This is a genomic window from Halomicrobium katesii DSM 19301, assembly GCF_000379085.1.
GTDB classification, from domain to species: Archaea; Halobacteriota; Halobacteria; order Halobacteriales; family Haloarculaceae; genus Halomicrobium; species Halomicrobium katesii.
In genome coordinates, this window is sequence record NZ_KB905379.1 from 570287 (window position 1) to 625020 (window position 54734).

56 protein-coding genes, 2 tRNA genes and 2 pseudogenes (2 of these 60 running past the window's edge) are annotated in these 54734 nt (G+C 67.4%); 26 read left to right on the top strand and 34 right to left on the bottom strand.

Annotated elements, in window-relative coordinates:
- The 5 genes and pseudogenes from HALKA_RS0118400 to HALKA_RS19860 form a co-directional block, all read left to right on the top strand.
- Positions 1-267: the final stretch of a cysteine hydrolase family protein gene (locus HALKA_RS0118400; RefSeq protein WP_018259378.1), read on the top strand. 282 nt of this gene lie to the left of the window's left edge; 267 of the gene's 549 nt are visible here — the last part of the coding sequence; its start codon lies off the left edge, out of view; the stop codon is at positions 265-267.
- A 58-nt stretch (positions 268-325) separates the two neighbouring features.
- Positions 326-1057 (top strand): GNAT family N-acetyltransferase, encoded by a 732-nt coding sequence (locus tag HALKA_RS0118405; protein WP_018259379.1) that lies wholly within the window; start codon positions 326-328, stop codon positions 1055-1057.
- Positions 1058-1092: 35 nt separating this feature from the next.
- Positions 1093-2313, top strand: a complete 1221-nt coding sequence (locus HALKA_RS19855; RefSeq protein ID WP_018259380.1) for an NAD(P)/FAD-dependent oxidoreductase — start codon at positions 1093-1095, stop codon at positions 2311-2313.
- 47 nt (positions 2314-2360) lie between these two features.
- Entirely contained in the window at positions 2361-3428 is a 1068-nt protein-coding gene (locus HALKA_RS0118415) for an mRNA surveillance protein pelota (protein WP_018259381.1), read from the top strand.
- A gap of 87 nt (positions 3429-3515) precedes the next feature.
- Positions 3516-4670: pseudogene (locus HALKA_RS19860) on the top strand (sensor histidine kinase).
- A 120-nt stretch (positions 4671-4790) separates the two neighbouring features.
- On the opposite strand, the gene HALKA_RS0118425 reads toward HALKA_RS19860, so the two are convergent.
- From HALKA_RS0118425 to HALKA_RS0118435, 3 genes are all read right to left on the bottom strand, one after another.
- Positions 4791-5561 (bottom strand): MBL fold metallo-hydrolase, encoded by a 771-nt coding sequence (locus HALKA_RS0118425; RefSeq protein ID WP_018259384.1) that lies wholly within the window; start codon positions 5559-5561, stop codon positions 4791-4793.
- A gap of 179 nt (positions 5562-5740) precedes the next feature.
- On the bottom strand, positions 5741-6592 hold the full coding sequence (locus tag HALKA_RS0118430) for an ArsR/SmtB family transcription factor (protein ID WP_018259385.1): 852 nt from the start codon (positions 6590-6592) through the stop codon (positions 5741-5743).
- A 111-nt stretch (positions 6593-6703) separates the two neighbouring features.
- Positions 6704-7576, bottom strand: a complete 873-nt coding sequence (locus HALKA_RS0118435; protein ID WP_018259386.1) for a dihydrodipicolinate synthase family protein — start codon at positions 7574-7576, stop codon at positions 6704-6706.
- A 105-nt stretch (positions 7577-7681) separates the two neighbouring features.
- Here HALKA_RS0118435 and HALKA_RS0118440 point away from each other — a divergent pair, with 105 nt between their 5' ends.
- Positions 7682-10426, top strand: a complete 2745-nt coding sequence (locus HALKA_RS0118440; RefSeq protein ID WP_018259387.1) for an ATP-dependent helicase — start codon at positions 7682-7684, stop codon at positions 10424-10426.
- Between the two features lie 207 nt (positions 10427-10633).
- Positions 10634-11083 (top strand): hypothetical protein, encoded by a 450-nt coding sequence (locus HALKA_RS20045; RefSeq protein ID WP_018259388.1) that lies wholly within the window; start codon positions 10634-10636, stop codon positions 11081-11083.
- Here the strand turns inward: HALKA_RS20045 and HALKA_RS0118450 are convergent.
- The gene (locus tag HALKA_RS0118450) at positions 11080-11775 is read right to left on the bottom strand and encodes a hypothetical protein (protein ID WP_155119466.1); all 696 of its coding nucleotides are present in this window, start codon (positions 11773-11775) and stop codon (positions 11080-11082) included. The two genes, HALKA_RS20045 and HALKA_RS0118450, sit on opposite strands and share 4 nt — an antisense overlap.
- Before the next feature lie 258 nt (positions 11776-12033).
- On the opposite strand from HALKA_RS0118450, the gene HALKA_RS0118455 reads away from it, so the two are divergent.
- Together HALKA_RS0118455 and HALKA_RS0118460 are read left to right on the top strand one after the other, a co-directional pair.
- Positions 12034-12495, top strand: a complete 462-nt coding sequence (locus HALKA_RS0118455) for a PH domain-containing protein (RefSeq protein ID WP_018259390.1) — start codon at positions 12034-12036, stop codon at positions 12493-12495.
- Positions 12492-14138, top strand: coding sequence for a PH domain-containing protein (locus tag HALKA_RS0118460; protein ID WP_018259391.1), 1647 nt, complete (start codon positions 12492-12494; stop codon positions 14136-14138). The genes HALKA_RS0118455 and HALKA_RS0118460 overlap by 4 nt, the downstream gene beginning before the upstream one ends.
- 46 nt (positions 14139-14184) lie before the next feature.
- Here HALKA_RS0118460 and HALKA_RS0118465 read toward each other — a convergent pair whose 3' ends face one another.
- The 7 genes from HALKA_RS0118465 to HALKA_RS0118495 all read right to left on the bottom strand — a co-directional run bounded on the left by HALKA_RS0118465 (position 14185) and on the right by HALKA_RS0118495 (position 24837).
- Positions 14185-15021, bottom strand: a complete 837-nt coding sequence (locus HALKA_RS0118465; RefSeq protein ID WP_018259392.1) for a phosphatase PAP2 family protein — start codon at positions 15019-15021, stop codon at positions 14185-14187.
- Between the two features lie 366 nt (positions 15022-15387).
- The gene (locus tag HALKA_RS0118470; protein ID WP_018259393.1) at positions 15388-18075 is read right to left on the bottom strand and encodes an AAA domain-containing protein; all 2688 of its coding nucleotides are present in this window, start codon (positions 18073-18075) and stop codon (positions 15388-15390) included.
- Positions 18076-18135: 60 nt separating this feature from the next.
- Positions 18136-19311: an AAA family ATPase gene (locus HALKA_RS0118475; protein WP_245545438.1), complete on the bottom strand. Its 1176-nt coding sequence runs from the start codon at positions 19309-19311 to the stop codon at positions 18136-18138.
- Between the two features lie 26 nt (positions 19312-19337).
- On the bottom strand, positions 19338-20870 hold the full coding sequence (locus tag HALKA_RS0118480; protein WP_018259395.1) for a DUF7519 family protein: 1533 nt from the start codon (positions 20868-20870) through the stop codon (positions 19338-19340).
- Positions 20871-22181, bottom strand: a complete 1311-nt coding sequence (locus HALKA_RS0118485; RefSeq protein ID WP_018259396.1) for a DUF58 domain-containing protein — start codon at positions 22179-22181, stop codon at positions 20871-20873.
- Positions 22178-23056, bottom strand: coding sequence for a DUF7269 family protein (locus tag HALKA_RS0118490; protein ID WP_018259397.1), 879 nt, complete (start codon positions 23054-23056; stop codon positions 22178-22180). Before HALKA_RS0118490 ends, HALKA_RS0118485 begins: the two co-directional genes overlap by 4 nt.
- Complete coding sequence (locus tag HALKA_RS0118495) at positions 23053-24837, bottom strand: DUF4129 domain-containing protein (protein ID WP_018259398.1); 1785 nt, start codon at positions 24835-24837, stop codon at positions 23053-23055. Before HALKA_RS0118495 ends, HALKA_RS0118490 begins: the two co-directional genes overlap by 4 nt.
- 167 nt (positions 24838-25004) lie before the next feature.
- On the opposite strand from HALKA_RS0118495, the gene HALKA_RS0118500 reads away from it, so the two are divergent.
- Both HALKA_RS0118500 and HALKA_RS0118505 read left to right on the top strand, forming a co-directional pair.
- Positions 25005-25550, top strand: coding sequence for a hypothetical protein (locus tag HALKA_RS0118500; protein ID WP_018259399.1), 546 nt, complete (start codon positions 25005-25007; stop codon positions 25548-25550).
- The gene (locus HALKA_RS0118505) at positions 25550-25780 is read left to right on the top strand and encodes a DUF8527 family protein (protein ID WP_018259400.1); all 231 of its coding nucleotides are present in this window, start codon (positions 25550-25552) and stop codon (positions 25778-25780) included. Before HALKA_RS0118500 ends, HALKA_RS0118505 begins: the two co-directional genes overlap by 1 nt.
- An 18-nt stretch (positions 25781-25798) precedes the next feature.
- On the opposite strand, the gene HALKA_RS0118510 is transcribed toward HALKA_RS0118505, so the two are convergent.
- From HALKA_RS0118510 to HALKA_RS0118530, 5 genes are all read right to left on the bottom strand, one after another.
- Positions 25799-26434: a DUF6517 family protein gene (locus HALKA_RS0118510; RefSeq protein WP_018259401.1), complete on the bottom strand. Its 636-nt coding sequence runs from the start codon at positions 26432-26434 to the stop codon at positions 25799-25801.
- 48 nt (positions 26435-26482) lie between these two features.
- Positions 26483-27436 carry an Rv3626c family coenzyme F420 biosynthesis-associated protein gene (locus HALKA_RS0118515; protein WP_018259402.1) on the bottom strand — a complete coding sequence of 318 codons (954 nt, stop codon included), beginning with the start codon at positions 27434-27436 and terminating at the stop codon, positions 26483-26485.
- 68 nt (positions 27437-27504) lie between these two features.
- Positions 27505-27933, bottom strand: a complete 429-nt coding sequence (locus HALKA_RS0118520) for a hypothetical protein (RefSeq protein ID WP_018259403.1) — start codon at positions 27931-27933, stop codon at positions 27505-27507.
- The gene (locus tag HALKA_RS0118525) at positions 27920-28150 is read right to left on the bottom strand and encodes a hypothetical protein (protein ID WP_015763055.1); all 231 of its coding nucleotides are present in this window, start codon (positions 28148-28150) and stop codon (positions 27920-27922) included. Before HALKA_RS0118525 ends, HALKA_RS0118520 begins: the two co-directional genes overlap by 14 nt.
- Before the next feature lie 53 nt (positions 28151-28203).
- Complete coding sequence (locus tag HALKA_RS0118530) at positions 28204-28443, bottom strand: hypothetical protein (RefSeq protein WP_018259404.1); 240 nt, start codon at positions 28441-28443, stop codon at positions 28204-28206.
- An 84-nt stretch (positions 28444-28527) separates the two neighbouring features.
- On the opposite strand from HALKA_RS0118530, the gene HALKA_RS0118535 reads away from it, so the two are divergent.
- From HALKA_RS0118535 to purF, 4 genes are read left to right on the top strand one after another with little or no spacing between them, the layout of a single operon-like run.
- Positions 28528-29589: a M20/M25/M40 family metallo-hydrolase gene (locus HALKA_RS0118535; protein WP_026190421.1), complete on the top strand. Its 1062-nt coding sequence runs from the start codon at positions 28528-28530 to the stop codon at positions 29587-29589.
- A gap of 46 nt (positions 29590-29635) precedes the next feature.
- Positions 29636-29818 carry an LSM domain-containing protein gene (locus HALKA_RS0118540; protein ID WP_015763052.1) on the top strand — a complete coding sequence of 61 codons (183 nt, stop codon included), beginning with the start codon at positions 29636-29638 and terminating at the stop codon, positions 29816-29818.
- Entirely contained in the window at positions 29815-29988 is a 174-nt protein-coding gene (locus HALKA_RS20600) for a 50S ribosomal protein L37e (protein ID WP_015763051.1), read from the top strand. The genes HALKA_RS0118540 and HALKA_RS20600 overlap by 4 nt, the downstream gene beginning before the upstream one ends.
- 6 nt (positions 29989-29994) lie before the next feature.
- The gene (purF, locus tag HALKA_RS0118545) at positions 29995-31437 is read left to right on the top strand and encodes an amidophosphoribosyltransferase (protein ID WP_018259406.1); all 1443 of its coding nucleotides are present in this window, start codon (positions 29995-29997) and stop codon (positions 31435-31437) included.
- A gap of 25 nt (positions 31438-31462) precedes the next feature.
- Here the strand turns inward: purF and HALKA_RS0118550 are convergent, their stop codons facing one another.
- Positions 31463-32029, bottom strand: a complete 567-nt coding sequence (locus HALKA_RS0118550) for a DUF420 domain-containing protein (RefSeq protein ID WP_018259407.1) — start codon at positions 32027-32029, stop codon at positions 31463-31465.
- Between the two features lie 82 nt (positions 32030-32111).
- Here HALKA_RS0118550 and bcp point away from each other — a divergent pair, with 82 nt between their 5' ends.
- On the top strand, positions 32112-32567 hold the full coding sequence (bcp, locus tag HALKA_RS0118555; RefSeq protein WP_018259408.1) for a thioredoxin-dependent thiol peroxidase: 456 nt from the start codon (positions 32112-32114) through the stop codon (positions 32565-32567).
- A gap of 76 nt (positions 32568-32643) precedes the next feature.
- On the top strand, positions 32644-33366 hold the full coding sequence (locus HALKA_RS0118560; RefSeq protein ID WP_018259409.1) for a class I SAM-dependent methyltransferase: 723 nt from the start codon (positions 32644-32646) through the stop codon (positions 33364-33366).
- 12 nt (positions 33367-33378) lie between these two features.
- Here HALKA_RS0118560 and HALKA_RS0118565 read toward each other — a convergent pair whose 3' ends face one another.
- Positions 33379-33648 (bottom strand): hypothetical protein, encoded by a 270-nt coding sequence (locus tag HALKA_RS0118565; protein WP_018259410.1) that lies wholly within the window; start codon positions 33646-33648, stop codon positions 33379-33381.
- A 212-nt stretch (positions 33649-33860) separates the two neighbouring features.
- On the opposite strand from HALKA_RS0118565, the gene HALKA_RS0118570 reads away from it, so the two are divergent.
- Together HALKA_RS0118570 and HALKA_RS0118575 are read left to right on the top strand one after the other, a co-directional pair.
- A complete protein-coding gene (locus HALKA_RS0118570; RefSeq protein ID WP_245545439.1) occupies positions 33861-34589 on the top strand; it encodes a DUF7847 domain-containing protein in 729 nt (242 codons plus the stop codon).
- Positions 34590-34594: 5 nt separating this feature from the next.
- Positions 34595-35119: an HD domain-containing protein gene (locus tag HALKA_RS0118575; protein WP_018259412.1), complete on the top strand. Its 525-nt coding sequence runs from the start codon at positions 34595-34597 to the stop codon at positions 35117-35119.
- Positions 35120-35339: 220 nt separating this feature from the next.
- On the opposite strand, the gene HALKA_RS0118580 is transcribed toward HALKA_RS0118575, so the two are convergent.
- Positions 35340-37613 carry a CDC48 family AAA ATPase gene (locus tag HALKA_RS0118580; RefSeq protein WP_018259413.1) on the bottom strand — a complete coding sequence of 758 codons (2274 nt, stop codon included), beginning with the start codon at positions 37611-37613 and terminating at the stop codon, positions 35340-35342.
- On the bottom strand, positions 37613-37852 hold the full coding sequence (locus tag HALKA_RS0118585) for a DUF7127 family protein (RefSeq protein WP_018259414.1): 240 nt from the start codon (positions 37850-37852) through the stop codon (positions 37613-37615). Before HALKA_RS0118585 ends, HALKA_RS0118580 begins: the two co-directional genes overlap by 1 nt.
- A 144-nt stretch (positions 37853-37996) precedes the next feature.
- Between HALKA_RS0118585 and HALKA_RS0118590 the strand changes: the two genes are divergently transcribed.
- Entirely contained in the window at positions 37997-38788 is a 792-nt protein-coding gene (locus HALKA_RS0118590) for an alpha/beta fold hydrolase (protein ID WP_018259415.1), read from the top strand.
- 302 nt (positions 38789-39090) lie between these two features.
- On the opposite strand, the gene panB is transcribed toward HALKA_RS0118590, so the two are convergent.
- Positions 39091-39897, bottom strand: a complete 807-nt coding sequence (gene panB / locus HALKA_RS0118600) for a 3-methyl-2-oxobutanoate hydroxymethyltransferase (protein WP_018259416.1) — start codon at positions 39895-39897, stop codon at positions 39091-39093.
- 106 nt (positions 39898-40003) lie between these two features.
- Here panB and HALKA_RS0118605 point away from each other — a divergent pair, with 106 nt between their 5' ends.
- The gene (locus HALKA_RS0118605; protein ID WP_018259417.1) at positions 40004-40231 is read left to right on the top strand and encodes a DUF5822 domain-containing protein; all 228 of its coding nucleotides are present in this window, start codon (positions 40004-40006) and stop codon (positions 40229-40231) included.
- Here HALKA_RS0118605 and HALKA_RS0118610 read toward each other — a convergent pair.
- Genes HALKA_RS0118610 through HALKA_RS0118620 form a run of 3 tightly spaced genes read right to left on the bottom strand, consistent with a single transcriptional unit; the run spans position 40219 to position 42469 of the window.
- Positions 40219-40755, bottom strand: a complete 537-nt coding sequence (locus tag HALKA_RS0118610) for an HAD family hydrolase (protein ID WP_018259418.1) — start codon at positions 40753-40755, stop codon at positions 40219-40221. The genes HALKA_RS0118605 and HALKA_RS0118610 overlap by 13 nt on opposite strands.
- Before the next feature lie 37 nt (positions 40756-40792).
- Positions 40793-41923, bottom strand: a complete 1131-nt coding sequence (locus HALKA_RS0118615) for an acyl-CoA dehydrogenase family protein (RefSeq protein ID WP_018259419.1) — start codon at positions 41921-41923, stop codon at positions 40793-40795.
- 45 nt (positions 41924-41968) lie between these two features.
- Entirely contained in the window at positions 41969-42469 is a 501-nt protein-coding gene (locus HALKA_RS0118620; RefSeq protein WP_018259420.1) for a helix-turn-helix domain-containing protein, read from the bottom strand.
- Positions 42470-42601: 132 nt separating this feature from the next.
- Between HALKA_RS0118620 and HALKA_RS0118625 the strand changes: the two genes are divergently transcribed.
- Positions 42602-42686, top strand: a tRNA-Leu gene (locus tag HALKA_RS0118625).
- Between the two features lie 617 nt (positions 42687-43303).
- Here HALKA_RS0118625 and HALKA_RS0118630 read toward each other — a convergent pair.
- From HALKA_RS0118630 to epsC, 8 genes and pseudogenes are all read right to left on the bottom strand, one after another.
- Positions 43304-43401, bottom strand: a tRNA-Trp gene (locus HALKA_RS0118630).
- A 28-nt stretch (positions 43402-43429) separates the two neighbouring features.
- On the bottom strand, positions 43430-44740 hold the full coding sequence (locus tag HALKA_RS0118635) for a 5'-deoxyadenosine deaminase (RefSeq protein ID WP_018259421.1): 1311 nt from the start codon (positions 44738-44740) through the stop codon (positions 43430-43432).
- Between the two features lie 135 nt (positions 44741-44875).
- Entirely contained in the window at positions 44876-46744 is a 1869-nt protein-coding gene (locus tag HALKA_RS0118640; protein WP_018259422.1) for an FAD-binding protein, read from the bottom strand.
- A gap of 18 nt (positions 46745-46762) precedes the next feature.
- On the bottom strand, positions 46763-47650 hold the full coding sequence (locus tag HALKA_RS0118645) for a succinate dehydrogenase/fumarate reductase iron-sulfur subunit (protein ID WP_015763033.1): 888 nt from the start codon (positions 47648-47650) through the stop codon (positions 46763-46765).
- Positions 47651-47652: 2 nt separating this feature from the next.
- Positions 47653-48018, bottom strand: a complete 366-nt coding sequence (locus HALKA_RS0118650) for a succinate dehydrogenase hydrophobic membrane anchor subunit (protein WP_018259423.1) — start codon at positions 48016-48018, stop codon at positions 47653-47655.
- Complete coding sequence (gene sdhC, locus HALKA_RS0118655; protein ID WP_015763031.1) at positions 48018-48413, bottom strand: succinate dehydrogenase, cytochrome b556 subunit; 396 nt, start codon at positions 48411-48413, stop codon at positions 48018-48020. Before sdhC ends, HALKA_RS0118650 begins: the two co-directional genes overlap by 1 nt.
- 104 nt (positions 48414-48517) lie before the next feature.
- Positions 48518-48754 (bottom strand): annotated as a pseudogene (locus tag HALKA_RS0118660) (succinylglutamate desuccinylase/aspartoacylase family protein); the annotation flags it as partial.
- 206 nt (positions 48755-48960) lie between these two features.
- Positions 48961-49572, bottom strand: a complete 612-nt coding sequence (gene epsC / locus HALKA_RS0118665) for a serine O-acetyltransferase EpsC (protein ID WP_018259425.1) — start codon at positions 49570-49572, stop codon at positions 48961-48963.
- Positions 49573-49805: 233 nt separating this feature from the next.
- Here epsC and HALKA_RS0118670 point away from each other — a divergent pair, with 233 nt between their 5' ends.
- Both HALKA_RS0118670 and HALKA_RS0118675 read left to right on the top strand, forming a co-directional pair.
- Complete coding sequence (locus tag HALKA_RS0118670) at positions 49806-50270, top strand: nucleoside deaminase (protein ID WP_018259426.1); 465 nt, start codon at positions 49806-49808, stop codon at positions 50268-50270.
- Positions 50271-50314: 44 nt separating this feature from the next.
- Complete coding sequence (locus tag HALKA_RS0118675) at positions 50315-50587, top strand: hypothetical protein (protein ID WP_018259427.1); 273 nt, start codon at positions 50315-50317, stop codon at positions 50585-50587.
- 182 nt (positions 50588-50769) lie between these two features.
- Here the strand turns inward: HALKA_RS0118675 and HALKA_RS0118680 are convergent, their stop codons facing one another.
- Positions 50770-51378: a DNA-3-methyladenine glycosylase family protein gene (locus HALKA_RS0118680; protein WP_018259428.1), complete on the bottom strand. Its 609-nt coding sequence runs from the start codon at positions 51376-51378 to the stop codon at positions 50770-50772.
- Positions 51379-51475: 97 nt separating this feature from the next.
- On the opposite strand from HALKA_RS0118680, the gene HALKA_RS0118685 reads away from it, so the two are divergent.
- On the top strand, positions 51476-51865 hold the full coding sequence (locus HALKA_RS0118685) for a hypothetical protein (protein WP_015763024.1): 390 nt from the start codon (positions 51476-51478) through the stop codon (positions 51863-51865).
- Here the strand turns inward: HALKA_RS0118685 and HALKA_RS0118690 are convergent.
- Positions 51862-53019 (bottom strand): acyl-CoA dehydrogenase family protein, encoded by a 1158-nt coding sequence (locus tag HALKA_RS0118690; RefSeq protein WP_015763023.1) that lies wholly within the window; start codon positions 53017-53019, stop codon positions 51862-51864. The two genes, HALKA_RS0118685 and HALKA_RS0118690, sit on opposite strands and share 4 nt — an antisense overlap.
- 113 nt (positions 53020-53132) lie before the next feature.
- On the opposite strand from HALKA_RS0118690, the gene HALKA_RS0118695 reads away from it, so the two are divergent.
- On the top strand, positions 53133-54734 hold the 5' portion of the coding sequence (locus HALKA_RS0118695) for a 3-hydroxyacyl-CoA dehydrogenase/enoyl-CoA hydratase family protein (protein ID WP_026190423.1). 363 nt of this gene lie beyond the right edge of the window; 1602 of the gene's 1965 nt are visible here — the first part of the coding sequence; its start codon is at positions 53133-53135; its stop codon lies off the right edge, out of view.

Sequence of the window (54734 nt, forward strand, 5' to 3'; positions counted from 1 at the left end):
GGCCTGGGGGCGTGGCTCCGCGAACGAGGCCACGAGTCGATCGTCGTCTGTGGGCTGACGACCGATCACTGCGTGTCGACGACCGTCCGGATGGGCGAGAACCGAGGCTTCGAGACGTTCGTCGCGGCAGACGCGACGGCGACGTTCGACCGAACGCTCGACGGCGAACGGTTCGAAGCGCCCCTCGTTCACAGAACTGCGCTGGCACACCTCGACGGGGAATTCGCCACCGTCCTCTCGACGGCAGCGGCCGTCGACCGCTGGTGACGGCCGAGGTATGTGATACCATAGCAATCGTTAAGCGCCCGCTCCACCAAACGGGAGTATGGAGACAGTCGAGCGACCGACGTTCGAGTCTGACACCAGTCGCCGCATCTACGAGTACGTCGAGCGCCACGGCACCGCGAAGCGACACATTCTGCTGGAGCAAAGCGACGCGTCCGCCGAGGAGTTCGGCGACCGCCTCGACGAGCTGAAAGAGCGAGGGTATCTCAGCGAGGACGGCGGCACCATCCGCGTCGCGCTCGACGTCGGTGCCGTCGAGGCGTACGAGACCGGGGATCTGTCGGTGACGATCCGGCCGGCCCGTCACGAGGACTTCGACGGTCTCGTCCGGGCGATCCGGGACGTGACCGACGAGGAGACGTACGTCGTCGCCGAGACCGTCGCCGAGGAACTGCTCTACGAGGACACCATCAACCGCCACACGACCGTCGAGTCGCGCGTGTTCTTCGTCGCGGCGGTCGACGGCGAGGTCGTGGGCTGGACCCACCTCGACCTGCCACAGCTCGATTCGCTGGCCGGGACCGCCCAGCAGACCGTCGGCGTCACCACCGAGTATCGAGGCGAGGGAATCGGCAGCGAACTCCTTCGGCGGGGCCTCTCCTGGGCGGAGGCCAACGGCTACCGGAAGGTGTACAACAGCCTCCCGATGACGAACGACCGCGCGATCGAGTTCCTCACGGACCACGGGTGGAACACCGAAGCCATCCGCCGGAACCACTACACGATCGACGACGAGCAGGTCGACGAAGTGATGCTGTCGACGACGATGTAGCGAACGTTGATACGAGGGCGCGCCCAAGCGACGGTATGCGCGTCGCCGTCCTGGGTGCTGGCTACGCCGGCCTGACACTCGCTCGGAAGCTCGAATCGTCGCTGCCAGAATCGGCCGACCTCGTCGTCGTCGACGAGTCCGAGGACCACGTCGTCCAGCACGAACTCCACCGCGTCGTCCGCCGGCCCGCAGTCGAGGACGAAATCTCGATCCCGCTGACGGATCTCCTCGACTGCGAGGTCAGGCAGGCGGCGGTGACGAGCGTCGATCCCGAGGCGGGCGTCGCCCGGCTGGACGGCGCAGACGACCTCGACTACGACGTGGGCGCGATCTGTCTCGGAGCCGAGACGGCGTTCTACGACATCCCCGGACTGCGAGAACACGCGACGCCGCTGAAGCGACTCGAACACGCTCGCGAGATCCGCGAACGGTACCTGGACGTGCTCGACGAGGGCGGGCGCGTCGTCGTCGGCGGTGCCGGCCTCTCGGGAGTGCAGGTCGCTGGCGAACTCGCGGCGATGGCGCGGGAACGTGGGAACGAGACAGCCGGCGACGGGGGGACGGCCGGTGTGGACCACGACATCCTCCTGCTCGAACAGCTCGACAGCGTCGCGCCGAGCTTCCCCGAGGCGTTCCAGCGGGCCGTCGCCGACCAGCTCGGCCAGCGCGGCGTCGAGATCCGAACGGAGACGACCGTCGAAGCCGTCGACGGAGAGACGATCACGGTCGCCGACGGGGCAGACCTGTCGTACGACCAGCTCGTCTGGACGGGTGGACTACAGGGACCGTCGGCGCTGGACGACGAGCGTCCCGTCGTCAGGAGCGACCTGCGGCTCGCGGACGACACCTTCGCGGTCGGCGACGTGGCGCGAGTCGTCGACACGGACGGCGAGCCGGTCCCGGCGAGTGCGCAGGCGGCGATCCGAGAGGCCGGAGTCGCCGCGGAGAACGTCACGGCGCTGGTCGAGCATCGACTGGCCGGGGCCGCGGGCTTCGAGCCGCGGCTGGATCGATACACCTTCGACTCGCTGGGCTGGCTGGTCAGCGTCGGCGACGGCGCGGTCGCGCAGGTCGGCGACGGCGTCCTGACCGGCCAGGCGGCGCTCGCGCTCAAGACCTCCGTCGGCGCGGGCTATCTCGGCAGCGTCGGAGCCGTCGAGAACGCCGTCGAACTGGTCCAGTCGGAGCTCGGGCTGGCGGCCGACGGTGCCGACGACGACGCGAGCGATCCAGAGGCGGTCGACACGGAGCCCTGAATGCCGAAACCGGAGGGCACTTACCATCGACGGGCCGACTCGACGGTATGCGCATCGCCGATCGCCAGCAGGTCGAGGGCGGGCGCGAGCGGCTGACGCTCGTCCCCGAGACGCTGGACGACCTGTGGCACCTGACGTACGTGATCGAGCCGGGCGACCGCGTCGCGGGCGACACCACCCGGCGGATCCAGCGCGACGACGATCAGTTGCGCGACAAGGGCGGGGAGCGCGAGCCCATGTGGATCGCGGTCGAGGTCACCGACGTGGAGTTCGCGAAGTTCGCCAACCGGCTGCGCGTCGGCGGCACGATCGTCGACTGTTCGCGCGAGGACCAGCTCGACTTCCACCACACGTTCAACGTCGAGGAACACGACGAGATCGAGGTCGAGAAGGTCTGGAAGCCCGACCAGATCGACCGCGTCGAGGAGGCGACCGAGGCGACCGACCAGCCCGACGTGGCGATCGCCACCGTCGAGGAAGGGGAGGCACACGTCCACACCGTCGCCCAGTACGGCACCGAGTCGCGCGCGTCGATCACCTCGACGACGGGGAAAGGAGACTACGCTCGACCGAGAGCGGAGCTGTTCGCGGAACTGTCAGACGTGCTCCGGCGGATGGACGTGGACGCCTACATCCTCGCCGGCCCCGGCTTCACCAAGCAGGACGCGCTCAAGTACATCCAGGACGAGTACCCGGATCTGGCAGCGGAGATCACGACCGTCGACACCAGCGCCGTCGGCGACCGCGGCGTCCACGAGGTGCTCAAGCGCGGTGCGGTCGAAGACGTCCAGGAGCGGACCCGTATCGCGGAGGAAGCCGAGCTGATCGACGAGCTGATGGAACGCATCGCGACGGGCACGAAAGTCGCGTACGGTCCCGACGCGGTCGCCGAAGCCGCCGAGTTCGGCGCGATCGAGGAGCTGCTGGTGCTCGACGAGCGACTCCGCGAGGAGCGAGGCGAGGACAGCGAGTGGGACGTGGACGTCGACGAGATCGTCACCGCAGCCGAACAGAAAGGCGGCGACGTGACCGTCTTCTCCCACGAGTTCGACCCCGGCCAACAGCTCCACAATCTGGGCGGTGTGGCCGCGTTACTGCGGTATCGGCTGCAGTAGAGAGCGAACGGGGCGAAACGGTTTTCATTGGCGATATCTATCGTCAGGTACTGACAGTTCAGCTACCGACCGGAGCCAGTCACCAGCATGTCATTCGAAAACCAGACGGACTTCGCCAGGCAGGTCGCCGACCTCAACAAGTACGGACAGGCCCTAAATCGGTGCGAAAGCGTCGACGAGGTCGTTTCGATGACGCTGGAAGCGATGTCACTGCTGTTCGACGCCGCCGACAACACGTTCGTGGAAGTGCGAAACGACGACCTGCAGGTCGTCCACAGCACGAACCCCGCGTTGTCGGTCGGTGAAGCGCCGACGAGCGTGGCACGGCGGGCCTACGAGTCCAGAACGACCGAGACGGCCAGCGGTGCGGACGCTCGTGCCGCCACCGACACGGAGACGACCGCGGCACTGGCCGTCCCGGCGACGATCGTCGACGAGGTGACGGCGGTGCTCGTGATGCGCTCGACGAGCCGGTCCGAGTTCGACGACACCGTCGTGCGCCCGATGGAGATTCTGGCGTCTCACGCCGCGACGGCGATCAGCAACATCCGGTCGCGGGAGCGACTCGAACGGGCCAGACAGGACCTGTAGACGAAAAAGGAGATGGTCGAACTGTACGACCGCCTGTTGCGCCACGACCTGGGCAACGACCTGCAGGTGATCACCGGGTTCTCCGAGGTCCTCGCCGACGAAGCCGACGGCGAGACCGCTACCTACGCCGAGCGGATCAACGAGGCCGCACACAGCTCTGCCGACCTGATCCAGGGGGTCGGGAACCTCGTCTCGACGCTGGAAGAAGAAGAGGAGCCGGAACCGAGAAGCCTCGCGCCGATACTCGAACGGACCGTCAGTGAGGCCGAGACCGGCTACGACGAGCTGACCGTCGAGTTCGACAAGGCGGCCTTCGAGGAAACGGTGTACGCCGGGGATCTGCTCGAATCGGTGTTCACGAACGTCCTCACGAACGCCGTCGTCCACAACGAGGGAGCGGTCACGGTCCGGACGAGCGTCGAGACGGGCGTCGACGACGTGGTGGTCTGCTTCGCCGACGACGGAGCGGGTATCGATCCGTCGGTCCGCGACGAGCTGTTCGAGATGGGCGAGAAAGGCCCCGACAGCAGCGGCAGCGGGTTCGGCCTCGGCTTCGTCCGCGCCCTGACCGAGTCGTACGGCGGCGACGTGACCGTCGCCGAAAGCGATGCCGGCGGCGCGGAGTTCCGCGTTCGGCTCCAGCGTGCCTGATACGGATTATTGTAGCGATTTACCGGTGATCGTCGCCACGGAGTAGACGATCACCGGTACGCAACTACAATAAACCGTACGAGACGGCCGGTGTCGCGGTGCCGGGGAGACTCTCGCGGGTCAGGACTCTGTCGAATCGATCGTCACCGACAGCCCGTCGGCGGCAAAGCGAACGTCGCCGTCGTAGCTCGCCCCGATCGAGTCCAGCATCTCCTCGTGACGGCCCTCCGTGTGCGGGTAGAGGTGGGTGAGATACACGCGGCCGACGGCGGCCTCGGCGCGGTCCAGGGCCGTCCCGAGCTGGGCGGGCGTCGGGTGGTTAGACACGTCCACCTCGTCCGGGAACGAGCAGTCGTGGACGAGCACGGCCGCCCGATCCGCGAACTCGATCAGTTCCGTGAACGCCTCGGAGTCCCCGCTGTAGACCAGCGCCGGCTCCTCGCCCCCGGCCTGAAAGCGATAGGCGAAACACGACATCGAGTGGCGCGTCTCTATGGCCTCGATATCGAAGCCGGCGAGCGTGAACGGCTCATCGACGCCGACTTCGTCGATCGTGAGGTCGAGTCGGCCGTGCATGTAGCCGTGCAGATCGAGGAGCCCCTCGATCAGGTCACGGGTCCCCGGCGGACCGGCGATCGTCAGGTCGGTGTCGCCCGCGAGCCACCGCGCCTTCATGAACACGTCGAGGTCGGAGACGTGATCGAGGTGGTGGTGAGTGAGCAAGACGGTGTCGACGCCCTCGTAGCCAACGTCGGTGCGTTCGAGCGCGTGAAGGACGCCGCTGCCACAGTCGACGAGCAGCCGGTCGGAGCCGTCTTCGAGCAACAGTCCGGACTGGAAGCGGGTGCCCGTCGGCATCGCGCTGCCGGTTCCGAGAAAGGTCAGGCGCATGTCTGATCGCTCGGGGTGGAGGGCCTAAGCGATTTGGATGGGGTCAGCGGGACTGTCTGTCGGGGTGGGCAGGCGGCGGCCATCGGCGAGGGCGGCGGGTGACGGGAACCGCCCGCCGACGGCGCAGATACGCCTACGAAGGATACCCATAAAGCCCCACCTGTGGCTCAAAATCCAGTTTAAGCGTTCCTCGTGTACGCCCACCAGACGCCGAGCACCGCGACGACCGTCATCCCGCCGAGGAAGAATGCCAGCCCCGGAGAGAGCTCCAGCCCGCCGCTTGCCGCCACATCGGTGGCCTGTGCAGTCGTTTCGAGCGACAGATCGACCGTCTCCTCCTCGGGGACCGGCGTGTCGGTCTCGGGTGGTGGCGTCGGCGTCGACGTGGCGCTGTCGGCGGGTGTCTCCGTCGCCTCCGCGATGCCGATGTCGCCGCCGTCGCTCGCCGTTTCGGTGGGCGTCGGCGTGTCCGCGGGCGCTTCCGTCGGTGTCTCGGTCGCGCCCGTCGTGTTCGTGACGCCGCCGGAGTCACTGCCACCCGCGCCGTCACCGCCCTCCGAGGACGGCCCGGCGGAGCTGAACCCGACCGAGAGCCCGTCGCCGAACAGCTGTTCGATGACCAGACTGCCGAGCGCGACGACGCCGACCACGGGTAGCAGGCGCTTGACCATCGTCGTCAGAGACCGCTTTCGCTCCTCGGTCCCGACGAACAGCACCGTCGGATCGTCCGGCGGCTGGTACACCGCCATCTCCTGGCCCTTCTCGGAGTACTGGGTGCCAGCGACGGCGATCAGGTCCTGGTCGTCGAGCTTCTCGATGTGATAGGAGACCTTCTGGATCGACATGTCCAGTCTGTCGGCGATCTCCGACGGCGTGCCCGGCTCGTCGTAGATCTCGTTGAGAATCGCGCGGGCGGTCTCGGAGTTGAGCGCGTCGAGTAGCGGGGCCACCTCGTCGTCGACGCCGACGACCTGGAGTTCCCCCTCCTGTGACGTACTCGTATCGGGGCCTCTGGAGGGCAGCAGCGACATATCGAAACCACAGACGGCCAGTGTAATGAATCTCGTGGAGTGTGCGAACGACGTTTGACCGATCGGCGAGCGAACGAGCGGCCGGGTAAGGCGATCCTACCGGCCCGCCGTTCAGTCTTCCAGCCGCTCGACCAGTTCGGCGGCGGTCGCGTCGTCGAGTTCGACCAGTGGCGGACGGACCGCGGCGTTCTCGATGACGCCCCGCCCGGCGAGGATCGCCTTGCAGACCGGCGCGAATCCGTGTTCGGCTGCCGACCGGAACACGGGATCGATCTCGTCGAACTGGACCGTTCGGGCAGCGGCCACGTCCCCGTCGGCGACGGCGCTACCGGCCCGCCCGAGGGCCGCGGGCCGGACGTGCGTGACGGCGTTGATCCCGCCGTCGCCACCCATGAGCAGCGAGGGGACGTACTGGGCGTCCCAGCCCTGAAGCACCTCGAAGGAGTCGGGCGTCCGGTCGAGCAGTTCGTCGAAGTGCGTCAGGTCGCCACTGGAGTCCTTGATACCGTCGTAGCGGCCGCGTTCGGCCAGGGACGCGACGGTCTCGACGGCGAGGGACTGCCCGGTGGCACTGGGAATGTCGTAGAGGTACAGCGGGATCGACGCGCCGGCCGCGACGGCGTCGAAGAACCGTTCGTTGCCGGCAGGGGCGGCCTGGCCGCCGTAGTACGGAGCGACGACGAGCGCCGCGTCCGCACCCGCGTCGGCGGCGGCCGCGATGCGCTCGCGAACGTCTTCGACCGCCGTCCCGCCGACCCCGGCCATCACGCTCGCCCGGCCGTCGGCGGCCGCGACGGTCGTTTCGACGACGGTCCGTCGCTCGGAATCCGTCAACGAGGCGAACTCGCCCGTGGTGCCACAGGGGACGAGTCTGTCGACACCGCCCGCGACGAGGTGGTCTACGAGCGACCGGAGCGACGCGCGATCGAGCGTGCCGTCGTCCGCGAACGGAGTCACCATCGGACAGCCGACGCTGTAGTCCATACCGGAGTCCGGAGTGGCAACGAATTAGCGCTTGGGGATCGAGACTTCACGTTCACCGTGCGGTCCGAAGGCACTTGTCGCCCCAGTCCTACCCCTCGACAACGAATGGAGGGACGCGAACGGCTCGCTGGCGTCGATCCGGAGTTCGACCCCGAGAGCGTCGCGATCGACGACGGCGACGTGCTGGATCGGCTCGCGCCGGTCGTCCGGGAGTGGTGGGTCGAGCAGTTCGGCGAGTTCGTCCCGCACAACGGGGGGTTCTTCACCCCGCCACAGAAGGAGGCGATCCCGCTGATCCACGAGCGGGAGAACGCCCTGATCGCAGCGCCGACCGGCAGCGGCAAGACGCTCGCGTCCTTTACCGGCATCGTCAACGAGCTGTTCGCGAAGGCTCGCGAGGACGCACTCGACAACAGCGTCTACTGTCTGTACGTCTCGCCGCTGAAATCACTGGCAAACGACATCCACCGGAATCTGGCGGTCCCGCTGACCGACATCACCGAGAAGCTCGACGAACGGGGCGAGGCCGTCGAGATCCGACACGCGATTCGCCACGGGGACACGAGCGACAGCGACCGCCAGCAGATGCTGGAGACGACGCCGCACATCCTCAACACGACGCCGGAGACGCTGGCGATCTTGCTCAACAGCCCGAAGTTCAAAGAGAAGCTCCGGACGGTGGAGTACGTCGTCGTCGACGAGATCCACAGCCTCGCCGAGAACAAGCGCGGGACCCACCTCTCGGTGTCCCTGGAGCGCCTGGAGGCGCTGGCCGACGGCTCGCCGACCCGGATCGGCTGCTCGGCGACCGTCGAGCCACTCGACGAGATGGCCCAGTTCCTGGTCGGGTGTGAACGCCACGGCGCGGGCGGCGACGACTGGTCGCCCCGCGAGTGCGAGATCGTCGACGCGCGCTTCGCCCGTGACTTCGACGTGGAGTTGACGACGCCCACCGACGACCTGATCGACACTCCGCGAGACGTGATCCAGGGACGATTCTACGACCAGCTCCACGAGCTGATTCAGGAACACACGAACACGATCGTGTTCACGAACACGCGCTCGGGGGCCGAGCGAGTCCTGCACAATCTCCGCTCGGAGTTCGACGGCTACGGGGAGGACAACTCCGGGTGCCACCACGGGAGCCTCTCGAAAGAGCGCCGCCAGGAGGTCGAGGAGCGTCTCAAAGCGGGGACACTCGACGTCGTGACGACCTCGACGAGTCTGGAGCTGGGGATCGACATGCCCCACGTCGATCTGGTCGTGCAGGTCGGCTCACCCAAGTCCGTCGCCGCGCTCCTCCAGCGAGTCGGTCGAGCGGGCCACCAGCTCGGAGAGACCGTCACGGGACGGGTCGTGGCGCTGGACCGGGACGAGCTGATCGAGTGTGCGGTGATGTTGAAGAAGGCAACGGAGGGGTTCGTCGACCGGGTGTTCGTCCCCGAACGCGCACAGGACGTGGCGACACAGCACGTCTACGGCATGGCGATCAACGCCGTCCGGCCCGAGCGCGAGGTCGAGGCGATTCTCCGGCGTGCATACCCCTATCGCGAGTACACCGACGACGAGTGGGAGCAGCTCTGTCGGTATCTCACCGCCGACTATCCGGGGATGGAAGACAAGAACGTCTACGCGAAGATCTGGCGAGACACGAACGATCCCCCCGACGGCGAGCACCACTACGAGGAGTACGACGTGGGCGAACACCTGATCGGCAAGCGCGGGCGGATGGCCCGCGTCATCTACATGACCAACATCGGGACGATCCCCGACTCGTTCACCTGCGACGTGTACACCCGGGCGGGCGACGAGTGGGTCGGGCAACTCGACGAGGGCTACCTCGACACGCTTGAGAGCGGCGACGTGTTCGTACTCGGGGGCGACAACTTCGAGTATCGCTATCGTCGGGGCTCGAAGGTGTACGTCGACCGGACCAGCGCACGGCCGACGGTCCCGTCGTGGTTCTCCGAACGGCTGCCGCTGTCGTACGACCTCGGCCGGGAGATCCTCGCCTTCCAGCGCCAGCTACTGTCGCGACTCGACGAGGGCGGCCCGCCGGCCGTTCGACTGTGGCTCCGGGAGTTCCCCCTGGACGAGAACACCGTGCGTGCGATCACGCGGATGTTCTCCGAGCAGGTGGCCTACGCCGGCTCGGAGAGCGTCTCGACCGACGACCGGCTCGTGATCGAGGTGGCGCTGGACCACGACGAGTACGAGCGCCGCTACTACGTCCACTCCGGGTACGGACGGCGGTTCAACGACGGCTTCTCGCGGCTCGTCGCCTACCGCGTCGCCCAGCGAGCCAGCGCCAACGTCCAGGTCGCCGTCGCCGACAACGGCTTCACCCTCTCGATGCCGCTGAACAGGAAAGTCGACATCGAGGGAATCGTCACCGACATCGATCCGACGGCGGTCCGGGCGGATCTGCGGGCCAGCCTCGACGGGACGGACCTGCTCCAGCGGTACTTCCGGATCAACGCCACGCGGGCGCTGATGATCCTCAAGCGGTACAAGGGCTACGAGAAGTCGGCCAGCGAACAGCAGGTCAACGCCGAGATGCTACTCTCGTTCGCCGAGGAACTGGGCGACTTTGCCGTCGTCGAGGAGACGTATCGCGAGATCCTGGAAGACAAGCTCAACGTGGGCGCGATCGAGGACGTGACCGGCGCGATCCAGACCGGCGATCTCGCCGTCGAGACCGTCCGCGTCGACTCGCCGTCGCCCCGCGCGTTCGGGCTGGCGACGCTGCTGGCCAGCGACGTGGTGCTGGCCGAAGACGAGTCCGCGGTGTTGCAGGCGTTTCACGACCGCGTGCTGGAAGCGATCGACGACGACCCTAGCGAGGTCTGATACGGACGGTTGTAGCGATGTGTCGGTGGGCGTTGGGACGGGTAGGCGCTCACCGGTACGCGACGACAATGTTCCGTATGATACCGCCGACGGTTTATCTCCCGTGACGACCTGAGAGGACGACGACGGTCGAAAATCGGAGACGATGGGCACCCAAAAGAGGTTTGCCGGTCGGGAAGCTACGCTCTAGCAACGGAGGCCAAGAACATGAACAAGAGACAGGCGTTGCTGCTGGCCCTGCTCGACGCCGACGACGAGGGGACGATCAGCGGTCGCACTCGTCTGCAAAAGTTGGTGTTCTTGGCTCAGGAGGAGTTCGCCGACGACCTCGACGCGTCGGAGTACGAGTTCTATCCGTACCACTACGGTCCGTTCTCGAAGGATCTGCTAAACGACGTCGAAACGTTGGAACAGACCGGACTCGTCTCCGAGCGGAACGTCGATCTCCAGCGTGGTGAGAAGTACATATACGAGCTCGAAGACGACGGGAGAGACGCGCTGCGACAGTTCTTGTCGACGCTTTCCCCTTCTGACCGACAGGAGATCGAAGAGCGCGCCGAGCTGGTCGAGACGAACTTCAACGACATTTCGGTGTCACGGTTGCTCGAATACGTCTACAATCAGTACGAGTCGTACGCAGAGGAAAGCGTCCTTTAGCCCGACCCGTCCCCGGACTCTCCGGACTCATCGTCCGTGCTCTCGTCTGGTTCGTCGATCGCGGATTCGAGCGCGTCCTCTGCCGCTTGGACGACCTGTTTCCACTCTTCTTCGGTCGGCTCCTGAAGGTCGCCTCTGGTCAGTACATCGCCGTAGTCGTCTGACCCGTCCCTGTCGTGAAAGAAGACCGCTGAGATCGTCTCCCGCTCGATGTACAGGGCGTTGTTCTTGTCCCGATCGCTCTCGTCGCCCGTCGCGACTCGGCTCTCGGGGGAGACGGGCGAGAGGACCAGGTCGCCGCCCTCGTCGAACGAGGAATAGCGCGCTACGATTCCGTGCAGGGGAGCTTCGAACGAGTCGGTGACGACCGTCACTTCCCTGTCTCGAATCTTCGTCGAGGCGTAGTCCCACGGCTGTTGCTGGTCGTTGAAATTGCGGACCGTCTCGCCGAACAGCCGGTTCGACACGTCACCGACGAACTCCCCGACGTAGTAGGCGACGGCCATCTGAACCGTGAGTGTGACCACGACGACGAGGAAGCTCAGTCCGTTCGATTGCCCGACCACAAACGGGCCGTATCCGAACAGCCGTAAGAACAACAGTGTCGGGAGCCACGAGATCGCACCGCCGCCAAGCGCCGCACCGAGTTTGTCCAGTCGGGACAGGGTGTCGTAGCGATGTCCGCCAGCCATCAGCCCACGGTAGAACAGCAGACCCGGCACGAGAATGGCGATGAGGTAGATCGGTCCCAGTGCGAACGTCGACAGACCCCCGGACTGGAGAGGCGGCCAAAGTGATAGAATCACCGACATGGGCGTTGGTTGCGGACGACTCGGATGATTGACCGGGTGGCAAAAAAGCTACTGTGTGCCGGCCTGCCATGCGTCGTCGAGAGCACCGGATCGTCCGTGACCCCCACGCTTTTGCCCGCACGGACCGCCCCACATCGCATGGAGAGGCTCAACTCCCGCGTGCAACTGCTGTGGATCGGGCGGGCGGTCGTGGTCGCGGCGGTGCTTGCGGGCGTCGCCGTCGCGATCGACCGCTTCGCGATCCCGGTCGACCCGCCGCTGATCGCCGCCGTCGTCGTCGTGGCGGCCGTTCTCGGGACCGTCCACGCCGTCCTCAGGTTTCGACGCTGGCGCTTCGAGATTCAGGACGACGCGCTCTTTCTGGTCCGTGGAGTCGTGACGCAGGTCGACACCTCGGTCCCCTACGTCCGGCTCCAGCACACCGACACCCAGCGCGGACCGGTCGAGCGGCTCGTCGGTCTCTCCAGCGTCGTCGTCTACACCGCCGGAACGCGGGGTGCCGACATCCGTATTCCGGGGCTGCGTCCGGAGCGGGCGACCGAACTGCGCGAGCAACTGCGCGAGCTCGCGGCCGAGAGCGAGGCCACCGACGCCGTATGAACCGTCTCCACCCGATCAGCGCCGTCGGTAGCGTCGTCACCAACGTCGTCCGGCTCGGGAGCATCGGCTTCTTCGCCGGTATGATGCTCACGGGTCCACTGGACGTGCTCCCGCTCGAAGCGGTGTTCGTCCTCGCACCTGCCGGTGCCCTCGTCGGGGCGGCCTACGCCGTGGCGCGGTACTACCGTTTTACCTACGCACTCGCGGGGGGCACGCTGTCGGTCGACTCCGGCGTCTTCGACCGACAGGAACGGGAGATTCCGCTGGGACGGATCCAGAACGTCGACATCGAGCGCGGCCCCGTCCAGCGGCTCTTCGGCCTCGCCGTCGTGAAGTTCGAGACGGCCGGCGGGAGCGCGACGGAGGCGATCCTGAACGCCGTCGACGTCGACGAGGCCAGAGCGCTCCAGTCGGCCGTCGCTCAGTACCGACGAGAGGACGACGAGACGGCAGGCGACGAGAGCGAGCCAGCACACGATATGGCCCGAGAGCCGACAGGGCCAGAACAGCGCCGGCTCTACGAGCTCTCGACCAGCGATCTGCTGACGCTCGCGCTCGTCTCGTTCCGGCCCGCAGCCCCCGCGGTGGTCCTCTTCGGAGTCCCGTTCGCACAGGAGTACGCGCTCCGACTGCTCTCGGCGACCGTCGAGACACTGGGCGGCCCGTCGACGGTCTCGCTGTCGGGGCTCCCGACCTACTCGACGGGAGAGGCGCTGTTGACCGTCGGCGTCGCCGCGGCGCTGTTCGCACTCGCGGCCTGGCTCCTGAGTGCCGCGTTCACGATCACGGAGTACTACGGCTTTCACCTCGACTACGTCGGCGACGACCTGCGATACGAGCGCGGACTGATCCAGCAGTACAGCGGCTCGATCCCGCTGGAGAAGGTCCAGACGGTCACCGTCCGAGAGAACCTACTGATGCGACAGGTGGGATACGCCGCTCTGGCCGTCGAGACGGCCGGCTACGCGCCGGGTTCGGGGAGTCAGGACGCGAGCAACACGGCGATTCCGCTGGACGATCGCGAGACGGTGCTGGCCGTCGCCGAGGCGCTGACCGACGCCGACGTGCCGGCGATGGAGCGACTCCCCGACAGGTCGCGCCGACGCTACGCCGTCCGGTACTCGCTGCTCCCGGTCGCGGCGACGGGGCTGTTGCTTTCCGTCGACACGCTGGTCCAGACGGTCCCCTACTGGTACGCGCCGCTGGCGCTGCTCCCGGTCGCGGCACTGGCCGGTCACCTGAGCTGGAAGCACCGCGGGTTCGCGCTGCTCGACCACCTCTTTGCCACCCGGAGCGGCGTCCTCGTGCGGTCGACCCGGCTGGTGCCGTACTACCGCGTCCAGACCGTGATCGACACGCGAACGGTGTTCCAGCGTCGCCTCTCGCTGGCCAGCGTGACCGCAGACACCGCCAGCACGGCGAGCCTGCTGGGCGGAGACGCGACGGCGCACGACCTCGACGACCAGCGCGCCCGGACAGTCCACGAGACGCTCCGCGAGCGCCTGATGGCCGACCTCCGGGCCGGCGAGCGGGGCGATCGACGGCAGGGACTGACGGCGCTGCTCGACGAGGCCGACGCTCCGGACGGGGGCGTCGATGCGGGTCAGCCCGAGCCGACCGAATCGTCAGCTCGCGAGCCGTAGCACGGCGAACGCGTTCGACATCGCGCGCGGTCGACCGTCGAGTCGATCAGACACGGGCGGTCCGGTCGGCCGAGAGCGGGAGTCGGTCGACGGCGACCGGCAAGAGGAGGATGCCGGCGACGAGCGCGGCGTAGACGACGGCCGCCAGCGGCGGCGCGACCGCCTCGCCGGCCCGATCGAGCACCAGTGCGTACGGAACGCCCACCGCCGCGAGGATCGCGCCGTCGAGGCGAGATCGGAGTCCGCTCGCGGCGTCGATCCAGCGGCTCCCCACCGCCCCACCGGCGCTGCCACCGAACGCGAGGATCGACTCGGAGCTGCCGCCGGTGACCAGTACGGCACCGGCCGCCACCACGCCGGCCACGAGGAAGCCCCGTCCCGGACGCCGGCCGACGAACCGCCAGCAGGCCCCCAGAACGACGAGTCCGAGCGCCGCGCCGACGAGCACGTCACCGAGGTAGTGCAGCCCGAGGACCACCCGCGAGAGCGCGACGAGTGTCACGGCGAGGGCGACAGCGGCGACGACGCGTGCGTCGTCGAGGCGGTCTCGGACGGTCGCGAGGCCGCCGTAGACGACGACCGCCGCGACCGCGTGGCCGCTCGGAAAGCCGTAGGGGTCGTTGGCCAGCGGGATGGAGCGGACCGAGGCCGGCGGTCGCCCCACGCCGATCGCGGCCTTCAGGAGGATCACGACCGCCAGTGCGACGAAGGCGTAGCTCACGACCGTGGCCGTCGAGCGCCGCTCGTCGAGCCAGTACAGCAACGAGAGGACGAACAGCAGCGCCGTCGCGCCGCCGAAGGCCGTGACGACGGCCGCCGGTTCGATCAGCCACCCCGGCGTCGCCTCCCAGATCGACCGGGACAGTGCAGTGAGTCGAATCACGGACGAGGAGTCGTCACATCGGCAGTTAAATCGAACGCCTCTGAGAATCGACTGTGGCCCAGAGAGGGGAAGACCCATCGAACTGGAAACGACGGCTACAACGCGCCCCGCCGAACCGACGACCGAACGTGAGCACACTGAATGATTCCGAATCGGTCGTTCCAGGACCGATCACGGCCATCTGGCGACGAATCGAGGGCGATAGCGAAGCTCTCTGCGGACCGCGTGGCCACGTACCGGTGTCGGACCTGCGGGGTGCGGTTCAGTATCCCACAGCGCGAGACGGCCGTCTGTTGTCCGATCTGTCGGATGAACCGAATCAAGCGCGTGACGGGGTGATCCCCGCAGGCGTCGGTGCCAGGACCGTCAGCGAGCCCACTCGACCATCCGCTCGTACAGTTCGTCCGTCGAGAGCGCGCGTTCGTCGCCGACCAGCACGAGCGCCTTCTTCGCTCGCGTCAGGGCGACGTTGATGCGGCGGTAGTCCTCGAAGATCGGGCCGTCGAGCGATCCCGTGGCGACGAAGGAGACGACGATGACCTCCTTGCTCGACCCCTGGAACCGATCGACCGTGTCGACGGCGACTCCCTCGGGGACGTGTTTGTCGATCTCCGCGACCTGCGCACGGTAGGGTGCGATCACGCCGACGGCCTCGGTCTCGACCCCGGCAGCGAGGTAGGCATCGACCACGTCGGCGACCGCGCTCGCCTCCGCCGGGTTCGTGTTGCCGTCGACGTGGCCGTCGGGATCGACGAAGTTGACGCCGTCGCGCAGCGTCTCCGGGAGCGCGTCGAGCGCGACGCCGTCCAGGTCCGCGATCCGCTGGGCCGCCACCTCGCCGGTGGCCGGCCGGAGCTGGCCGTCGTAGAACTCCCGCGAGGCGAACGCCTGGATCTGCTGGGCCATCCGGTACTGGCGGTCGAGCAGGACGCTGGCGTCGGGATAGGCATCGATGAGTCGCTCGAACAGCGACCGCGAGAGCGTCTCGTCCTCGCTCTGGACCACCGGCGGGAGCTGCTGGTGGTCGCCGACGAGGACGAACCGGTCGGCCAGCGTCGTGGCGGCCAGCGTCCCCGGCTCCGTGAGCTGGCCCGCTTCGTCGACGATAGCCACGTCGAACGACTGGGTCTTGGCGACCCGCGAGCCACAGGAGGCCGTCGTCGCCGCGACGACGCTCGCGTCCTCCAGCCGACCGACGCAGTCGTCGGGATCGCCGGCCGTCTCCAGGCGGTACTGCTGCATGTCCTCGCGGACGCCGCTCTCGGTGCCCAGCCGGACCACGTCGGTAAAGCCCTGCTCTTCGAGGGCCTCGATGCAGTTGTCCACGGCGCGGTTGGTGAACGCCGAGAGCAACACCCGGTCGCCCCGCGCCACCAGCGCACGGACGATCCGGGCGAGCGTGTAGGTCTTGCCCGTTCCCGGCGGCCCGTGGACGAGCGCGCAGTCGTCGGCTCCGACGGCGAGCCGGACCGCCTCGTTCTGGGCGTCGTTGTTGTCGATGAACGTCTCGTCGATCGATCGGAACGCGGGCTCGCGCCGGTCGAAGAGCACGTCCTTCTGTTCGGGTGGCTGGGTGAGCAGGGCGTCGTGTAGCGCCGTCAACATCCGGTCCGTGCCGATCTCGGATGGGTACACGTCCAGGCGGCGCAGTTCGACCGGCTCGTCGGTCGTGACGACGATCTCCGGGCCGCCGTCGCTGTCCGCCTCGCGCCCACCGCCGAGTCGCTCGACGCGAGCGAGTTCGGCGTCGCCGTCGATCGGGTCGCCGTCGCTGGCGAGCGCGATGTCCCCTTCGCGGATCTTCGAGACCGCACCCGTGCCGCGGGCTCGCAGCTCCCAGCGGCCGCCGTCGAGTCGGCGCTCGCCCGTCGGTTCGAGGTCGATCAGGGCGCGGTCGTCGTCGGCCCGCTGTTCTGGGCGCTGGTCCCACAGCTTGGCGTACTCGCGGTGGACGGCCCGGCGCTCGGCCTCGATCGCCTGGTAGAACCGGTCGAAGTACTCGCGCTCTTGCTCGGGGATGGCGGTTCCGACCTGGCCGGCCTTGGACTCCTGGTCCAGTCGCCCGGAGACCGCCATACAGGTGTCTTGCTCGAAGCAGTACTCACACTTCGCGTCGGCCTCGTAGCCCGTCGGGACGCTCGCGTCGTACTCCACGGCCGCGATCTCGTTGCGCGTTCGGACGACGAAGTTCAGCAGGCCGTCGTTGATCGAGAACTCCTTAGCCGGCGAGAGATCGCCGGACTCCTCGGTCCGCTCGACGGCGGCGTTCTTGGTGTACAGCAGCGTGCCGGTGTCGGGCGCTTCCTCGCGGCGCTCGCCGAGGAGCAACGCGTAGCAGGCCGCCTGGATCTTGTCCTGAAAGCGGGGCTCTCTGCGGGTGTTCTTCCCGGTCTTGAGCTCGACCGGCATCCCGCGCCGGACGGCGTCGGCCCGCCCCTTGATGCCGTAGCGCGAGGAGATGAGCGTCATCTCGGATCGCCACTCGTCTTCTTCGGTCAGGGTGCCCTGCTGGAGCCACCCCTCGATTGCCTCGGCGTGGTCGCGAACGTCGGCGGCGACCTCGTCGGCGTCGCGGCCGAGCAGCCCGAGATCGAGCCCCGCGTCCTCGACGTGGGCCGCCACCGCCTCCGCCACGTCCCGGCCCCGGAGCAGATCGCCGAAGACCTCGTGGACGATGGTCCCCTTGACGACCGGGTAGGCCTGGGGGGTCCCCGAGAGCTTGTTGAGGTAGTACATCCGCGGGCACTGGACCCACGAGCGAACGTCGGTCACGTCGACCAGAAAGTCCGGTTCGACGACGATCCGCGCGTCGCTGCCCACGGAGTACTGGGTCTCGCCTCGGTACTCGCGCGGTTCGGCGTCGTAGACGGCGACGCTCATGCCGGGTTCGAGCACCGCGCCGGTCTCGGTCCACTTGCCCCACAGCGTGACGGTGACGGGCTCGCCGCGCCCGTCGTCGGGCCGAACCGTCACCTCACAGAGATCGCTCTCGCCGTACTGCGTGTTGACGGTCTGCTCGTCACCCACCTCGACTGCGACGCCGCGTAATTGCACGCACGGAGCCTGGCGGGCAGGCCGAAAAACGCTGTCGGTCGGGGTGGGCCGGCGGCCGTCTCAAAACAGGTCGTCGTCCGATCCCTCGGGCTCTGCGTCGCTGTCGGTCGTCGTCGAGTCTGGAGCGGGCGCGTCCGTCGACACGTCGCCGGACGGCTCCTCGTGGCCGTTGGTCGTCTGCTCGGTCGCGGGCGTCGTCTCGGCGGCCCCTTCTGGGGACTCCGCGCCCGACTCGTCCGCTCCGGCGTCCGAGTCGGGGGCGTCGGGCGAGACGGCCGGCACCTCCACGCGGTCCAGCGCGTCGCGGACGACATCGGCGGCCTCGGTACCCTCGACGGTGGCGTTCGTCGAGAGCACGACGCGGTGGGCCATCGTCGCCACGGCGAGGCGTTTCACGTCGTCCGGGACGACGTAGTCCCGACCCGCGAGGACGGCGCTGGCACGCGCCGCCTCGAACACTCGCTGGACGCCACGGGGAGAGACGCCGACCTCGGACCGCTCGTCGGCCCGCGTCTCTCGGGCGATGTCGACGATGTACCGTCGGACCGGCACCCGAACCGAGACGTCCTCGGCGAGGTCCTGTAGCTCGCGGACGGTGGCCTCCTCGATCACCGGCTCGACGCTCGGGGCGAGCGTCCGGCGCTTCGCTCGCCGGTCGAGTAGCTCCATCTCGCCGTCGACCGAGGGGTACCCCAGCGAGGTCTTGACGCTGAAGCGGTCTCGCTGGGCCTCGGGCAGTCGGAAGGTCCCCTCCTGTTCGATCGGGTTCTGGGTCGCCACGACGACGAAGGGGTCGGGCAGTTCGTGTGTCGTCCCGTCGACGCTGACCTGTCCCTCCTCCATGGCCTCCAGCAGCGCCGACTGGGTCTTGGGCGGCGCGCGGTTGATCTCGTCGGCCAGCACGACGTTGGCGAAGATCGGCCCCGGAGCGAACTCGAAGGCACCCTCGTGTTCGTTGTAGACGTTCGAGCCGGTTACGTCCGCCGGCAGCAGGTCCGGCGTGAACTGGATGCGGGTGAACTCCAGGCCGAGCGCCTCTGCGAGGACGCGGGCAGTGACCGTCTTACCGGTGCCAGGCACGTCCTCCAGCAGGACGTGTCCCTTCGCGAGGACGGCAGACAGGACTTCGCGGAGGACAGTGCGCTCGACGACGGCGGCTTCCTCGATACGCTCGACGACGGAGAGGCAGGTCTGAGCTCCATCTTCGACCGTGTCGCCGCCGGAATGGTGGACCATGCGCGGTGGCTCGTCGCCCGCCCCCATCAATCTCTCCCTTCCCCGGCGACGTATCCCCGCAGCGGCGTCAGTAGCACCAGGACGCCGAAGACGGCCAGCGCGGCCGCGACGGTCGCCGCGACCTCGCCGGCCAGGGACGTGCGCACCACGTCGAGCAGGCTCAGCGAGAGCACCGCGATCGCTCCGAGAGCGAGCGCGACGACGGCGTGGAACAGCTCTAGCCGTCTCGTCTCGGGGAGGTGGCCCAGTTCCGCGGTGACGCCCAGCCCGAACGAGGACACGTCCCAGACGACCATCGCGACCACGGCCGCCGCGAGGACGAGCGGCGTCGGCACTCCGGTGAGGGCCGCGCCGATCGTGGCGAGGACCATCCCACCGGCCGCGAGCGCCGGACCGCCCGCCCGCTCGGGGACCAGCGAGAGGTACTGCGCGGCGACGAGCGTCCAGCCAAGCAGGGAGAGCGCGATCGGGCCAAGCACCAGGAACGCCACGAGGACGATGGGCGGTGCGCCGCCGGGCACCGGGATCAGCGACAGGGCGAAGGGGAGGAATCCGAGCACGAGCACCAGCCCCGCCGCGACGGGCGCGAGCAAGCGGTTCGCCGTCGTGTCGACCGGGCGGGTCAGCCGGCGCAGCGCGAGCGCGACCACTCCGAGCGCGAGCGTCACCACGCCGACGCCGAGGACGGCGACGACCGGGATCGGCGTCGCGAGCACGGGAAAGAGCAGTCGGGCCGGCGGGAAGAGCGCGTACACCGCGTCGAACCACCCCAGGAACCAGGCGGGGAGAACACAGAGCACGGCGACGAGGGTGCCGATCAGGACCACGGTCGTGGCGCGTCTGACCTGCCCGAGTCGTCTGTCGACGGCTCCACGGCGCTTTCGGGGCGTGAGCTGTCGGATCGGCAGCCAGCGCAGCCCCAGTCGGACGGAGAGGACGCCGACGAAGACGACGACGAGGAACGTCGAGAGCGCCGCGGTCGGATCGGAGCCGCTCCCGGCCGAACCGACCACAGCGCGAACGACCAGGACGGCTCCGCCCACCACGAGCACGACGATCCCCCAGCCGACCATCGAGAGGTAGGTCAGCCCCTCCTGGAACAGCGCCGGGCGGACGGCCGACGCGCTGGTCGTGTCCGTCCACGTGCTCCCGAGCGCGACCAGTGCCACGGCGAAGCCGCCGAAGAAGACGCCGTAGGCCGGGCTGGTGACCAGCAGCGCCGCGAGACCGGCCACCAGCGCCGCACCGGCCGGCAGGAAGCAGATCTGCCCGACGAACAGCGACACGAACCGCTCGCGGGTCAGCAGCGCGAGTCCGGCGGTCAGTAGCCCGGTGACGGTACCGAAAGCGAGTGTCAGCCGACCCAGCCGGGCGCAGGCGGGGACGATCAGCGACGGCACCACCCCGTCGAACCGGAGGCCGTAGTTCCACGGACAGGTCGTCGCGACGACGAACAGCCCGAAGACCAGCAGGGACGCGATCGTCAGACTCGTCGCCCGCGGCCGCCCCTCGTCGCCGAGGGCGCTCGGCCGATCGAGACGGGGACCGAACAGCGCCATCTACGGGACCCCCCCAGCGCCGGTCGGACGCTGACTCGGCAGCCGTGCGTCGGCCGCGAACGCGTACGCCAGCGCCATCGGGAGCGGCGTCCCCCGTCGCCAGTCCGTCGCGCGCGCGCCGGTCGCCTGACAGCGAGCCAGTCGCGTGTACCGCTGGACCTGTTCGAACTGTCCGCCGACGGTGTTGTCCGTCACCACGTCCGGCGAGAGGACGACGGCGGGGTACCCCTGCGAGCGCCACGCCTGTACGGCCTCGACGGGCAGATCGTCGAGCAGCGGCGAGAACAGTGCCAGCTGTGCGCCCGGCGGTACCAGGTCGAGCAGCTCGGCCAGCTGGCGGTCGGTGTCGGGCGCGCCGCCGGTCACCGCCGTCGCCGTCCGGAAGTAGTCGATCGCTCGGGACCGCTGCCCGTCGCCGCTCTCGGGGGCCAGCCAGTGGAGTCCGGCCGGCCCCGGACCGTCGGCTCCGATCACCGCGACGCCGACGTCGTGACCGCTGGCGACGAAGTCGGTGACCGCGTGGGTCGCCGCGTAGGCGGACAGTTCGACGGCCGTGGGTCGGCCGGGACCCGCCGAGACGCGACTGATGCGGCGAGCGTCGACGACGAGGACGACCGAGGCCGCCCGGCGGCGCTCGTAGTCGATCGTCGTCAGCTCGCCGGTCTTGGCGTACGTCCGCCAGTCGATCCGGCGCGCGTCGTCGCCGCGCCGGTACTCCCGAGTCGAGTGGAAGGTGAGTCCCTCGCCCGGTTCGTCGGTCGTCAGGTCGCCGACGAACTGCGCGCCCTGGTCGTCGATCGGTGGCGCGTCCGCGTCGAGGCGGCAGACGAGCCGTGTGTCGCCCGACACCGTCGGGCGCAGCGTCGTGACGCTCGTGCCCCCGAGGCTCCGGACCCTGACACGCGGGGGTTCGAACTCGTGGACGCCGCGGCGAGCGACCAGCGCGTACTCGATCGTCGTCGTCGCGCCGGGTTCGAGCGCCACGCCCGTCCGGGGAGAGCCACGCGTCACCGCCAGGTCCGCCGGGACGGCGTCGACGACGCGGAGGTCGGACACCGGCCGGTCGCCCTCGTTAGTCAGTTCGAGCGTGACGTGGACCGGCGTCCCCGGCGGCGACAGCTCCGGCTCGACGTGGCGAGTGACCGAGAGCGAGACCGAACCGGGACCGCTCGTGACCAGCGAGTACGCGAAATACACCAGCGGAACGACCGCGGCGAGGAGCAACGCGCCGTTGCGGGCCACGAGCCCGGCCGCAGCGAACAGCGTCGCCGCCGCCACCGTCGCCCGCCAGCGCGTCGACTGCCGGCTCATCGCGCACCACCGTCCGTGGCGAAGCGGTCCCGCTCTCCGGCGTCCCCACTCCCGTCGGATTCTCGGGCCGGCTCGTCTGCGTCGCCGTCCGCGTCGGCCGGCTCGACACCGACCGCGACCCCGCGGGCCTCGCTACCGGGCGGTCGCGGGCCGCGGGCAGTCGCCAGCGGATCGACGGCGCGCTGGACGGTGCCGTCGACGCCGCGCTGGAGGTCTTCGAGTCGGGGCTGGCTGACCGGGACCGAGCGGGGCGCGTTCTGGCCCGGCACCGTCGGCACCGCGTCGTCGGCCGCCTCTGCGACGGCCTGGACGGCGATCTGGAGGTGTCGCCTGACGACGCGCTCCGGGAAGAGCCAGGCCTCGATCCGGGCTCGCAGCGAACGCGGGGGCGGGTCGACGCCCGGATCGAGCACGGCGGCCCCGATCTGGTGGTCGGTCCAGCTCCCAGCAGCCAGCGACTCCTCGACGGCGGCGCGATCGCCCTCTCGGATCACCAGCGCGTCGACGAGCGCGCGCCTGAGAACCAGCCGAACGGTGTCGTAGCCGGCCTCGACCGTCCCTTCGGAGCGCGCCGTCTGACCGGCGTCCGCGAGGACGGCCCCGAAGGACTCGCCCGAGAGGGCGTCCTCGCCGCGGCTCCGCTCCGGCGCGCGGTCGAAGAGCGCGCCGTCGTCGGTCCACGGCGGCGGCAGGGCCAGCCCGTCACCGCCCGGCGAGGCGAGCAGCTTCCAGAGCGCCACGCCGACGCCGAAGATCGCGAGCAGCGCGACGGCGCTGGCGACGATCGTCTCTGCCGTCTCCGGAACGCCGACCGCGAGCGCGACGGCTCCGAGGAGGATCGACGCGACGCCGCCGCCGACGGCGAGGCGGTTCACGCCGACCCCCCCTCGGAGTCGTCGCGTATCTCCTCCAGGGCCGCGCGAGCCCGCGCTACCTGTCCGTCGGTGAGCGACTCGTCGCCGTACTCGACGGCCCGGAACGTGTCGGTCAGTTCGCGGACCGGCTCGGGCGAGAGGCCGCGATCGATCGCCCGACGAGAGACCTCGCCGGCCGTGCGCCGCGGCCACGTCTCTGGGGCGACCCGACCGGCGAACGCACGCCACACGCGGCGGAACTGTGCGCGCCGCGAGAGCGTCGTCTCGTCGTCCGCGTCTCCGGATTCGCCCGCGAGGTCGTCGCGGTCGCTCTCGCCGGCACCCAGCCGGCTCGGCCTACGGGCGAGAGCGCGGACGAGCGCGAGCAGGCGGGCGGGAAGCGACGCGAGCCAGCGGCCGGCGTCCGCGAGCGGCGTCGCGTCTGGACCCGTCAGTCGGTCCCACAGACGCTGGAGGCGGCGTTCGAGGCTTCCGACGGCAGCTTCGAGTCGCCCGGACAGCCACAGGCCGTCGGAGACCAGTCGGCGGCCGAGACGGCGGAACCAGCCGGCGGTCGCTCGGGCCGCCTCGACCGCGCTGTAGTCGCTCCGGAGGAAGGCGACGAGTCCGACGACCGCCAGCAGCGCCAGCGACCCCAGCAGCGCGATCGTGGGGCCAAAGCGGAGAAACACGTACGCGAGCGCCAGGACGCTGACGGCGACGCCGGAGCCGATCGCCACACCGCGGCGACCGGCGATCGAGTAGCCGGCCGCCGGCACGCCGACGAGCGCGAGGACGGCGAGGACGGTCAGCAGGATCGTCGGCGCGAACGCCAACAGGACCGGCGTGGTGGCCACCTGGTCGGCCGTCGCGACGGTGAGCCGTGCCGTCGGGTCGGCCGGGAGCGTCATCTCGACGTGGCCGTCCGCGTCCGTCCGACCCAGTCGCTCGCCGCCGACCAGCGCCGTGGCGTTGACCGCCGGGCGGTCGCCGAGCCGGGCGACGACCGTCGCGTTCTGCCCCGGCAGCGCGAGCAGTGCATCGGTCCGTATCGTCGCGTCGAGGCGGAGCACGGCGATTTCGGTCTCGCGTTCGAAGGCCCCCCGTTCGACGTGGACGGTGAGCGTCCGGTCGCCCTCGATCGGCGCGCGAATCTCGATCGTGCCGTCCGCGTCGGTCCGTCCGATCGTCCGTCCGTCGACCGACACCGTCGCGTCGGCCACGGGGTTGCCCTGGATCGTCGCCCGCAGCGTCGTCGTCTCGCCGGGGTAGGGCTGTTCGTCGACCGAGAGATCGATCCGGCCACGGACCGGGTACGCGCCCGACCCGTTCCGGGCCTGTTGCCGGGCCACGCCGTCGAGGGCGGCGACACCGAGGCCGGATCGGTCGACGGTCTTCAGCGGCGCGTCCGAGTCGCCGGTGTCGATGCTGGCCTCACAGCTGCCCCCGCCGGGCAGTTCGACCCGGACCTGCAGGATCTGTTCGTAGGGGACGGTGCCGGCGACCCGTCCGTCCTCGTCGGTCCGGCCGACGCGTTCGCCGTTGAACCACACCGGGGAGTCCGACACCGGCTCCTCGTCGTACAGAACCGTCGTGGTGAGTTCGTGTCCGGCGACCGGATCCTCGGAGAAGAGGATCTGGCAGTCCGACTCCCCGCTCAGGAACTCCGGGGGCGTCGGCTGTGGTGCCGTGGCCGGCATGGCGGCCGCGGCGACGAGGAGGCCGACGACACACGTCGCCACGATCAGGAGCTGTCGGGTCGGGGCGTTCGTCCGGGCGGCGGTGCGGTGCGTAGGGACCATGGTCTCAGTGGGTCGCCGCCGCGCGGGGAGGGCAGCCGGGCGGCCCGGCGAGACGGCGGACGACTGCTCTATTGCACGTCTCGGATTCGGGTGCAAAGAAATCCCCGGTCCAGTCGGCGGTCGGACCGACCGAAGGGTATTTTCAGAACCGCACCCAAACGGGCTCCATGCGCGTTCGTGAGTGGGACGACATCCTCGAAGACGTGGTCGAATCGAACGCCGATCCCGGTGGCTGGCAGGCCGTCGGCGGCGACCGCGCGAGCGGCATCGGCGAAGACCTCTACATCGGCCACCCGGCTGCCGGCGTCTTCCAGCTCAAGACCTACGCCAAGAACCCCTACGACGTGCAGGGCGTGGGATCGCAGGTGGCTCGCCGGATAGACGACGAGCTCGATCCGCTGTTTCCCGAGCAGGGGACCGGTGCCTTCGGCGTCCAACAGCCCGTCGAGGACGAAGACGCGGCCGAAGAGACGGCGAAGGAACTGGAGGCCGTCCTCGAAACCCACGCCGACGCGCCGACGACGCCCGACGCGCTGTTCGAGGACGTGATGGACGCGCTGGACTCGCCGGCCTACGGGCCGATGGACTTCGACCACTACGACCGTCCCGAGGAGATGGACGAGCTGACCGACACCTTCGACGAGGCCGAGGAGTTGCTCGAAGCCGAGTTCGAGGACGTCGTCGACGAGGACGTTGGCAGGGGCTTTCACTGATGGTCCAGCCCTCCGTCACGGACGAGGACCGGCGGTCGTTCCTCCTGAAGTTCCGCGTCGGCTTCGCCCTGTTCGTGGGCGTGTCGATGGCACTCGTCGCGCTGAACGTCTCGGCCAGCCTCCCGACGATCGGCGGGGCCGGCGTCACTGGGACGGTCGCCGGTGCCGTGCTCGGCTGGTGGGTGTTCCCCGACAGCGTGGCGCTTGGCTTCGTGAACCGTCGTCGCTGAGACGACCGACGACTCGTTTCACTCGCCGTGCCGGAGGCCGTCGAGCATCGCGAAGACGTGTGTCTCTTCGCCGGAGAGTTGCTGTGGGTAGAGCCCCAGCGCCACGACGTAGTCCCCGTCGTGTTTCACCGTCGTCACGTGAATGTACACGTCGATGGACTGCCCGCCCAGCTCTGCCGTCCCCTCGTACTTCTCGACGCCCGCCTCGGTTCCGAGGACCGTGTGCGTCCGATTTTCGACCCGTTGGCCGACGCTGAGGCCGTCGTAGTTGGAGCCAAACTGCGATAGCAGCTCGCGGTTGGACATGTCACTGATCGGGTTGAACGTCTGCGAGGCGACGCTCACCTCCGGGCTGGAGAACGTGGCGAACACCGCCGCCCGCTGTTCGCCCAGCGGGCCGAGGTCGATCGAGCGCTCGTACTGCGCGAGGTGGTTCGTCACGTTGACTTGCCGGCTCTGGCCCGCGACGGTGAACTCCCGAGAGACCGTCTGGCTCTCGTTGAGGGTCTGCTCGTAGCCGGTTTCCGAGAGGGCCTCGTCGCCGACGCTCGCGGGTACGGATTCGAACGCGAGCGCTTCGTCGCCGATGAGAAAGCCACAGCCGGCCGTGGTCGCGACGAGCGCGACCGACAGGAGAATCGCCAGTGTGCGCATACAGATGAGTTCGCGCCAGCGACCATATGCTTGCTGGCCATCGGAACCTCACGGGTCGACGCGACGGAGCCACGCGGCGGGGTCGTCCAACTCGGCGTCGGTCGGCAGCGAGTCGGGACCGTCCCAGACCGCGCCGGCCCCCGCGACGCCGCGCTCGTCCGCGACGGCGTCGAAGAAGGCCTTGCCCCGTTCGTACTGGCGGCGCTTCATCCCCAGCCCGAGCAGCCTGCGGACCAGCTTCGCGACCGGTCCCTGGCCGCCTCTGCGCTCGTCGAGCTTGCGCCGGAGGTCGTCGTACTCGTCGTCGAAGGCGCGATCCATGACGAGTTCGGCGTACCCTTCGACGGCCGTCATCGTCGTGTCGAGCTCGCCCAGCGAAGCCCGGTCGATCGAGCCCTCGGTGAGCGCGCCGATGGCGTCTTCCATCGTCGACTCCAGGTGATCGGAGAGCCACGGGGCCGCGCCGAACTCCGCGGCGTGGGCGACCTCGTGGAAGGCGATCCAGCGGCGGAAGCGGTCGGGGTCGACGGCGAGTGTCGACGCGACCCGTTCGATGTTCGGGTGGACGAAGTACAGCGCGTGGTCGTCGCCGTCGTCGGCCAGCAAAAGCGGGTCGTACTGCCCGAGGACGTTCCGGCCCAAAAACGAGAGCGCGAACGCCATCGAGCCGGTGTTGGCGACGCGGGCGACGCCCGGCATGAGGTCGGCTCGCTGTTCGATCGGGCGCATCACCCGCTCGAAGGTCTCGACGTTGGCGTCGATCCAGTGGTGGCGGTTCTGGATCTCGACGGTCGCCGGGAGGTCGAAGCCGACGTCGGCGACGTCGCGAACGCGGTCGCGAGCGGCACGCACGTCGTCGGCGTAGGCCGCCTCCTGCCGATCGGTGAGTGCCAGCGAGCCGGGATCGGTCGAGCTCTTGGCCGCCGACGCGACGGCGTCCCAGTCGATCGGTCCGTCACCGGAGGCCCCGGCGACGGCCTGCACGCTGTGGTACAATCCCATACGCGCACAAGGCGACGAGTCGGAATAGGCCTTCTCCCCGTGGCCCATCCCCGTCTTCGGACTCCGAATCAGTCGTCGCCGAAGGCGTCGATCGCGCGTCCGACGAGCCAGCCCAGCGCGAGGAGAGCCGCCACCAGAGCCGCCGTTGGGACCGGGCGAGCCCGTCCCTCGCGGACGAGTGCCGCGGCCAGTCCCGCAGGTCGCAGCGTCGTCGGCGACCCACCGACAGTCGTCGCGATCGGGCCGTCGGCGCTGGGGCCGGTAGTGGCGACGACGGCGTCGTGGACCGCCACGTCGACGGCCAGATCGGTCGTCGAGAGGAGCCTGCCGACGCCGCCTTCCGGCAGCGAATCGCGCAACGCCAGCGCCGCCGGGAGCGTCGGTGCGTCGACGACGAGCCGGTTCCCGCGATCACGGACGCGGTACTCGCGGCCGTCGACGGTCAGCGTCAGTTCCGCGTCGACCGACAGCGGCGGGAACCGATCAGTCCTGCTCACGGGTCGTGACCCGCAGCGTCCCGTCGACACGCCAGTGGGCGTGGTCGGCGTCGTCGCCGGTGCCGCTCGGCACGTCGACTTCCATGTCTTCGAACTCGTAGGTGATCTCGGCGTTGCGACCGGTCAGGCGGTCGTAGAGGCTGATCGCGAGGTCGGGCCACGTCGTCGTTTCGTCGATGCGTTCTTCCGGAGTGTCTGTTTGACTCACAGACGACATGTTCTCACCGAAACTACTTAAATGAATGACCAAACGGTAGCGAAGTCGACCGATCAGACCAGGTCGTCGACCGCTGATCCGGACTCACCGCTCCCCGAGAGCGCGCGTCCGATCAGCGTCGCGACGGCAGCGACGGCGAGCGCGAACGCGAGCAATCTGCCGAGCGAGCGACCGTCGTCGGGGTCGTCTGCTGTCTCGTCGTTCGAGTCCGACTGATCGGCACCGCTATAGGGCGCGTTGTTGGTGATCGTCGCGTCGTCGAGATGGAGTTCGAGGAAGGTGAACTCGGTCATGGCGGCGTTTCGAGCGGTCGGTACTTATCGCTTCGCCTGCAGCTCTCGGCAAGATACATGACGGATGCCGGCGAACGCCCGGTCATGGACGAGGACCGGCGCAGGTTTCTCGACGAACTGCTCTCGACCGCGACGCCCTCCGGCTACGAGACGGCGGGCCAGCGAGTCTGGATCGACTACGTGGAATCGTACGCCGACGAGGTGAGGGTCGACGACTACGGCAACGCCGTCGCAGTGCTGCAGGGAAGCGGTGACGCCGAGGTCGCGCTGGCGGGCCACGGCGACGAGATCGGCTTCATCGTCCGGGACGTGACCGACGACGGCTTCCTGCGGATCGACCGCATCGGCGGCTCGGACAGCACCGTCTCGCGGGGCCAGCACGTCACCGTCCACACCGACGACGGCCCGATCGACGGCGTCGTCGGACAGACGGCGATCCACCTGCGAAACGGCGAGGACGACGACGTTCCCGGGATCAACGAACAACACGTCGACATCGGGGCCGAGGACGGCGACGAGGCCGAGGAACTGGTCTCGCGTGGCGACCCGATCACCTTCGAGCAGACGATCAGCGAACTGCAGAACGGCTACCTCTCGGCCCGCGGGATGGACAACCGAATCGGCATCTGGGCCGCCGCGGAGGGACTCCGACGGGCCGCAGAGGCCGGAACCGACGCGACGGTCTACGCCGTCTCGACGGTCCAGGAGGAAGTGGGCGTCCAGGGCGCGAAGATGGTCGGCTTCGATCTCGATCCGGACGCCGCGATCGCCGTGGACGTGACCCACGCGACCGATCAGCCGGACTCGCCGGGCAAGCGCTCCAGCGGCGTCGCGCTCGGCGACGGCCCGGTGATCGCCCGCGGCAGCGCGAACCACCCCGCGCTGGTCGACGCGGTCAGAGACACCGCCGAGAGCGAGGACATCGACGTGCAGCTGCAGGCGACCGGCAACCGAACCGGCACCGACGCCGACGCCTTCTACACGTCGCGCGGCGGAATCCCGTCGCTCAACGTCGGCCTCCCCAACCGCTACATGCACACCCCCGTCGAGGTGATCGACCCGGCAGACCTCGAAGCCGTGGCAGACCTCCTGGCCGGCTTCGCGGCCCAGGCCGACGCGCTCGCACCGTTCAGCGTCGACCTGTGAGTCCGCAAGCGGTACGTTTATACACTCGTCGCCAGCCCGTTGGGGTATGAGTGGACGACCGCTCGACGTGCTCGAGGCGTCACTGGGCGAGACAGTCACCGTACATCTCAAGGGCGGCGAGCTGTACGAAGGTGAGCTCTCGGGCTACGATCAGCACATGAATCTCGTCATCGAAGACGAAGACACAACGATTATACGCGGCGACAACGTCGTCTCCATCAAACCATGACTGGTGCAGGAACTCCGAGCCAGGGTAAGAAGAACACCACGACGCACACGAAGTGTCGTCGGTGCGGCGAAAAGTCCTATCATACAAAGAAGAAAGTCTGTTCGGCGTGTGGCTTCGGTAACTCGGCCAAACGCCGCGACTACGAGTGGCAGAGCAAATCCGGCGAATAACACAACATGCACGAAAAGTGCGGCGTCGTCGGCATCGCACTCCAAGACCGTGACGCCGCCCGCCCGCTTTACTACTCTCTCTACGCTCTCCAGCACCGCGGCCAGGAGTCGGCCGGCATCGTCACCCACGACGGCTTCCAGCAACACAGCCACGTCGAGATGGGACTGGTCGGCGACGTGTTCGACCCCGACGATCTGGCGTCGCTGAACGGCTCGAACGGGATCGGGCACGTTCGCTATCCGACGGCCGGCAGCGTCGATTCGTGCTGTGCGCAGCCCTTTTCGGTCTCGTTCAAGTCGGGTTCGCTGGGACTGTCCCACAACGGGAACCTCGTCAACGCCGACGAGATCCGCGACGAACTCGCGAATCTCGGTCACGCCTTCACGAGTGACGGCGACACGGAGGTCATCGCCCACGATCTGGCCCGGAACCTCCTCGAAGCCGACCTCGTCCGCGCGGTCAAGCGGACGATGTCTCGGATCCACGGCTCCTACGCCCTGACGATCTCTCACGACGACACCGTCATGGGCGTTCGTGACCCGGAGGGCAACCGACCGCTGTGCATCGGCAAGCTCGACGACGGCTACGTCCTCACCTCCGAGTCGGCCGCCATCGACACGCTCGACGGCGAGCTGATCAGAGACGTCAAACCCGGCGAGCTGGTCGTGCTCCACGACGACGGCACCGGCTTCGACAGCTACCAGCTCGTCGAACAGGAGAACACGGCCCACTGCTTCTTCGAACACGTCTACTTCGCGCGGCCGGACTCGACCATCGACGACAATCTGGTCTACGAAGTGCGCCGAGAGCTGGGCCGACAGCTCTGGGACGAGTCCGGCGTCGACAGCGACGTCGTCCTCCCGGTACCCGACTCCGGGCGCGCCTTCGCCTCCGGCTACGCCGAGGCGGCCCAGGAGAGCGGCGCAGACATCGAGTTCGCCGAGGGGCTGATGAAAAACCGGTACGTCGGCCGGACGTTCATCATGCCGACTCAGGACGAGCGCGAGCGGGCAGTGCGGCTCAAGCTGAACCCGATCAAGTCGACGATCGAGGGCAAGACCGTCACCATCATCGACGACTCGATCGTCCGCGGGACGACCTCGACGCAGCTGATCGAGCTGCTGAAAGACGCAGGCGCGGAGGAGGTCCACGTCCGCATCGGTGCCCCGGCGATCATCTCGCCGTGTTACATGGGCATCGACATGGCGACCCGCGACGAGCTGATCGCGGCCGACCGGTCCACCGAGGAGATCCGCGACGAGATCCAGGCCGACTCGCTGTCGTATCTCTCGGTCGAGGCCATCGCACAGAGCCTCGACAAGGGTCAGGGCGAGCTGTGTCTGGGCTGTGTCACCGGCGAGTACCCCTACGACATCGAGGGCGAGGAGACCGACCGCGACGTCGACCGGCCCGTCATCGGCGACCAGACGATGGAAGCCGACGACTGAGCCGCACGATCTTCTGCCGACCGTATCAGAACAGCCAGTACAGCAACACGTAGACGACGATGCCGAGCGCGAAGGAGACCAGCCACAGTCCGGCGGCAGCCCTGCCGACGCGCGGGTGTGGCGTGTTCGGGAGTTCAGCGATGGGATAGCTGTACGCCAGCAAGAGCGCGTAGTACACCAGCGGGATGCAGACGATCGCGAGCAGAATGTGGACGGCCAGTACCGGGAAGTAGACGTACGTCTCGATCCAGGCCGGCGCGCTCTCGGGGAAGCCGGTCGGGCCGAGCAGCGAGACGCGGTACAGATAGAGGGCGAGAAAGGCGACGAACAGCGCGAACGTCGTCGCCATCAGCCGCTTGTGGCGTCGAATGTCGCCACGCTTGACCGCACGGACGCCGACGACGATCGTCCCGATCGCGGTCGCGCTGATCGCCGCGTTGGCGTGGGGAATCGCTGCCAGGACGGCGTCGGGCGCTGCGGGCAGCGCCGTCGCGGGACCCACCCGCAAGACGGCACCGAAGACGAGCGCGAGCGAGACGATCGTGAGGAGAGTCGTCAGGACCCCGGTACGCTCTCGGACCAGTCGTTCCATAGGCGGAGGTTAGTCCGCGCGGACAAGGCGGTTGCGTTCGTGGAACGCCACGGCTTTGGGACGCCCCCACGGAGAGACCGACATGCTCGAAGCCGGAGACACTGCCCCGACGTTCGAACTGCCAGACCAGGACGGCGAGACCGTAGCGCTCTCGGAGTACGAGGGCCAGCGCGTCGTCCTCTACTTCTACCCCCGAGCCGACACGCCGGGCTGTACGAAAGAAGCCTGTGGCTTCCGCGACGAGTGGGACGCGTTCGCGGATCGAAGCGTCGCCGTCTTGGGAGTCAGCGACGACCCGGTCGACGACCTGGCGGCCTTCGCGGCGGAGTACGACCTCCCGTTCACGCTCCTGTCGGACGAGGACGGCGCTGTCGCCGCCCGGTACGACTCCTACGGAGAGAAGAACATGTTCGGAAACACCTTCGACGGCGTCTTCCGAAACACGTACGTGATCGACCCCGACGGCGTGATCGAACGCGTCTACGAGGGCGTCTCCCCCGAGGACCACGCCGAGGAGATTCTGGCCGACCTGAACTGACGCGGCCGATCGGTCCCACGTCCCACGACACCGTGTCACAATAACACACAAATTCGAGGGGCGACCACCGTCGTCCATGTCCGACGCGTTCGGCCGCGCGATCCGCGACCACCACCGAGGAGAGCGGTCGGCTCCCCTGCTCGTGAGAGACGGCGACGACACCGAACACCATCCCATCGAGCAGTTCTACTTCGAGGACTTCGACGGCGAGGGCCACGGCGAGTGGCTCGAATCCTGGCTCGACGGCCCGCTGCTCGATCTCGGCGCGGGCACCGGCCGACACGCGCTGTACTTCCAGGAGCGATTCGAGACAGTCGCCATCGACCCAAGCGACGCGCTCGTCGAGACCATGCGCGAGCGAGGCGTCGAGGACGCCCACCGGGGCGACATGTTCGACCTGCGCCCGCAGTTCGAGCGCGACCGCTTCCAGTCGGCGCTGGCTATCGGCACGCAGATTTGTCTCGCGGGCTCGATGGACGGACTCCGGCAGCTTCTCGCCGATCTGGCCCACGTCACGACGGCGGACGCGACCGCCGTCGTCCACAGCTACGATCCGGCCGCCGAGGGGGTCGAAGAGCTCGTCGGCTACCGAGCGGACCCGACGCCGGGACTCGCTCATCGGGTGATGACCTTCGAGTACGAGGGCGAGACGAGCGAGATTCTGCAGTTTCGACTGTTCGGCCCGGAGCGACTGCGAGAAGCGACGGTCCCGACCCCCTGGAGCGTCGAAGACGTGGTCCGGCCCGGCTGGGACGGGAGCTACCGTGCGGCCCTCGCGAAGACGGGTCGGAGATCGTGACGGACGACGATATCAGAGCCGCCCGGTCCAGCCACACTCGGTGCAACTGCACAGGCCCTGTCCATTGACTGTCGCGGCCGAGCAGATCGGACACGCTGCAGTCGACTGGCCCCCGTCGGCGATGGCCCGCCCGGCCCTCATCGGCGTCTCGGCCGTCGCGGGCAGCTCCGGGTGGCAGTCGGGACAGACCCACTCGATACGCCGGTGGGTCATCGATTCGGCGTGTGTGCGGTGTCGCCACACTTCGCGGACTTCGCCGTCGCAGCTGTCACACTGTACCATGTTATTTGTACACACGAAACAGTCGCTAAAACCCGTTTCCCTAATTGTGGTCTCGTACATCTATACACCTTATACAACTATTTATCCCGATAGCTACGCGATATAGTGGATGTATAGTGAATTCTTCTCTTTCTCGATGGTCAAAAGCACAGACTTTCTGGCCCTGTAAATCACGCTCACCGTTTAAGTCCCGTCCGGGAGTGGATCCGGTCGTGACCCTCCAGATAGGAACTGCACTCGGCCGCGGGAGCCGACGTGCGCTGTCGACGAGTGGTATCGTCCTGATGGTACTGACCATCGCGTATCAACTGGTGTTCGTCGGCTCGATCAACACGGCCGTCGCCGGGATGTTGCCGGACACGGCCCAACAGGGACAGATCGGGCTGACGCTGCCGATCTCGACGAGCGTCTCCGGGTTGCTGGCAGTGGTCTCGATCCTGTTCGGAACGTACGTCCTCCTCGTCGCGACGCGGCTCTTGGTCCGGGATCCCGGCGAGCTGTCGTCGCTCCCGAGCGAGCTGTTCACCCACCGCGTCGGCCGAGCACTGGTCGCCGCCGTGGTCGCGAACGTCGTCGTCTCGATCGCCGTCACGCTGGGTCTGATCGCGCTCGTGATCCCCGGTCTCTTCCTGTCGGTGAGCTTCACCTTCGTCTTCTTCGCGATCGGCGCAGAAGATCAGGGGCCGATCGACGCGCTTCGACGGAGCTGGGACCTGGCGACGGGCAGCCGCTGGCGGCTGTTCGGACTCGTCTTGATCGTCGGGATCGTCGCGGGCGCGGTCGGCGGTCTGAGTTCCCTCTTCGCGATAGCTGGCCCGGTCGTCGGACAGATCGTGATCCTATCGATCATTTCCATCGTCACGATCGTCAACTACGGGATCCTGGCCGACGCGTTCGTCCAGCTCCGATCGGACGCCGAGTCCGAGCCGAAAATTCAGTAGGCGGAGTGCGAGAGCGGGGGGCCATCCAGTATCTGGTCCACTCGTTCGAATCTTCGGGCAACAACCCGAAGCCGGTGATCCTCCACAGCACGCGAGTGGGCATGGAGCTGTACGACAGAGGGTACGAGCAGGACATCGTCGTCGCCGGGTTCCTCCACGATCCCGTAGAGGACACGGCCGTGACGGAAGCCGAGATCCGTTCGCGGTTCGGCGACGAGGTCGCGAACGTCGTGGCAGCCACCACTTTTGACGAGGACATCGACGACTATCTTGACCGACACCTGGATATCTACGAGCGATGCTTCGCGCTGGGACGGCCTGCGGTGGCCGTCAAGGCCGCAGACGTTCTGGACAACAGCGACTACTACGCTCTGGGTGACTCCGATACCCTCAAACGGGATGTACTCGAGAAGATGGCGTGCTTCGTCGAACACTCGGAGCCGTACATCGGGGACGAAGAGCTCTATCACGATCTCGGAAACAAGTTTCCCGTCGTGAAAGAACGGGTCGAGCAGAGTATGACGGAGTGAGCGTCGGTCCGTTGAGATCCAATCTGCCAGGCACGATAGAGAACAAAACAGCCGAGAGACGGGTACTACGTATTGGACGGTCGCATTCGTGCGACCGAGCGGTCCGGAGGACCCGGCAGGTCGCACGATTCACTCGACCGAGCGGAGCGAGGGAGAGCCTTTTTCATGAGCGTTTTTGCCGCGAGAGGTGCGCGTCAGCGCACCCGATCGGGAAAAACGTTCACTGGAACGTTCGCGAGACCGTCTCGCCGTCGTCCAGTTCCGCCTCGGCGTGATCGAACCGTTCTTCGATCTCGTCGTACTGCTCTCGCACGTCCTCGTCGACGCTCGGCCCGACTTCGTCGAGCGCCTGCTCGAAGTGGTCCATCGTGATGCGGACGTTGCTGACGGAGTCGTCGATGTCGTCGGGGTCGACGCTGTTGATGAACTCCCGGGTCGCGGCCATCGAGGCCTCGCGGGCGACTGCTTCGATGTCGGCACCGACGTACCCCTCGGTCCTCCGGGCGAGCTGATCGAGGTCGACGCCGTCGGCGAGTGGCTTGCCGCGGGTGTGGACCTGGAAGATCGCCCGGCGAGCGTCCTCGTCGGGGACCGGGACGTGGACGTGGCGGTCCAGTCGTCCGGGCCGGATCAGCGCCGAGTCGATGAGGTCCGGTCGGTTGGTCGTGGCGATCACGACCACGTCCTCCATCGCTTCGAGGCCGTCCAGCTCGGTCAGGAGCTGGGAGACGACGCGTTCGCCGACCTGCGAGTCGCCGCCGCCGGAGCCGCGTTCGGCCGCGATCGAGTCGATCTCGTCGAAGAAGACGACGGTCGGGGCGTTCTCTCGGGCCTTGCTGAACACTTCGCGGACGCCCTTCTCGGACTCGCCGACGAACTTGTTCAGCAGTTCGGGGCCCTTGATCGAGATGAAGTTCGACTGGGCCTCGTTGGCGACGGCCTTGGCCAGCAGCGTCTTCCCGGTGCCCGGCGGGCCGTAGAGCAGGACGCCCTTGGCCGCGTTGAGGTCCATCTGCTCGAAGACCTCGGGGTACTCCAGGGGCCACTGGATCGTCTCGCGCAGACGCTCTTTCGTGTCTTCGAGGCCGCCGACCGAGTCCCAGGAGGTGTCGGGGACTTCGACGAACACTTCGCGGAGCGCGGAGGGTTCGATTCCCTTCAGCGCCTCTTTGAAGTCCTGCTTGGAGACCTCCAGCGATTCGAGCACCTCGGCGTCGATCTCGTCGGATTCGAGGTCGATGTCCGGGCGGATGCGCCGCAGGGCGTTCATCGCGCCCTCCTTGGTCAGCTGTGCGAGGTCCGCGCCGACGAACCCGTGCGTGTTCTCGGCGTAGGATTCGAGGTCGATGTCCTCGGAGAGGGGCATCCCGCGGGTGTGGACCTGCAGGATCTCCTTGCGGCCCTCCTTGTCCGGCACGCCGATCTCGATCTCGCGGTCGAAGCGCCCGCCGCGGCGCAGTGCGGGATCGATCGCGTCGACGCGGTTGGTCGCGCCGATGACGATTACGTCACCGCGCTCGTCGAGCCCGTCCATCAGGGAGAGCAGTTGCGCGACCACGCGCCGTTCCACGTCGCCCTGGGTCTCGCCGCGCTTTGGCGCGATCGAGTCGATCTCGTCGATGAAGACGATGGCGGGGGCGTTCTCCTCGGCCTCCTCGAAGACCTCGCGGAGCTGCTCTTCGCTCTCCCCGTAGTACTTCGACATGATCTCCGGGCCGCTGATGGTCGTGAAGTGGGCGTCGATCTCGTTGGCGACGGCCTTGGCCATCAGCGTCTTCCCGGTGCCCGGCGGCCCGTGCAGGAGGACGCCTTTCGGCGGCTCGATGCCGAGCTGCTGGAACAGTTCGGGGTGGCGCATCGGCAGCTCGATCATCTCGCGGACCTGTTCGAGTTCGCTGTCGAGGCCGCCGATGTCCTCGTAGGCCACGTCCGGCGTGGCTTCGCCGCCGCCCTCGGTCGGGGCGTCGCCCGCAATCTGTTCGGCCGGCTTCTCGCTGACCTCGATGTCGGTCTGGTCGGTCACCACGACGGTCCCCGAGGGGTCGGTCTCGGCGATCCGCAGCGGGATCTTCTGGCCGCTCATGCTCGAAAGCGGACCGAGCCCGAAGCTCACGGGCACCGTCTGGCCCTGCGTGACCGCCTGGCCGCTGAGGTTGTTGCGGATCATCGGACCGACGTTGCCCCGCACCCGGAGGTTCTGGGGCAGGGCGACGGTGACCCGCTTTGCGACCTGTACGTCTGCCTTCTCGACCTCGATCTGGTCGTCGATGCCGACGCCGGCTTCCTGCCGGAGCTGGCCGTCGATCCGGACGACGTTCTTGCCGCTGTCTTCGGGGTAGCCGGGCCAGACACGGGCGACCGCGCGACCGCCGTCGCCGTCGATGACGATGTAGTCGCCGTTCTCCAGGTCCATCTCGTCCATCGCTGCACGGTCGACGGCCGCGAGACCGCGCCCGGCGTCTTTCTGCTTGAGTGGTTTGACTGTAAGTTTCATCAGTGGGACACCTCGCTCATCTCGACAGTGAGAACCCCATTCCGGATAAACGCTCGTGCGTCACCGGACGGGAGATCGAAGTCGTACTGCTCGTCACCGACGACGACGGTCGCGGTGTCGTCGACGACGTCGACCGTCGCATCGCCGGTGATACCGATGTCAGCCGCGAGAACGACCGCGTCGTCGTACTCGTAGCGTCGTAGCGGGGCATCGCCGACAAGCTGCTGTTGGTCAGTCATGCTAACTACGAGTTAGTGGGACAAATATATAAATCCTTCGCCGAAAACCGCAATAAGGCGTTCGACCAGACGAAGAACCCACTGATTGCGGTTCACACCGGTCCCGGCCCCACCACTATACGGGACCCCCGCGAAAGCGGTGGCATGGAGACGGTCGAACACCACGGACGGACGACGGCGTACCGGTCCGTCACCGGCGAGGGCGAGAGCGCCACAGTACTGTACGTCCACGGCAGCGCCAGCACCCACGCGCTCTGGAGCCAGCAGTACGCGCCGAGTGGTCCGGCGTCGTCGGCCGCTGCGCTCGATCTGAGCGGTCACGGTGCGAGCGAGGACATCGACACCGCACCGGGTGAAGCGACGCTGACGAGCTACGTCGACGACGTGGTGGCCGTCGCCGAAGTGACGGACGCGACGGTCCTGGTCGGCAACTCGCTCGGCGGTGCGGTCGCACTGGCGACGGTCCTGCGGCGCGCCGTCCCGCTCGACGGGCTCGTCCTCGCCGGCAGCGGCGCGACGCTCCCAGTCGTCCAGACGCTCCGAGACGACCTGGCGGCCGACTTCGAGGCCGCCGTCTCGTTCCTGCACGGCGAGGACATGCTCTTGCACGACCCGCCCGAGCGTGCGCGCGAGCACTCCATCGAGACGATGCGTGCCGTCGGACAGTCGGTGACACGGCGAGACTTCGAGACCTGCCATCGATTCGACGTGCGAGACCGACTCGACACCGTGGACGTGCCGACGCTGGCGCTGTGTGGCGAACACGACCGGCTCACGCCGCCGTCCTACCACGAGACCCTCGCGGAGAAGATTCCGCGAGGAGGGTGCGAGACCGTTCCCGACGCGGCACACCTCGCGATGGTCGAGCGGCCGGCGCGGTTCAACGACGCCGTCGCAACGTTTCTCCGCGATATCGAACCCACTCCATCGTCGTGACGCCGCTTCGGTCGTCGAAACGGCCCTGGCTACTGGTCAGTGAGTGGCGGATCTTTCAGGTGACCAGAACGTACTGATTTCGGCGGGGTGCATGTGACCAGTTCGTGTGGCGGGCAGTCGACGGTGACAGGACACGATTAGAGCAGTTTCGGAATGACAAAAAGTAGCACGAATCCGACGACGATCGCGACCGCAGTCCAGAAAACGAATTGTGTTAGTTGCTCTTTTCGTTCAGGGCCGGGCTCGTCTTCTGACATGTTCTGGCATTCCCGTGCAGCGTATTCAATCTTTCAGGCCGGCGATCAGTACAGGTCGTCCAGTTCGTCCTCGACGTAGCTGTGTTCGTCGGCCGGGAAGGTGCCGTCTTCGACGGCGTCGACGTACCCCTCGATCGCGGACGCCATCTCGCCGCGCACGTCGCCAAAGCGCTTCGAGAAGGGGGCTACGTCCTCAGAGAGGCCGATCACCTCGTCGACGGTCAGGACCTGGCCGTCGCAGTCGGGGCCGGCACCGATGCCGATCGTCGGAATGTCGAGCGCGTCCGTGACCGCCGCGCCGAGGTTCGCCGGGACGTGTTCGAGGACGAGCGAGAACGCGCCGGCCTCCTCGTGGGCCTGCGCGAGTTCGACGATCTCCGTCGCGGACTCCTCGTCGGTGCCCTGGCGGAACAGTCCGGTCTCGTTCTCGCGCTGTGGAGTCAGTCCGAGATGTGCCTGGACCGGGATGCCCAGTTGCGTCAGCCGACGAGTGAGGTCGACGGTGTGGGGACCGGATTCGAGTTTGACCCCGTCCGCGCCCGCCTCCTTGACCATGCGACCGCAGTTCTGTATCGCCTCGGCCTCGTCGGCACCGTACGAGAGGAAGGGCATGTCCGCGAGCACGAACACGTCCGCTGTGGCCCGCGCGACCGCAGCGGTGTGGCTGGCGATCTCCTCGACGGTGACCGGCAGCGTCGAGTCGTGTCCCAGACGGAGGTTCCCGACCGAGTCGCCGACCAGCGCGATGTCGACGCCGGCCTCGTCGAGCACCGTCGCGGTCGGTGCGTCGTAGGCCGTCAGCATCGTCACCGGCTCCTCACCTGCCTTCGCGCGAATGTCCTTGGCCCGCATGGCTTGGGCTGGGACCCCCCGGCGCATAAGCCCTGCCATGCACTCACAGGCACCCGCGTTCGACGGTTCCGTAACTGATTAGCGCCGGACACCACGAGTGTGTGCCATGCCACACGTCGAGGAGACGGACCCGGATGGCGTCGACTTCGGCTGGGTCATGCAGACGACCTTCGTGACGACCATCCTGGTCGGCGCGCCGATCGTCGCTACCCTCTCGCTGTTCGTCCAGTTGACGGGCTGGGCGGAGTGGGCCGAGTTCGCGATCCGGGTGGGTGCCGTCGTCTGGTTCTGTACCGCCGCCGGTGTGTACGCCTACGCACGCTACAGGGAGTGACGCTCGTTGACCCACTGGAAGTCCATCGACGCGCGTCGCGCGGCGGTCGCGTCGCCCTCCGAGTCGCCGACGAACAGGGCCGCCGACGGGGACACGCCGAACTCCGCGAGCAGGGCCCGGAGCGGGGCCGGATCGGGTTTGTACGCCGACAGGGAGTCGCGGCCGACGACGGCATCGACGTGACCGTCGACGCCATGTGTCTCCAGGGCGATCCGACAGGCGGCCTCGCAGTTGAGCGAACACACGCCGACGGGAACGTCCAGGGGCAGTTCGTCGAGCAGCGAGAGTCGCTCCGAGTCGCGCGCACCCGGTCGCTCGTGATCGGCGATAACGGACTCGACCGCGTCGCGGTGGCCCCGCTCCTCCGAGAGTTCGAGCATCTCCCACAGCGAGTGGCCCGCCGCGTCGACGCCGCGTTCTCGCAACACGTCGTCGACGTCGCTCGCGACCGCGTCCCAGTCGACCGCCAGACGCACGAGCGTGCCATCGAGGTCGTAGACGACGGCGTCGTAGTCGGCGCTCATGTGCGGGCGCACGACCCCGACGGACAAGAGCGTTCGGTCACTCCCCTAGGAGTGCCCGAGCGATGACGTTCTTCTGGATCTGGCTCGTCCCCTCGTAGATCGTCGTCACCTTGGCGTCCCGGTAGAACCGCTCGACGTCGAACTCGGTCGTGTAGCCGTAGCCGCCGTGGAGCTGGACGGCCTGCTGGGTCACGTCGACGGCTCCCTCGGTCGCGAAGTACTTCGCGACGCTCGCGCTCGTACGGGCGTCCTCGCCGCGGTCCATGGCCCGCGCCGCCGCGTGCGTCAGCTCGCGGCCGGCCCGGACGGTCGTCTCCATCTCCGCGATCGTGTGCCGGACGCTCTGGATGTCGCCGATCGGGCCGTCGAACTGCTCGCGTTCCGTGACGTAGTCGACCGTCTCGTCGAGGGCCGCCTGCGAGAGACCGACCGCCTGCGCGGCGATACCGACCCGTCCGCCGGTCAGGATCGACAGAGCGGCAGCGAGCCCGCGGCCCTCCTCGGTGAGGCGGTACCGCTCTGGCACGCGGACCCCATCCAGCGTCAGCGTCGTCGTGTCGCTGGCTCGCAGCCCCAGCTTCTCCTCTTTCGAACCGACGGTCAGTCCGTCGCTGTCCTTCGGGACGAGAAACTGGGTGACCGAGTTCGGATCGTCCGGGTCGGTCTTCGCGAAGACGATCACGACTCCGGAGCGCTGTCCGTTCGTGATCCAGGCCTTCTCCCCGTCGATCACGTACTCGTCGCCCTCGCGGCGCGCGACGGTGCTCATCTGTCGCGGATTCGATCCCGTATCGGGCTCGGAGAGAGCGAAGGCCCCGACCGGACGGCCCGCGACCATGTCCGGGAGCCACGCCTCCCGGAGCTGCTCGTCTCCGAAGGTCGCGAGACAGGAGGTCGCGAGACAGTGGACCGACAGCGCGGTCGCCACCGCCAGCGAGCCGTGGGCGACGGCCTCGTTCACGACCGCGTACGTCTGCCGGTCCACGTCGAGGCCGCCGTAGGCTTCGGGCACCATCAGGCCGGTCACGTCGATCTCGGCCAGCGTGTCCCAGGCGTCCTCGGGGAACGTCTGCTCGCGGTCACACTCGCGTGCGACCGGCCTGATCTCCTCGTTGGCGACTTCGCGGACGGTGTCACGGATAGCACGCTGCTCGGACGAGAGCTCCATACGCCACGTACAGCTCCATTGCCAATAGGTGCCACGGCGCGACCGTCACTCGGCCAGCTCGATATCGAGAAAGTCTTCGAGCTTCGCGACGACCGAACCGCCGACGCCGGCCTGCGTCGCACGGCCCTGTTCGACGGCGAGAACGTCGGATTCGTCGACAGCCAGCTCTTCGGCCAGCTCCTGGGTCTGGAGGCCCGCGTCCTGGCGGGCCTCGGTGACCACGGAACCGTAATCAGAGACGAGATACGGGAGCTGATCGTCCTCGTAGTTCGCGCCGTCCTCCCAGTCGGAGGCGTCGGGCTGCTGTGCGTCGGCCATCTTGGCCGCGTTCTGGGCCGCACGGCGCTTTCGATCGGTGTCTCGATCACTGCGAGAACCGTCCGACGATTCGGCTTTCGAGGTCTCGCCGTGCTGAGAGCAGTCCGCACACACCTGCAGCGTCGCCCCCGCCACGTTCGCCGTTTCGAGGTCGGCGTCGGACGCACCACAGAGTTCACAGCTCTCGCCGGCGCTGCCACTGCCACTGCCGGTCGAGTATTTTGCCATGCGGGCCGTAGCGGACCGAACGTATTTGAAATGCCCGCTTTGTCGCGAGTGTGAGAGGTTCGCGTGGAGAGTCGCAAACGAAAGCGCTTTTACCCAACCACGGAATAGGACTGAATGCGCACGACGCAACGAGCGTGGGTAGCCAAGCCAGGCCAACGGCGCAGCGTTGAGGGCGCTGTCCCGTAGGGGTCCGCCGGTTCAAATCCGGTCCCACGCATTCTTGCTGCGAACAAACTCGTGAGCAGCAGAAATGGGACGAGCGGATTCGAGCCCCCACAGTGTCCGACTCGACTACTTCGGGAGAGTCGCCACGGTGCCGGTGACCGCTCGTCAGCACTGGGGAGAACACCCGAACGGTACTGTCAGAGACGAGAGAACAGCGATCGTTCGCCCCAATTATCTACATTGATACTTGGCCGACGCATTTATTACCATCCATCGATAATGCGTAAGTACGGCACCATCCCGGTGCCAGCACCCACCACCACCCACCACCCCTTTCCTACGCTTTTCACGATCGATAGCCGAAGGACTCGTACGAGACACGATCTCACCGGCCGCCAGCCTCGCGTCGTGTGACACAGTTCGAGACGAAGGCACCGACAGCGCGGCGTCGCTCGCCGCCGGATGGAAGGGGCGGGATTCGAACCAGAGGAAGACTCAGGTCGTTCGTCTGCCAGGGCGCGAATCCGCGCGTCACCATCGGCTCTGCACTGTCGTTCGGAGCACGATGGAAGGGGCGGGATTCGAACCAGAGGAAGACTCGCTGCGCTCGTCTGCCAGGGCGCGAATCCGCGCGTCACCATCGGCTCCGCACTGTCGTTCGGAGCACGATGGAAGGGGCGGGATTCGAACCACGCGAAGCCCTGAAGGGACGACCGCCGACCGATGCTGGAGTCGGTCGCGGCGCTCTACCACTGAGCCACCCTTCCGCGGCCAGTCGTTGGGACGAGACGGGCATTAATCCTTGGACGGGATCTCAGCGTAGATCGAGTCTGCGTGCCGTCGAGCGTCCGCGCGGACGGCTTCGCCGTCCACGTTCGCGAACGAGCCGTCGTCGTAGACGACCTCGCCGTCGACCATCGTGAACCGAACGTCGTCGCCGTGGGCGGCGAAGACGAGGTGCGAGAGCGGGTCGTGAACCGGCGTCGCCCGAGCAGAGCCCGTCGTGAGGCCGATCACGTCGGCCGGCCGACCCGGCGCGAGGACGCCCACGTCGAAGCCAGTCGCCTGCCCCCCGTGCTCGGTCGCCATCCGGAAGGCGGTCGCCGCCGGCAGCGCCGTCGCGTCGAGTTCGTCGACCTTCGCCAGCAGGGCCGCCTGGCGCATCTCGGTGAACGGATCCAGCGTGTTGTTGCAGGGGGGGCCGTCGTTGCCCAGCGCGACGGTGATCCCCCGCTGCAAGTAGGCCTCGACGGGCGCGATCCCGCTGGCGAGTTTCATGTTCGAGCTGGGACAGTGGACGACGGTGGTGTCGGTCTCGGCGAGGATCGCCCGCTCGGTCTCGTCCGTCCAGACGCAGTGGGCGAGCGTCACGTCTGGCCCCGTCAGGCCGACCTCGTCGAGCCACTCGACGTTGCGCATGCCCGTCCGGTCTTCGACCGTCTGGATCTCGTCGCGGTTCTCGCTGGCGTGCGTGTGGATGCGCACGCCGTCGTAGGCGTCGGCGAGATCGCGAGCACCCCTGAGACAGCGCTCGGTACAGGAGACGGCAAAGCGCGGCGTGACGGCGTAGCGAATCCGGTCGTCGAAAGCCCCGTGATACCGCTCGATGAGGCGCTCGGACTCGGCCAGTGCCGCGTCGGTGTCTTCCTGTAGCGCCCCGGCGTCGTAGTCCATCAACACCTTCCCGAGCAGGCCGCGGATCCCGATCTCGCCGGCCGCCTCGAAGGCCTGGTCGGCGTGCGCGACCGAGAGGTGGTCGACGACGGTCGTGACGCCGCTGGCCAGACACTCCATGTAGCCAAGCGTCGCCGCGGTCCGCATCTGTTCGGCGTTCATCGCGGCCTCCATCGGGAGGACGTGATCGAAGAGCCAGTCCAGCAGCGCTTCGTCGTCGGCGATCCCCCGTCCGAGGCTCTGTACCGAGTGGACGTGCGAGCCGACCAGCCCCGGCGCGACGATGTCGAACGACCGGCTGTCGTGGTCCGGATGCCGCTCGGCCGCGGTCTCAGAATCTCCGACGAAGACGATCTCGTCACCGCTCGTGACGACCGCGCCGTCCTCGTAGACGGTGTCGCTGTCGGCGACGACGGTCCCGGTAAGTCGCATCACCACGAGGGGTGGTGTGCCACTCCCTAAGCGGTTTGGGTCGAGAAAACGCGTCGAAGCTACGGCAGACCGGCGATCAGGTCGCGGCTCGCGTCGACAGCGGCGAGCGCAGTCGACGCCGCGACGACGGAGTGGTCAGTACGACCGCTCTTTGGGTTCGTACTCTTTCCACTGGCTCTCCAGCAGGACCGGCTTGTAGTACAGCTCCGGCGTCCCGTCGTCCCAGGCCAGCATCGTGTGCTTGATCCACTCCTCGTCGCGCCGTTCCTGGAACTCCGCGCGCCAGTGAGCGCCGCGGAACTCCTCGCGGGCCAGTGCGCCGAGCGTGATCGCTTCGGCCACGTCCAGGATGTTGCGCGTCTCGATGGTGTGGATCAGGTCCGTGTTGTAGGTGCGCGACGGGTCGGCAACGGCGACGTCCTCGTAGCGCTCGCGTGCGCGCCGGAGGTCACGCAGCGCGTCGTTGAGGCTCTCCTCTTTTCTGAAGACGTTGACGTTCTCCGTCATCGTCTCCTGGACGTTCGAGCGGACCTCGGCGTGGTTGATGCCGTCCGCTTCCAGCAGCGACTCGATTCGCTCTCGTTCCTGGCGAACGGTGTGTTCCAGCGTCTCCTTGGGCTCGACCATCGCAGCGTCAGACCGACGGTCTGACGAGGATCGCTCACCACCGTCCGCTGCAACGTCGCCGTCACTGCTCCCGGCCTCGATAGCGCCGGGTTCAACGGGCGGTTCCACGTCGCCGTCCTCGCTCTTGGCAGAGCGGCCGGTCTGGATCTCGGCGGTCTTCATGTCCTTGCCGGCGGCGTGGTGGCCGGCGCGCGCGCCGAACACGAGCAGTTCCGGCAGCGCGTTGCCCCCGAGACGGTTCGCGCCGTGCAGCGAGACACAGGCCGTCTCGCCGGCAGCGTAGAGTCCGCTGATACAGGTCTCGCCGTTCTCGTCGGTCTCGATGCCGCCCATGGCGTAGTGCTGGCCGGGCTTGACCGGCATCGGTTCGTCGAGGCCGTCGACCCCCTCGAAGTCCTCCGCGAGGTGGAGGATGTTCTCCAGGCGATCGAGGATGCGCTCCTCGCCGAGGTGGCGCATGTCGAGGTCGACGTACTCGTCCTCGATGCCGCGGCCGGCGTTGACCTCGGTGAGTTCGGCCCGCGAGACCACGTCACGAGAGGCGAGTTCCCCGTCGTTGTTCGCGTAGCCGTGTTCGAACATGAACCGCTCTTCCTCGTCGTTGTAGAGGATCCCGCCTTCGCCACGGACCCCCTCGGAGATGAGCACGCCCGTCGAGGGCAGCGTCGTCGGGTGGAACTGGATCATCTCCATGTCTTCCATCGGGACGCCCGCGCGGTAGGCCATCGCACAGCCGTCGCCGGTGTTGGCGACGGCGTTGGTCGTGTGATCGAAGGCCTGTCCGAGACCACCGGTCGCGAGGATGACGCCGTCGCGGGCCCAGAACCCCTCGACGTTGCCGGTCGCGATCTCGTAGGCGACGGCCCCGTGACAGTGGCGCTCCTCCGGGTCGTCGTGGTCGGTGACGGCGAGGTTGGTGACGTACCACTCGTCGTACACCTCGATGCCTCGTTTGACGACCTGTTCGTACATCGTGTGCAGCAGGTGGTGGCCCGTCTCCGCACCGGCATAGGTCGTCCGCGGGAACGACATCCCGCCGAACGGACGCTGCGAGACGCGGCCGTCGTCCTCGCGGGAGAACGGCATCCCCCAGTGCTCGATCTGGACGACCTCTTCGGGGGCGTCCTGGGCGAAGGTGTCGATCGCGGGGGCGTCCCCGAGATAGTCAGACCCCTTCATGGTGTCGTAGGCGTGGAGTTCCCAGTCGTCGCCCTCGCGCAGTGCCGCGTTGATGCCACCCTCGGCCGCGCCCGTGTGGCTCCGGACGGGGTGGAGCTTCGTGACGAGTGCCACGTCGGCACCCTCTTCGTCGGCTGCGATCGCCGCTCGGAGGCCGGCACCGCCGGCACCGACCACGATCACGTCGTGTTCGTGCATTGTTAGTCTCCCTTAGGATTACCAGAACTTCAGGTTGTTCTTGACTGCTTCCCGTTTGAGCTCCTGGATGTGCTCGGTCAGTGGGATGTCTTTCGGACACACCTCGGTACAGGAGAACTGCGTCTGGCACCGCCAGACGCCATGTTCTTGCTCGATGATGCGGAGCCGTTCCTGCTTGCGCTGCTCGCCCTCGCGTTCGTCCATCGCAAAGCGGTAGGCCTTGTTGATCGCCGCCGGCCCGAGGTACTCGTTGTCGCCGGCCGCGATGTTACACGAGGACATGCACGCGCCACACCAGATACACCGCGTCGACATCTTGATCTTCTCGCGGTTCTCGCGGTCCTGGCGCTGCTCTTCGAGCTCGTCGTCGGGCAGCTCGTCGGCGTCGAAGTACGGCTCGACGGCCTCCATCTGGTCGTAGAAGTGCTCCATGTCGACGACCAGGTCCTTGACGACTTCCTGGTGGGGCAGCGGCTCGATCCGGATCGTCCCGGCGTCGAGGTCGGCGATCTGGGTCTTGCAGGCAAGTCGCTGGCGACCGTTGATGAAGAGCGCGTCGGACCCACAGACGGCCTGCCGACACGAGTGTCGGAAGGTCAGTGACGAGTCGTAGTGGTCCCGCGAGTAGATGAGCGCGTCGAGGACGGTCATCCCCTTGTGGAAGGGGACGGTGAAGTCGTCGAACCGCGGCTCTTCTTTCCCCTCGACTTCGGGGTCGTAGCGGAAGACTTTGAGCGTGATCGTCTCTTCGGAGTGGTCGATCTCCTCGTCGACGCGCTGGTCCTCTCGGGCCTGCGCCCGCTCCTGTTTCTCCGCCCGACGGCGCTCGCCCGGTGATTCGACGGTCGGCTCGGCCGACTCGTCGGTCGTCTCCTCTGTCTCTGTCTCTTGTTCGATCGTACTCATGGTTAGATCAGGTTGGTCATGGCGACGGCGACGCGGGTTCCCTGTGCGATCAACAGGACACCGGCGACGACCAGCACCCACTTGACCGCTCGCTTGCGAGTCCCGGTCAGACCCTGGTTGATGAGAGCGTTGTAGACGCCGTTGACGCCGTGGAAGGTCGCGGTCACGAGGAACAGCCACATCGTCGTGAAGTAGCCGATAGAGCTCATCCGGGCGGTCGTGCCGGCCAGCGTGACCTCCGCCGCGTGGTTGACGAAGTGCAGCAGCATGAAGTGGAAGGCCAGCACGCCGATCAGGAACACCGCCGTGATCCGCTGTAGCAGCCACCGCGATCCGTTCCGGTCGAAAGAGGAGTAGTGTTCGGCCATTAGACGAGTTTCCCCCCGAGGAAGGTCGGGATGCTGGCGACGACGATCGCGCCCGTCAGCACCATCGACGCGTAGAAGCTCTTGTCCTGTGCTTCGAGTCCGATACCCAGGTCGACGAACAGCAGTCGGAGCCCGTTGAGGATGTGGAAGACGGCGACGGCGAGCAGGCCGACCTCGAGGAAGCGAACGACGAGCAGGGCTTCGAGTCCCTGCAGGGTGCCGTTGTACAGTGCCTCCCCCTGAATCGCCGTGCTCAGCACGGCGATGTGGGTAAAGAGGTAGCCGACGAGTACCCAGCCGGTGAACTTGTGGAAGATCCACGCCCACATCCCGGCCGAGAAGTCCCGCCACCGTCCGAAGTCCTCGACGGTGCCGCGATTGTAAGACTGACTCATACACCCAGCACTTGGAGCGGGGACAAATAGAAGTTACTACAACGTACGCGCGCTCTCGGCAAACGTGATCGGTAGTTCACGTTCGGCGTGACACGACACGTCGCTCACACGGGATCGTCGATCCCGCCGTTGCGCTCCAGCGCGCGCTGGGTCCGGTCGTCGAGTTTCACGAGGTGACAGAGCGGGTTGCCGGGGTAGACGAGCGGATTCTCCAGCACCCCGACCAGCAGTCCGGTGAACGGTGCTTCGACGACCGTCCGATCTGTCTTGAAGGGGTTGGCGATCGTACAGATCGGGTCGCCCGCCTCGACGAAGGCACCGCGGTCGAAGTGCATGTCGACGCCGACGGCGAACTGGAGGCAGAGGAAGAAGAGGCCGGAGAGGAGTAGCGAGGCGCGCTGATACGGACGGTTGTAGGCGTTTACCCCAGTCGACCGCACGACGGCGTGCGGTCGATCTGGTAAAGACCTACAACTTTCCGTATGAGAGCGAAGCGAGCAGCGGGCCTCGGAGGTGCGAGCGGAATCGGATGGTGTGAGCGACGCGCCTACGGCTCGACTTCCCGCCAGCGGGGTTCGACGCCGGGGGCGCAGTCCGGGTGGACTCCGTCGTCCTCGTCCGCGTCTGGGACTCCCTCCTCGTCTTCGAGGGCGTCGATCGGGCGGGCGGGGTTGCCGACGACGGTCGTGTCGGGTGGCACGTCGTCGACGACGACGGAGCCGGCACCGACGGTCGCGTCCTCGCCGATCGTGATGTCGCCGATCAGCGTCGCGTCGGCACCGATCAGCGCGCGGTCCTTGATCGTCGGGTGGCGCTTGACCGGCTCGCTGGATTTCCCGCCCAGCGTCACGCCGTGGTACATCACGACCTCGTCACCGATCTCGGCGGTCTCGCCGACGACGGTCCCCATGCCGTGGTCGATGAACAGCCGCTCGCCGACGGTCGCGCCGGGATGGATCTCGATGCCGGTGAGAAATCGACCGACGGACGCCAGCAGGGCGGCGGCGAGGGCGAGACCGCGGCGGTGACAGGCGTGTGCGAGGCGGTACCACCAGACGGCGTGCAGTCCCGGATAGGTCAACACCACCACGAGGGTGCTCGTTGCGGCCGGATCGTTGGCCTTGGCGAATCGGATGTCGTCTGCGATGCGGTCGAACATTGTTGGAGTGTCAGGCGTGGTGAGAGAGCGGTGCGCGGTGACGAGAAGAGCGGGGCGCTCACCGACAGCGGCCGGCGAGAGCGGACGTTCGTGGGACGACCGATCGGTTGCGAGCGTGCCCGCGAAGCATACTCTACGTTCGCAGATCCAGCCTCTTAAACCCCGTCGCTATTACCCCGCGAGACCGCCAGGAGGACCCGGCCTTTCTTTGTGGGGTACCCCAGAATGGCGGTATGGCAGACCCCGACTTCGAGGAGTTCGACCACGAGCGACACGTCCAGTCGGCCATCGACCTCGCCCGTGCGGCCGCCGACCGCGGTGACCGACCGTTCGGTTCCGTCCTCGTCCGTGACGACGAGCAGATCGCGGCGGCGTCGAACCGCGTCGTCACGGCGGACGATCTGCGACGCCATCCGGAACTCGATCTCGCGCTGGCGGCCGAGCGATCGTACACGCCGGAAGAGCGCGCCCGGACAGTGATGTACACGAGCACGGAACCGTGCCCGATGTGTGCCGGCGGTCTCCGCTCGGTCGGACTGGGGCGGATCGTCTACAGCGTCGGCGGCGACGAGATCCACGAGTTCACCGGCGGCGAGCCGACGGTTCGATCGGGAGCGATTCTTGACGGCGTCACCGACGTGACCGGGCCGGTGTGTCACGAAGCGGGACTGGCCGTCCACGAGGCGTTCGACTGGTAGCGACAGATCGCAGTGCTCAACCCCCTCGAACCCCTTCGATGGGTATGACCGAGCGTACGTACCGGTGCTCGAACTGTCGAGAGCACACCCTGACGCGCGACTTCGACGTTTCGCACCTCTCCGTTACCTGCCCGAACTGCGATGAGTTCTCGCGATTCGTCAACGGCCGCGTGATCGAGCAGTTCGAGTCCCTGGAGTCGTCGCCTCCGGACCACCTCGACTGGGAGGCACTCGACCGGACCGAGAAGCTGTTGATCAGCGAGCGGATCGTCCGGCAGGGCCACTCGATCGAGGACTTCGAGATGGACGGGGAGTGAGTTCCGCGGCCGCCCCGTCCACGGGTTTTTTTCGACAGGTTCTTGTCAGTCGTATTGCGATACTCGTACGGGAGATGGCGAGTGGCGGCAACACGGTTCGATCCTGATGCACCGGCTCCCGGACGACAGTTCGGCCCTCCTGGCCGCCGTCTTTCGGCCACCGACGGTGAGAGACGCGCCGGTCACAGCGATTCGACCTCGTCGACACTCTCTTCGACGTCTTCTTCGACGCGCCAGAGGTAGAGACTGGCGTAGCTCCGATAGGGTGCCCATCGCTCGGCGTACGCGGACATCTCGGCGCGGGACATCTCCGGCCCGACGAGCGACGCCATGCCCGTCCGGATGCCGAGGTCGCCGACGGGGAACACGTCCTCGCGGCCCAGCGAGAAGATGAGTTGCATGTTCGCCGTCCACTCCCCGACGCCGGTGATCGACGTGAGTTCGTCGACGACAGCGTCGTCGTCCACGTCCTCGAAGTACGTCCGTGAGAGCCCGCGTTCCTCGAAGGCCGTCGCGACGTTGTTGACGTAGCGAGTCTTCTGTCGAGAGAGACCGGCGTCACGCAGTACCTCGTCGTCGGCCGCCAGAACGCCCGACGGCGTCACCTCGACGGCGTCGAACAGTCGCTCGCGGGTGGCGGCCGCCGACGCCATCGACACCTGCTGGCGGACGATCGAGGTCAGAATTCGCGCGAAGAGGTCCTCAGCCGGCGAGATCGTCAGTTCGCCGTGGGTCTCGACGAGGGGTCCCAGGTCGGGATCCTCGCGGAGTCGGTCGTGGGGATCGCTCACGGACGGACGATGGGACGAGAGCGTCGAGAACGTTGCGGTCGAGTGTCGGAGCGAGGACGGGAAAAGTATCGCTGGTGATAATCAGAGAGTGGCAGTTATGTTCAGCGGGCACGGAGCGGTGGGCGTGACGACAGACGACTGGAGCCTGTACGTAGAGGAGAACGCGCTGATAGCCGAGTTCGGTGTCGACATCGAAACGAGAGAAGAAGTCTTTGCGGCCGTCAACGAGCGGTTCGAAGAGCTGGCGACCGATCCCGCCATCGACACGCACGTCTCGGTCCTGAAAATGGAGTCCGCACTCAACGGGGAGGTCTTCGAGAAGGCACAGGAGGCCGCGGAGGCCGGCACCGAGTACGGGATCACGAACTGGATTATCGTCTCGGACGACATCAAGAAGATGGCGCTCAAGAGCAAGATCGGCGAGATCCCCGGCGTCGACATCGAGACGGTCGACAGCCTCGACGAAGCGCTGCGCGTCGCGGTTTAGGTCATCCCTTTGCCGAGCAGTTCGCGTGCGATGATGTTCTTCTGGATCTCGCTGGTCCCCTCGTAGATCTGGGTGATCTTGGCGTCGCGGTAGAACCGCTCGACGTCGAAGTCGTTGACGTAGCCGGCACCACCGTGGATCTGGACGGCCTCGTCGGCGACTTCGACGGCGACGCGCGAGGCGAACTCCTTGGCCATCGAGGCCAGCATCGTCAGCTGGTCGTCCTCGTTGTCGACGCTCCAGGCGGACTTGTAGGTGAGCATCCGGGCGGCTTCGACCTGCGTGTGCATCTCGGAGAGCTTGTGCTGGATCGCCTGGAACTCGCTGATCGGTTTGGAGAACTGCTCGCGGTCCTCGGCGTAGTCGAGCGCGCGCTCTGCGGCTCCCTTCGCGATCCCGACGGCCTGTGCGGCGACGCCCGTCCGGGTCTCGTCGAAGAACTGCATGAGCTGGAGGAAGCCCGCGCCGCGGGTCCCGACGAGGTTCTCCTCGGGGACGCGCACGTCGTCGAGGATCAACTCGGCGGTGTCCGACGCGCGGATGCCGAGCTTGCCGGTGATCTTGTCGGCTTCGAACCCGTCGCGATCGGCCTCGACGACGATCTGGGAGAAGCCGTTGTACCGGCCCTCCGCCTCCGGATCTGTTTTACAGAGTACGACGAAGTAGTCTCCGATCGAACCGTTGGTAATCCACATCTTGTTGCCGTTGATCACCCACTCGTCGCCGTCTTTCTCCGCCCGCGTCGACACCGAAGACACGTCCGATCCCACGTCGGGCTCGGAGATCGCCGCCCCCATGATGGCGTCGCCGGTCGCGACCGGTTCGAGGAACGCCTCTTTCTGTTCCTCCGTCCCGAAGCCGACGAGAGCGTCCGCCCCGAAGGCGGTCGACTGGATGCAGAGTCCGATGCCGGGATCGGCCGCGAACAGCTCTTCGGCGATGATCGCGTTGGTCAGCGTGTCGTAGCCGACCCCGCCGTACTCGACGGGAATGTTCGCGCCCGTGAGTCCGATCTCGGCCGCCTGCTCGACGATCTCACGGGGATACTTCTCCTCGGTGTCGTACTCGGTCGCGTCGGGTTTGATCTCGTTTTCCGCGAACCGTCGCACCTCGTCTCGGACCTGACGTTGCTCGTCTGTGAGGTCGAAGTCCATGTTATCAGTGTTAACTGGTATCACAGATAATGATTTCGTACAGAAATAAACGGCACCGTGGTTGTTATGCGAGAGAAACGTTGAAACCCTGGGCGAGAGTGAATACGCCTGTCATGGATTTTGAGGACATTGAGACTGTGGCGGTGCTTGGCGCAGGGAACATGGGTCACGGAATCGCCGAGGTCGCCGCCATCGCAGGCTACGACGTGCAGATGCGCGACATCAAAGAGGAGTTCGTCCAGGACGGGTACGACAACATCGAGTGGTCCCTCGACAAACTCGCGGAAAAAGAGCAGCTCAGCCAGGACGAAGCCGACGCGGCCCTGGACCGCGTGACACCGCTGGTCGACATGGAGGCGGCCGTCGGCGACGCCGACGTGGTCATCGAGGCCGTCCCGGAGAAAATGGAGATCAAGAAAGACGTCTACGGCGACGTGGAAGGCTACGCCCCCGAGGACGCGATCTTCGCGACGAACACGTCGAGCCTCTCGATCACGGAGCTGTCCGAAGTCACGGAGCGTCCAGGGCAGTTCTGCGGGATGCACTTTTTCAATCCCCCGGTTCGGATGCCCCTCGTCGAAGTCATCTCGGGGGAACACAGCGACGACGAGACGCTCGACGCGATCGAAGCGCTCGCCGAAGCCTTCGACAAGACGCCCGTTCGCGTCCGCAAGGACTCGCCCGGATTCATCGTCAACCGCATCCTCGTGCCACTGATGAACGAGGCCTGCTGGCTCGTCCACGACGACGTGGCGACGATCGCCGAGGTCGACTCGACGACGAAGTTCGACATGGGCCTGCCGATGGGTTCGTTCGAGCTCTCGGACCAGGTCGGCAACGACGTGGGCCTGCACGTCCTCGAATACATGCACGAGGTGCTCGGTGAGCAGTACGCACCGTGTCCGCTGCTCGAAGAGGCGGTCGAAGACGAGCGGCTCGGCAAGAAGTCCGGCGAAGGGTTCTACGACTACGAGAACGGGGGCGTCGACATCCCGACGGACGCCGGCCGCGAGGACGTCGAACACCGTCTGCTGGCCGTGATGGCCAACGAGGTCGGCAAGCTCGTCCAGAACGACGTGGCACCCGTCAGCGACATCGACGAGGCCGTGATGCTCGGCGGCGGCTTCCCGGACGGGCCGGCGAAGTTGGCCGACGAGGCAGGGCTGGAGGCGCTCGTCGACGCGCTCGAAACGGCCCGTGAGGAGACCGGTGCGGCCCGCTACGAGCTCTCGGACGGCCTCGAAGCGGCCGCCAAAGGGGGCGGCTTCTACGACGACGAGGAAGCGGAGTCGACCGACTACGAGTCGATTTCGCTGTCCTACCCCGAGGAGTACGTCGCACAGATCGAACTCGATCGCCCACACCGAATGAACACGGTCAGTCCAGACATGATGGACGAGATCGCCGACGCCGTCGATCACCTCAGCGAGGACGACGAGGTGCGGGCGATCCTGCTGACCGGCGCGGGCGATCGGGCCTTCTCCGCGGGCGCGGACGTACAGTCGATGGCGAGCAACGCGACGCCGCTAGAAGCGATCGAGCTCTCCCGGAAAGGCCAGCAGACGTTCGGCAAGCTCGAGTCCTGTCCGATGCCGGTCGTGGCCGGCATCGACGGCTACGCGCTGGGCGGCGGGATGGAACTGGCCACCTGTGCGGACATACGCGTCGCCAGCGAGCGCTCCGAACTCGGCCAGCCCGAACACGACCTCGGCCTG

Excerpts from the sequence above, each read along its gene's own strand:
- HALKA_RS0118405 (WP_018259379.1), top strand. The coding sequence starts at position 326 with ATGGAGACAGTCGAGCGACCGACGTTCGAGTCTGACACCAGTCGCCGC.
- HALKA_RS19855 (WP_018259380.1), top strand. The coding sequence starts at position 1,093 with ATGCGCGTCGCCGTCCTGGGTGCTGGCTACGCCGGCCTGACACTCGCT.
- HALKA_RS0118415 (WP_018259381.1), top strand. The coding sequence starts at position 2,361 with ATGCGCATCGCCGATCGCCAGCAGGTCGAGGGCGGGCGCGAGCGGCTG.
- HALKA_RS0118425 (WP_018259384.1), bottom strand. The coding sequence starts at position 5,561 with ATGCGCCTGACCTTTCTCGGAACCGGCAGCGCGATGCCGACGGGCACC.
- HALKA_RS0118430 (WP_018259385.1), bottom strand. The coding sequence starts at position 6,592 with ATGTCGCTGCTGCCCTCCAGAGGCCCCGATACGAGTACGTCACAGGAG.
- HALKA_RS0118435 (WP_018259386.1), bottom strand. The coding sequence starts at position 7,576 with ATGGACTACAGCGTCGGCTGTCCGATGGTGACTCCGTTCGCGGACGAC.
- HALKA_RS0118440 (WP_018259387.1), top strand. The coding sequence starts at position 7,682 with ATGGAGGGACGCGAACGGCTCGCTGGCGTCGATCCGGAGTTCGACCCC.
- HALKA_RS20045 (WP_018259388.1), top strand. The coding sequence starts at position 10,634 with ATGAACAAGAGACAGGCGTTGCTGCTGGCCCTGCTCGACGCCGACGAC.
- HALKA_RS0118450 (WP_155119466.1), bottom strand. The coding sequence starts at position 11,775 with ATGGCTGGCGGACATCGCTACGACACCCTGTCCCGACTGGACAAACTC.
- HALKA_RS0118455 (WP_018259390.1), top strand. The coding sequence starts at position 12,034 with ATGGAGAGGCTCAACTCCCGCGTGCAACTGCTGTGGATCGGGCGGGCG.
- HALKA_RS0118460 (WP_018259391.1), top strand. The coding sequence starts at position 12,492 with ATGAACCGTCTCCACCCGATCAGCGCCGTCGGTAGCGTCGTCACCAAC.
- HALKA_RS0118475 (WP_245545438.1), bottom strand. The coding sequence starts at position 19,311 with ATGGTCCACCATTCCGGCGGCGACACGGTCGAAGATGGAGCTCAGACC.
- HALKA_RS0118480 (WP_018259395.1), bottom strand. The coding sequence starts at position 20,870 with ATGGCGCTGTTCGGTCCCCGTCTCGATCGGCCGAGCGCCCTCGGCGAC.
- HALKA_RS0118485 (WP_018259396.1), bottom strand. The coding sequence starts at position 22,181 with ATGAGCCGGCAGTCGACGCGCTGGCGGGCGACGGTGGCGGCGGCGACG.
- HALKA_RS0118495 (WP_018259398.1), bottom strand. The coding sequence starts at position 24,837 with ATGGTCCCTACGCACCGCACCGCCGCCCGGACGAACGCCCCGACCCGA.
- HALKA_RS0118500 (WP_018259399.1), top strand. The coding sequence starts at position 25,005 with ATGCGCGTTCGTGAGTGGGACGACATCCTCGAAGACGTGGTCGAATCG.
- HALKA_RS0118505 (WP_018259400.1), top strand. The coding sequence starts at position 25,550 with ATGGTCCAGCCCTCCGTCACGGACGAGGACCGGCGGTCGTTCCTCCTG.
- HALKA_RS0118510 (WP_018259401.1), bottom strand. The coding sequence starts at position 26,434 with ATGCGCACACTGGCGATTCTCCTGTCGGTCGCGCTCGTCGCGACCACG.
- HALKA_RS0118515 (WP_018259402.1), bottom strand. The coding sequence starts at position 27,436 with ATGGGATTGTACCACAGCGTGCAGGCCGTCGCCGGGGCCTCCGGTGAC.
- HALKA_RS0118525 (WP_015763055.1), bottom strand. The coding sequence starts at position 28,150 with ATGTCGTCTGTGAGTCAAACAGACACTCCGGAAGAACGCATCGACGAA.
- HALKA_RS0118530 (WP_018259404.1), bottom strand. The coding sequence starts at position 28,443 with ATGACCGAGTTCACCTTCCTCGAACTCCATCTCGACGACGCGACGATC.
- HALKA_RS0118535 (WP_026190421.1), top strand. The coding sequence starts at position 28,528 with ATGGACGAGGACCGGCGCAGGTTTCTCGACGAACTGCTCTCGACCGCG.
- HALKA_RS0118540 (WP_015763052.1), top strand. The coding sequence starts at position 29,636 with ATGAGTGGACGACCGCTCGACGTGCTCGAGGCGTCACTGGGCGAGACA.
- HALKA_RS20600 (WP_015763051.1), top strand. The coding sequence starts at position 29,815 with ATGACTGGTGCAGGAACTCCGAGCCAGGGTAAGAAGAACACCACGACG.
- purF (WP_018259406.1), top strand. The coding sequence starts at position 29,995 with ATGCACGAAAAGTGCGGCGTCGTCGGCATCGCACTCCAAGACCGTGAC.
- HALKA_RS0118550 (WP_018259407.1), bottom strand. The coding sequence starts at position 32,029 with ATGGAACGACTGGTCCGAGAGCGTACCGGGGTCCTGACGACTCTCCTC.
- bcp (WP_018259408.1), top strand. The coding sequence starts at position 32,112 with ATGCTCGAAGCCGGAGACACTGCCCCGACGTTCGAACTGCCAGACCAG.
- HALKA_RS0118560 (WP_018259409.1), top strand. The coding sequence starts at position 32,644 with ATGTCCGACGCGTTCGGCCGCGCGATCCGCGACCACCACCGAGGAGAG.
- HALKA_RS0118565 (WP_018259410.1), bottom strand. The coding sequence starts at position 33,648 with ATGGTACAGTGTGACAGCTGCGACGGCGAAGTCCGCGAAGTGTGGCGA.
- HALKA_RS0118580 (WP_018259413.1), bottom strand. The coding sequence starts at position 37,613 with ATGAAACTTACAGTCAAACCACTCAAGCAGAAAGACGCCGGGCGCGGT.
- HALKA_RS0118585 (WP_018259414.1), bottom strand. The coding sequence starts at position 37,852 with ATGACTGACCAACAGCAGCTTGTCGGCGATGCCCCGCTACGACGCTAC.
- HALKA_RS0118590 (WP_018259415.1), top strand. The coding sequence starts at position 37,997 with ATGGAGACGGTCGAACACCACGGACGGACGACGGCGTACCGGTCCGTC.
- panB (WP_018259416.1), bottom strand. The coding sequence starts at position 39,897 with ATGCGGGCCAAGGACATTCGCGCGAAGGCAGGTGAGGAGCCGGTGACG.
- HALKA_RS0118605 (WP_018259417.1), top strand. The coding sequence starts at position 40,004 with ATGCCACACGTCGAGGAGACGGACCCGGATGGCGTCGACTTCGGCTGG.
- HALKA_RS0118610 (WP_018259418.1), bottom strand. The coding sequence starts at position 40,755 with ATGAGCGCCGACTACGACGCCGTCGTCTACGACCTCGATGGCACGCTC.
- HALKA_RS0118615 (WP_018259419.1), bottom strand. The coding sequence starts at position 41,923 with ATGGAGCTCTCGTCCGAGCAGCGTGCTATCCGTGACACCGTCCGCGAA.
- HALKA_RS0118620 (WP_018259420.1), bottom strand. The coding sequence starts at position 42,469 with ATGGCAAAATACTCGACCGGCAGTGGCAGTGGCAGCGCCGGCGAGAGC.
- HALKA_RS0118635 (WP_018259421.1), bottom strand. The coding sequence starts at position 44,740 with ATGCGACTTACCGGGACCGTCGTCGCCGACAGCGACACCGTCTACGAG.
- HALKA_RS0118640 (WP_018259422.1), bottom strand. The coding sequence starts at position 46,744 with ATGCACGAACACGACGTGATCGTGGTCGGTGCCGGCGGTGCCGGCCTC.
- HALKA_RS0118645 (WP_015763033.1), bottom strand. The coding sequence starts at position 47,650 with ATGAGTACGATCGAACAAGAGACAGAGACAGAGGAGACGACCGACGAG.
- HALKA_RS0118650 (WP_018259423.1), bottom strand. The coding sequence starts at position 48,018 with ATGGCCGAACACTACTCCTCTTTCGACCGGAACGGATCGCGGTGGCTG.
- sdhC (WP_015763031.1), bottom strand. The coding sequence starts at position 48,413 with ATGAGTCAGTCTTACAATCGCGGCACCGTCGAGGACTTCGGACGGTGG.
- epsC (WP_018259425.1), bottom strand. The coding sequence starts at position 49,572 with ATGTTCGACCGCATCGCAGACGACATCCGATTCGCCAAGGCCAACGAT.
- HALKA_RS0118670 (WP_018259426.1), top strand. The coding sequence starts at position 49,806 with ATGGCAGACCCCGACTTCGAGGAGTTCGACCACGAGCGACACGTCCAG.
- HALKA_RS0118675 (WP_018259427.1), top strand. The coding sequence starts at position 50,315 with ATGACCGAGCGTACGTACCGGTGCTCGAACTGTCGAGAGCACACCCTG.
- HALKA_RS0118685 (WP_015763024.1), top strand. The coding sequence starts at position 51,476 with ATGTTCAGCGGGCACGGAGCGGTGGGCGTGACGACAGACGACTGGAGC.
- HALKA_RS0118690 (WP_015763023.1), bottom strand. The coding sequence starts at position 53,019 with ATGGACTTCGACCTCACAGACGAGCAACGTCAGGTCCGAGACGAGGTG.